This window comes from Salmonella sp. A7 (assembly GCF_020181675.1).
Lineage (GTDB): Bacteria > Pseudomonadota > Gammaproteobacteria > Enterobacterales > Enterobacteriaceae > Salmonella > Salmonella enterica.
In genome coordinates this window covers 2,577,779-2,633,264 of the sequence record NZ_CP084001.1, presented here as the reverse complement: position 1 = coordinate 2,633,264, position 55,486 = coordinate 2,577,779, and the positions used below count along the sequence as shown (strand labels likewise).

Genomic DNA, 55,486 nt, shown 5'->3' with positions numbered 1-55,486 from the left:
AATATCAAGCTGCACTACGTCTTTTTCTGTTTCCAGTTTTTCAATAAGTTTGGCGATGATATCCTTATTTGAGACATGCTGCTGCGATTGCAATAGTTCGTAAGTAATTTCCTGAATAGCTCGCTGTTCACATAACATATGTGCAGAAAAAGGATTGCCAGTACTATTTTGTTCGTTGACTAGTGTAATGGTAGTCATATTTCACCATATTCGATGTAAATTGAAGCCGATCTCCCTGAGCGTGGGAGAGAAATTAGTGACCTATTAAAGTTAGACCTATATCATAAAACTGTAATAAAAAAACATAAAAACGTGACGCGCATCACATTTGTGTGATTTGTTGTATATTTTATACACTTTAAATGAAGGTGAAGATTCCGCAGAATCAACGGCCTGTTCTTTTTATCACTCCAGTTTAAACGAATAAGCATTAATACCCATTTGTAATAATTACTTAATGTTATCTTAATAAAGGTAAATTACTGTCAGGCCTCCGTAAAAGGAGGTTGATTAATGATTCGTCATATCGCCATTTTTCTTTGTTCTTTATTGATGTGCAGCACCACTTTTGCCGATTCGGTAACGTCGGTATCGCTTGGCGCACTCTTAACCGCGCTCAATGAACGCATGTTATTAATGAAAGATGTGGCTGCTTATAAAATGAAGCACCATCTGCCGATAGAGGATTTCACGCGTGAACAAAATGTTTTTGCCGAGGCTGAAGAAGAAGCGAAAAATAACGGTCTGGACCCGCATTCGATAACCCCTTTTATTCGTTCGCTAATGGATGCCAGTAAAGCGATACAGTACCGCTATTTAGCGCAGTGGCGAACCGGCCCAGAACCCTCCTTTCCTATACAAACCTTGTCGGTCACCCGGCAACGTATTCGACAACTTGATAATCAAATGTTGATCATTATCAGCCAGCGCCTGATGGTCGGCGCTTTCAGCCATGAGGATATGGTGTGGCTGAGAACGCACTTTAATGCGCCGAATCTGAATGAGAGCGATATCAGTGATGTGTTGGCATCTCTGTCTTTGGTGCGACGCGCGCGTTAATTCCCCATGAGGAAACGTGGGCCAATACCTGGTGATTGCCTGCGGGGGGCGCGATACAAGAACGTTTTTGGGTGATGTGGATATAAGCGTGGCGGAATAGCGGCTGGAGGGACGTGGTTTCGCTTCCCATCTTCCGGTGCATTCGTTAGCATACTGTTTCGCAGCTAAGCGTAAATGTTTTCAGGAAGAGGTTAATGTGTTCGCGGAGTATGGTGTTCTGAATTATTGGACGTACCTGGTTGGGGCGATTTTTATCGTTCTGGTACCGGGGCCGAATACGCTTTTTGTGCTTAAAAACAGCGTGGGACGCGGGGTTAAAGGAGGATATCTTGCCGCATGCGGCGTGTTTATCGGCGATGCGATATTAATGTTTCTGGCGTATGCGGGCGTGGCGACGCTGATCAAAACAACGCCGGTTCTGTTTAACATTGTTCGCTATCTCGGCGCGTTTTATCTGCTCTACCTTGGCGCAAAAATCCTTTACGCCACGCTGACCTCAAAGGGGGGGGCGGCGACGGAAACGGTAGTTCCTTTTGGCGCTATTTTTAAGCGTGCTTTAATTCTTAGCCTGACTAATCCTAAAGCCATACTTTTTTATGTTTCCTTTTTTGTGCAATTTATTGACGTTACTGCGCCGCATACTGGGGTGTCATTTTTTATTTTGGCGACCACCCTTGAAATCGTCAGTTTTTGCTATCTGAGCTTTTTAATTCTTTCTGGCGCTTTTGTAACCCACTATATTGGTACCAAAAAGAAACTGGCAAAAGTGGGCAATTCTTTGATTGGCCTTCTTTTCGTCGGATTTGCCGCCCGGCTGGCAACGCTCCAGTCTTAACCCCCTGGACCCGTCGACAACGGCGGGTCATTGCTCTCCTTTCGGTTTTATTGCGTGGAAAACAGCAAAATAGTAACCAATAAATGGTATTTAAAATGCTGTTTTTGGAGCGTAACCTTTTTACGACAGCGATGAGATTATCGCTGAGTAACCTGCGGGAAGAGGGAAGCAAATGCGGCAAATTCCACAAAATCATATCCATACACGTTCCACGCCATTCTGGAACAAAGAGACGGCGCCTGCCGGAATTTTCGAACGCCACCTTGATAAGGGAACGCGACCCGGCGTTTATCCTCGCCTCTCGGTGATGCAGGGGGCGGTCAAATATCTCGGATACGCTGATGAACATTGCTCTGAGCCGGAAGAAATCATGGTGATCAATGCCGGCGAGTTTGGCGTGTTTCCTCCGGAAAAGTGGCACAATATTGAGGTCATGACGGATGATACCTATTTTAACATCGACTTTTTTGTCGCGCCGGAAGTACTGATGGAAGGGGCGACCTCACGAAAAGTCATTCATGCCGGGAGAGAATAATAATGGGAAAAGCTACTTATACCGTCACGGTCACGAATAATAGCAACGGCGTCTCTGTGGACTATGAAACGGAAGCACCGATGACGTTGCTGGTACCTGAAGTTGCAGCAGAAGTTGTGAAGGATTTGGTCAATACCGTGCGTTCCTACGATACCGAAAACGAACACGACGTTTGCGGTTGGTAAAGATGCTGTAGTATCTATTTGATATAAAATGATTTTTTAAATGAGAGGCCGCATCGCGCGTCGCCAGCGTGATGCGGTTTTTGCGTATTGAAAAGCGCTGTTTATTTACATCAGACATGGGTTGAAAAGAAACATTAAGAAAACATTAAGAATAGCGCATTGTTTGCTAATGAGAGCGTATTCATAAAACTTATGATTGGGTATTAAAAACCAGAAGAGTCTTATGATCATGAAACTCGATACCCGATTAACTTCGTCAGCACTTACTCTTGCGCTTGCCGCTGTGGTCATCCCGTTTACGGCGGACTGGCAATTGCCTTTGCTTAACGGCGTGGTGGTCCGATGGATTGAAAACGGACAAGCGTTATGGTTACTGTTTGGGGCGCTATTTACCGCCTGGTATATACGGCCATTTTCCCGTCCCGAAGGGGCAAAGCAGTTTTGGCTATGGGCTGTTGTCTGGTGGCTGGTACTGCTGGGTAGAAGCACCAGTTGGGGGCGTGACTATTTCCCTGACGAGCCGCGTATATTGTTCAGAATGATTTCAGTGCTATTAATTGCTGCGTTAGTCTTGCCAGTCCTGTTTTCTGCCGGGCTACGTAAGGAGATTGTTCGTCGTCTGCGGGACGTTTCTCTGCCATTGTGGCTGTTTGCCGTGACGGCATGTTCATATCTGATTTCCGACACTGTCGAGCATCATCGGTGGTTGTCGCCGATATTCCTGCATAACGCGCGTTACACAGATTTGATTGAAGAGCTTTATGAAGTGCCATTTATGATCGGTTTGTTTATGGTGACCATGGGGTTTATGCAGCAGGACAAGCAAGATGAATGTACGGCGCTGGAGATGACCCCGTATCACGCAAAATAGCGCGGCTGAAAAAGACCATGAATTCGACATGGGATAGATAGCGGTTAGCAAAAAAAGCCCGCACTCGGTGAGGCGGGCAAATAATACTGGAAGCAATGTGAGCAATGTCGTACCGAACAGGTGGGTTATAAACTCAACTACTCGGTGTTGATAAAGATAATCGTTATCATTAATGGTTGCAACCCTGATATTTATGCGCTTTTATCCACGACGCTAAAAGGTGATGGATATCACAAACTTCACTTTCCTGACGATGTGCTATTCTTTTTAACGGCAAATAAACCGCTAACGTTAAGACATAAGTGAGGAAAAAATGGGCATTCTTTCATGGATTATTTTTGGACTTATTGCGGGTATTTTGGCTAAGTGGATCATGCCAGGTAAAGATGGCGGCGGATTCTTTATGACGATCATTCTGGGGATCGTTGGTGCGGTAGTCGGAGGATGGATCAGTACGTTCTTTGGCTTTGGCAAAGTGGATGGTTTCAACTTCGGCAGCTTTGCAGTCGCGGTGATCGGCGCGATTGTCGTGCTGTTAATCTACAGAAAAATCAAAAGCTAAACGCAGAACTTTCAGAGATAATAAAGGCTACGACAGGTAGCCTTTATTATTCAAAATGAATTTACCACCAGCCCAGTTCGGTACCCGCCGCCGCAATTAGCGCGATGCCCATCAACACCATCGTTGTTTTCCTCATGGTTATGCTCCCGGCGCGGCGTAACCGCCAATAAAAAACCATGCCAAAAATAATATTGCCGTAATGAAAATGACGACAGGGAAGAGGATACCCACTCTCATGCTATTACCTTCACTGTTCAGGGGGCGCCAGAATAGCAGGGTTTTCTCAGCGACAAAAGGTCGGTTACTTTGTGACAGGGCGTGGCTATTACTGACTTAATCCGGGATAAACACCCGCTAAAGCGCTGACAGAAAGTATGGAAATAGCGTACCCGCCAGGTTATCCTGGACAAAATATCGCTTTAAGGAGTCGTTATGAAATTTACGTGGATTGCGTTGCCTGGCGTATTGCTGCTGAGCGCTTGTTCATCGTCGCAACCCAACGCCCCCAGGCCGCCGCGCATTGGGATGCCTAATCCGGCAGCCGTCTACTGTGAGCAACAAGGCGGTACGCTGATGCCGGTGCAGACCCCACAAGGCGTGCGTTCCGATTGCAAATTGCCCAATGGCGAAATCATTGATGAGTGGACATTATGGCGCAGAGAGCACCCTGATACGAAAAAGTGACAACCTGCGGTCCGACGGGATATGATTAAGAACAATCTGATAATGAGTTTCATGCGGCGCAAGAAAATATGTTTCAGTTAAAGCCGGGCGCGTTGGCAATAGTTATTGGTGCTAAAACACCCGCCGGACGGCGGAATATTGGTAAGTCGGTTGAGCTATTTTGCCTGTGCCAACCCGGGGATGAATTCATTAACCCGGTAAATGGACACGTCACCTTACTGCCGAAAGAAGCGCCTCGGGCGCTGTGGCTGGTCACGGGCGACGTAGCCTCCGCCGATGGTCAGCACGGTTTTGCCTGGGTGCGGGCAGAACATTTGATGCCGTTGTCCCCGGACAGACAACCAGGCCAGGCGGCGGCACGACAATCACAGCTCTCGTAGCCACTCAGCCAGCACAATGGCATGGTTCTGGCGAGTATCTTTAGCGGCGTATAGCAACGTTAGCGGCTGGTGTCGGGCAATATCCGCCAGACGTTTGCCTTCTTGATGCTGTTGCGCAAGTTCTGCCCGGTATTGCTGCGCGAAGTGGTTAAAATCAATCAGTTCGCTATGAAAGGCTTTGCGCAATTCGGTGGAGGGCGTAATGGCCTTATTCCATTCATCATAGACCAGCGCCGATTTTTTAATGCCTCGCGGCCATAGCCTGTCAACCAATACCCGATAACCATCGTCTTTTTCCGCCGGGAAATAGACGCGCTTACACTGGATTCGCATTTTTCCCTCCTGTGATGGTGTCGCTTACGGTACTTTTGTCGGATAGCGGTAATGATTTTAATGGATCAGGCCTGATAAACGAAGCGCCATCAGGCATTCAGAAGTGGGTATCAAGTTTATTTATGACGCTATCTCTCGATCGCGTCCGGCGTAGAGGCCAAAAATCGCCATGATGATAGCCAGAACCGTCACGCCTGATAGCGGCAGATACCAGCTACCGCTGGCATCATGAAGTTTTCCCATGACGGGGGGCCCACATGCCGCCAGTAAATACCCGACCGACTGCGCCATGCCGGAAAGCGCCGCCGCCTGATGCGCCGAACTGGCGCGCAGGCCGATAAACGTCAGGCCGAGTATCATCGTCGCGCCTGAACCGAAGCCGAACAGTAGCGTCCAGATGACAGCCTGGCCCGGCACAAACCAAAGCCCCGCCGCGCCCACTGCGCACAATAGTGAGACCAGCGCGGCAATCCAGCGTTGATCGTTAAAGCGATGCAAAATAAGCGGAATAGCTAACCCAGGCGCCGCGGTCGCCAGTTGCAGCAGGCCATGTAGCGATCCTGCCTGTGCTTCGCTGTAACCGTGGCTGATGAGTATTGTTGGTAACCAGCCGATAATCACATAATAAATCAGTGAGTTAAGCCCAAGAAACAACGTAACTTGCCAGGCTAAAGGCGAACGCCAGATACCGCGTTCATGTAATGCCCGGGAGCTACTCAGGTTAGCTGAGCGGGTAGTGCGCCACTGCGGCAACCAGATAAGAAACGCCAACAGCGGAAACAGCATTAGCATTAACAGCGCGCCGCGCCAGCCAAAACCGTGCAACGCCAGCGGAACCACCAGCGCGGACCCCAACGCGGCGGCGGCGCCCATCGTCAATGAATACGCGCCCGTCAGCCTGGCGACATGTTGTGAAAAATCGCGCTTAATCAATCCTGGTAGCAGCACATTACCCAGCGCTATCCCGCACCCAATAATGGCAGTTCCGGCAAACAACAATGCAGCGGAGGGCAGGGAGCGGAGGGCAATACCCGCGCAAATCAGCAGCATTGCGGCAAACAGACTGCGTTCCATCCCAAACCGGCGGGCAATACCGGCCGCCAGTGGCGAAACCAGTGCAAACGCCAGAAGCGGCAAGGTTGTTAGCAGGCCCGTCTGGGCGGTGGAAAGACCGTAATCCGAACGGATTGTCTCCAGCAACGGCGCAGCGCCGGTAAATGTTACACGTAGCGTAGTGGCTATCATCAAAATACCGGCAATCAGTAAAGCGCCCTGTTTGCCGCGTGGTGAAAGGGCTGTCGTCATCGTTTTCTCATCTTGTCAGGCGAGGCGATACCTTAACAGTTTTTACTGTTTGGATGAATCAAGCTAAAATGACAATTTATCGCTAAAATCGGACAATATAATGATTGGCCTGAGACTGGACGGTTACGATCCCGACCTTCACCACGATGCCGCTGTGGCCTTTTGTATTCGCGCCAGGGATGATGAACTGTTTAGCCCTCGCCATCAGCATCGCAAGGGACAGTTGATTCTTGCTCTGCACGGCGCGATCACCTGTGAGGTGGAAAATGCGATGTGGATGGTTCCGCCCCAGTATGCCGTCTGGCTCCCCGGCTCGCTGCCGCACAGTAATCATGTGACCGCAGGGGCGGAGCTGTGCTTTTTATTTATTGAACCTGCGGCGGTTGTCATGCCGGAGCGTTGCTGCACGCTGAAAATTTCGCCGTTATGCCGGGAGTTGATTTTGTCGCTGGCGCGCAGAACCGATCCCGAAAGAGCGCAAATGCCAACGCAGCGCCTTATTCAGGTGTTGTTTGATGAACTGCCGCAGCAGCCGCAGGAACAATTGCAATTACCGGTATCGGGGCATCCGAAAATCCGCCAAATGGTTGAGACAATGGCGCAGGAGCCCGCGCGATGGAATACGTTAGGGCAGTGGGCCAGCGTATTCGCGATGAGCGAGCGTAACCTTGCCCGGCTGGTCGTCAAAGAGACGGGACTAAGCTTTCGTCGCTGGCGTCATCAGTTGCAATTAATCTTGGCGCTACAAGCGCTAATCGCGGGACGTAATGTACAGCAGACGGCGCAAATGCTGGGTTATGATTCCACCACGGCATTCATTACCATGTTTAAAAAAGGCCTGGGGCAGACCCCAGGCCAGTATCTGACGGGCGAGTTACTGCTTCCCCACAATTAAAGAGACCAGCCCCGCCGCAATCAGTGGGCCGACCGGCACGCCGCGAAACAGCGCGACGCCAAGTACCGTACCGACCAGCAGCCCGGCGACGAGCTGCGGTTGGTTTCCCATCAGCGTAATGCCGCGACCGCCCAGCCAGGAGACGAAAACGCCGACGGCAATCGCGACCAGCGATTTCCAGTTCACAAAAGAGTGGATCAATGTGGAGGGCGGTAGGGTTCCGCTGGCGATGGGGGCCATCACGCCGATGGTCAGAATGATAATCCCGACGGTGAGTCCCTGTTTTTCAATCCAGGGAAAAAAGGTATTCAACGGGGTTACGCGGACAATAATCAGCACCAGAATTGAGACGGCGACAGTGGTGTTGTGGCTGATAAATCCCAGAGCTGCCAGTCCGAGCAGGATCAGCAGAGTGACATCAAACATTATGGTTTCCTTGCCAAAAAGTAAGCCTGACTACTTTACGCCCAAACGGCAAAGCGCACAGGCCTTTTTAACGATTGATGCGAATTTCAGGCAACTGCCTGAAAGACAATCTCTACGTGAAAAACGGCGTTGTCATTAAATTGCCATCAACGCCGCGTATTGCTAACAGGTGAACCGTCATTGTTGTCTTCCTGAGGATACAATTATGTACGATCCACCGTTTCTTGAAGCGCTGATGATTACGGCGTCGTTTTTCGCCATTTTTATCATTATCGTTGTGTCTGTATTGCTCCTTGAAGGGGAAGGGGACTAAGCCGTTGGCGATGACTGAAAGCGGCGGAAGACTGCCAGTTCTGGTCGGGCGATGCGCAGATAGTCCTGTGTATTCATAATGACTGATTTTTCCAGCAGGCCGGCATTAAAGGCAATTTCATCGAAACGCTCAAACAGGAGCGGATCGGCGACCAGTTTCAGATTGGGGTGAAAACTGAAAGGCGGGATCGCGCCAAAAACGCAGCCGGTCAGCATATCGACTTCCGCCGGGCTGGCAAGGGAAGCGCGTAAGCCGCCCAGATGTGAAGCAAGCTGAGAGAGGTCGGCTTGCTGATCGGCCGCCAGAATAGCAAGAACGTGCTGGTTGACGCCGTTGCCTTTGACTTTACAGACCAGCGCTTTTGCGCCCTGGCCCAGCGCAGTACCGCGTATTTCAGATACCGCTTCGCATTTTCCTACCGCCTCATGGCTCACCACACGATAGCGCGCGTTCTCCTGGGTTAATAAAGCCACTAAACGTTGGTGTGTAGCGACACCCTTCGCGACTTCAGTCATTTCGGCCATTTCTCACTCCTGGTGCAATATGAACATTTACTGCGAAGCACTATGATGAACGATGTTGTTTTTGTTGTTTGTTCAGATAGAGCTGCGCATCGGAAGCCTGGTAGGCATCATTAATCGTATCATTGGGCTGCATATTATAAATCCCGGCAGAAAAATGGACTGTCTTATCCGGTGCGATAATTTGCAGGTTACGAATAATACGCTCCGGCAGATGGATAGCCAAATCCGCCGCGTAATCAACAAGAATAATACAGAACTCATCGCCGCCGAGGCGAATGGCGTAATCGCTTTTACGAATCGATGTTTTAATCGCTTTCGCCAACAGGGTAATAATTCGGTCGCCTTCCTGGTGCCCCTGGGTATCGTTGATCAGTTTTAACCTATCGCAATCAATAGCGACAAATGTCACTGGCGTCCCGGTATTGACCAGGCGTTGCAGTCGCTGTTCCAGCACCGGTGTTAATATTTTACGGTTGTAAAGCCCGGTCATGGCATCGCTAATATTTTCGCGTGTGACGTTGCGATAAAGCCGAAAGTGCATCCGTACCATATTAAGCAGGAGCGCCGTTGCCAGTAAGTAAAAGGCCAGCGCTTTCCAGGACGAGACAAGGAAATAGGTTAAATCAAGGGACAACGAAACGCGCAGCCCACCAGGGATATCATGGCTATAATTCACATATTGAAACAGATTATTTTTGCTTTGATTAATAATAATTTCTTTTCCGGAGTCCATATCCTTTAGTGTTACGTTAAGATAACGCCAAACCAGCGGACGGTCCTGGGTATAAAAAATATTTTTTAAATTATCCTGGTTAACATCCACCATCACGATACCTTTTAACGCTCCCGCCAGATAGACTGGCGTTAAAAAGCTCATGACGTTTTCCTGGGTAATATCATCCATGTAAATACTTGAAATAACCGTACGGCCGGTAAAAAGTTTATCTATATCTTTTCTGTTAATACCCATTGTGCCTTTTTGTAAAAAAGTCCAACGATGCATGGCGAAGCGCCGTGAGTTGATTAAATCATAGAAATAGACATAATGTTTATTTAAATCAACGTAATAACGGAATTTAAGCTCCAGTGTGCCCAGTCCGTGACTGTGGTCGTCCTGCGAACGGTTGATGCTTACCGCCTGATCAAACGCAGGCAGTAAAAGGGCGTCATCAAGATTATCGGTACACTGTGTAGCGGCGGTTTGCAGGGTACCATGTAGCGCCGGATAATTATGCCGGGTCAGGTTGACGCCGTGCGTACCGTTAATAGCCTCAAAGGCGTCGCAAAACGCGCGGCGTTTTTCTGCGGTGACGGGGTCTCCCGGCGCTTCAAAAGTTCGCATCAAATGTGCGGCGATGCTCTGATTCTGGTACTTATCATACAAAAACGACGAATCGGCTCTCTCCATGATATAACGCATATAGGCATTCATTGCCCTGTCGCTGGCAATAAGTTCGTAAATCAGGAAGGACGATGTCAAAACGATGACGCTTGCCGAGATAAAGTGCCTGAGCGCTTTATGATGCAAATTCATGATGAACTACAGCCCTGAAAGTCGGATGCGTTAGTTTACCATAGCGATGAGAATTCCTCTAATAGACTGTTTAAAAATAAAACGTGTTGATGTTATGGAATAAAAATCATTCTCGATTTAATAAATTCAATAATATATGGTGTTGATATTTTCAGTCGTGACTATTGTCGCAAAAAGTAAATTGTTAATTAACGGCATCGATTTAACACTAACGAAAATAAAATGGCCTTTATTATTACGTGAAAGGAGTGTGACGTGGTAAGGATAATAATGTACTTCCGTTCGGAGGCACTATGAAACGATTTAAAGAAATAGCAGCAATTTTTCTTTTTGCATTGCTGGCTGCGGGGTTCACGTCGTCTGCTATGGCAGCGTCGGGTAGTGATAGCCCGTGGGATTTTGATTTTTCGGGTCCATGGCTTTTTTGTAAGCTGCAACAACCTGATTCTCTGCAATTACCGCCACCTTTTGGTGAGTATTGCTGGCATTAATAAATCCATAGTATTTCAGTGATAAGTCGGCGCATGTAAGGTTAATCCAGTCAGGAGATATACAGGTTTACGGCTATTGTAGTGGTAGTATGTATAATTGCCTTGTTAGTGATAAATCAGCCCGTGACGCATTACGGGCTGATTTAGGGTTATGCACTTTGATGGGCGCTCTGTTTCTGAAACAATTCGCGGAATACCGGATAAATATCCTCCTGATCGCGAATATGCTGCATGGCGAAGTTATCGAACGTCGCCTGCAGATGTTCATACTCGCGCCATAAGGTCTGGTGGGCGCGGCGGGTAATCTCGATATAGCTGTAATAGCGCACTACCGGCAGCAGCTTTTTCGCCAGAATCTCATGACACAGCGGTGAATCGTCGGCCCAGTTATCACCGTCTGACGCTTGCGCCGCATAGATGTTCCACTGACCGGGGTCGTAGCGCTCTTTAACTACTTCGTCCATGAGTTTAAGCGCGCTGGAGACAATCGTCCCGCCGGTCTCTTGCGAATAAAAGAACTCATGTTCGTCCACTTCCTTCGCCTGGGTATGGTGGCGGATATAAACCACTTCGACGTTCTTGTACGTTCGGCTCAAAAACAGATAGAGCAGAATGTAAAAACGCTTGGCCATATCTTTGGTTGCCTGGTCCATCGAACCCGAGACGTCCATCAGACAGAACATCACCGCCTGGCTGGAGGGCTCAGGCCGTTTTTCATAATTTTTATAGCGTAAATCAAAGGTGTCGATAAACGGCACCCGCTCGATTTTAGCCCGTAGTTCGGCAATCTCCCGACGTAACCGCTCCTCTTCAAGCAGTTGCGCTGGTTCGCTATGGCTGATGGTCTCCAGTTCCGTTTCCAGCGCGTGCAGTTCGCGGCGTTTTCCTGCCGTCATTGCTGTACGGCGCGCCAGAGAGTTTTGTAGCGAACGTACCACGCTGATATTGGCCGGTACGCCGTTTGAGGTGAAACCGGCGCGGTGAGTTTTATACTCGTTAAGCTGGCGATGCTGGTTTTTTTTCAGATTAGGCAGCGCTAAATCTTCAAAGAGCAGATCCAGATACTCATCTTTTGAAATCTGAAAAACAAACTCATCCTGGCCTTCGCCGTCCTGGCTGGCCTGACCTTGACCGCTGCCGGAACCGCCGCCGCCACCGCCTTGCGGACGCTCAATGCGATCATTCTGGATAAAGTGATCGTTACCCGGATGGACGCGATGGCGCAGACCGCCGCGCCCCTGATGAAACATCGGTTCGCTAATATCATCGGTTGGAATAGAGACGGACTCTCCGCTGTCGACATCGGTCACAGAGCGTTTATTAATCGCTTCGGAAATTGACTGCTTAATTTGTGCTTTATAACGGCGCAAAAAGCGCTGGCGATTCACCGTGCTTTTATTTTTGCCGTTAAGACGTCGGTCTATGAACCAGGTCATATGCCCCCCGTACTGCCAACTGAGCGCCTGTTCTGTCAGTGCCGGATAGCGCTAACGCTTAGCCAGTCTACAGAACATTACTTTGTAGGCCCGGTAAGCGCAAGCGCCACCGGGCATTAACATCACGACGATTTACGCACGCGCAGGTACCACTCGCACAACAAACGAACCTGCTTACGGGTATACCCTTTCTCCATCATCCGATCGACAAAGTCGTCATGCTTTTTCTGCTCGTCAGTCGACGTTTTGGCGTTAAAAGAAATGACCGGCAACAGCTCTTCAGTATTAGAGAACATTTTTTTCTCAATCACCGTGCGCAGCTTCTCGTAACTGGTCCAGTTTGGATTACGGCCGCTATTGTTGGCTCTGGCGCGCAGGACAAAGTTTACTATCTCATTACGGAAATCTTTCGGGTTACTGATACCCGCTGGTTTTTCAATTTTTTCCAGTTCGGCGTTCAGCGACTCGCGATCGAACAGTTGACCGGTATCCGGGTCGCGATACTCCTGATCCTGAATCCAGAAATCCGCATAAGTCACGTAACGATCAAAAATGTTCTGCCCGTACTCAGAGTAAGATTCGAGATAGGCCGTCTGGATCTCCTTGCCGATAAATTCGGCGTATTTCGGGATCAGATAGCCTTTCAGGAACTCCAGATAACGTTCAGCCTGCTCCTGCGGGAACTGCTCACGCTCGATTTGTTGTTCCAGAACGTAGAACAGATGTACCGGGTTTGCCGCCACTTCCGCATGGTCGAAGTTGAATACGCGGGAGAGGATCTTAAAGGCGAATCGGGTGGAGAGACCGTTCATCCCTTCGTCCACGCCCGCATAGTCGCGATACTCCTGGTACGATTTGGCTTTGGGGTCGGTATCTTTCAGGCTTTCACCGTCATAAACGCGCATTTTCGAGTAAATACTGGAATTTTCCGGCTCTTTCAGGCGAGAAAGAATTGAGAAACGCGAAAGCGTTTCCAACGTGCCCGGCGCGCAGGGCGCATGAGCCAGCTCGCTATGATTAAGTAGTTTCTCGTAGATTTTGATCTCTTCGGAGATTCGCAGGCAATAAGGCACCTTCACAATATAGACACGGTCGAGGAACGCTTCGTTATTTTTATTGTTACGGAAAGTCACCCATTCAGATTCGTTTGAGTGGGCAAGTATGATGCCATTAAAGGGCAGGGCGGAAATACCTTCCGTACCATTGTAGTTACCTTCCTGAGTTGCGGTCAGCAAGGGGTGCAGCACCTTAATAGGCGCTTTAAACATCTCGACGAACTCCATGATCCCCTGGTTAGCGCGGCACAGCGCGCCAGAGTAACCATACGCATCCGGATCGTTCTGGGCGTGGTGTTCGAGTTTACGAATATCCACCTTGCCGACCAGCGCCGAAATATCCTGGTTGTTTTCATCGCCGGGTTCCGTTTTGGCGATGGCAATCTGCTCCAGAATGGAGGGCCAGACTTTCACCACGTGGAATTTAGTAATATCGCCGCCAAACTCATGCAGGCGTTTGGCCGCCCACGGGGACATAATCGTACCGAGATAGCGGCGCGGAATACCGTACTCTTTTTCCAGAATCTGCGCATCTTCCTGCGGATTAAACAGGCATAACGGATGATCGTTGACCGGGCTACGCTCGCCGTTGGCGCTTAAAACATAAATTGGCACGCGCTGCATTAGCGATTTCAGCCGTTCAGCGAGCGATGATTTGCCACCCCCCACAGGTCCCAGCAAATAGAGAATTTGCTTCTTCTCTTCCAGCCCTTGCGCCGCATGTTTCAGATAAGAGACAATCTGTTCAATCGCGTCTTCCATGCCGTAAAACTCTTCAAACGCAGGATAGCGAGCAATAACCCGGTTGGAGAAGAGTCGGGAAAGTCGGGGTTCCTGGGCAGTGTCGACCATATTAGGCTCGCCGATAGCCATTAATAGCCGCTCTGCCGCGTTGGCATAAGCACTGCGATCTTGCCGACAAATGGTAAGAAAATCCTGCAGTGTGAACTCTTCGTCCTTGGCAGCTTCGTAACGCTGGCGATAGTGATCGAATATATTCATGATATGCCATCCTTTCGTTTTTTCGCACATGTTAAGAGCCGTTCATATGAATAGTAGAGGCTCCCGGAAGAGGTAGACTGAACGCCGTCTCTGCTAAGGAAAAAAAAAGCAACTCTCATGCCATTTTATTGGCCAGAAGATCAACGTGTCCGGTGATACACCTTCTTAACATTAAGCGTAGATGGCATTTGCAAAACTTGCCTGTACGCGTCAGTGGATTTCGATGACATATCAATAACTCATCAGGTAGAAAAGGCTGGTGGATATCAGAAAAAGCGTTCCCGGTCACATAACGATCATCAGCCGATCATCTGAAAATAATCGGTGGTGGTGATATTAAACGGTTACATTGTGTAAAATAGTTGGGCTTACAGGTATTGGCGGTTACACTTTTGCCGCAGAACATTTGAATAAGGAATTATGGATTGTGACCAAACTTAAACTTCTGGCTCTTGGCGTGTTTATTGCAACATCCGCCAGCGTCGCGCACGCTGAAAGCAACCTGACGTTGGGCGCAGGCGTTGGTGTGGTTGAACACCCTTATAAAGATTACGATAGCGATGTTTATCCGATACCGGTCATCGCTTATGAAAGCGAAAACTTCTGGTTCCGTGGTCTGGGCGGCGGCTACTACTTGTGGAATGACAATGCCGATAAGTTGTCAATCATGGCATACTGGTCCCCGATGTACTTCAAACCGGGCGACAGCGATGACCATCAGTTGCGTCGTCTGGACAGGCGTAAAAGTACTATGATGGCGGGCGTTTCTTACGCGCATCACACCCAGTATGGATTCCTGCGTACCTCACTGGCAGGGGATACGTTGGATAACAGTAACGGTATTGTCTGGGATCTGGCCTGGCTTTATCGGTATACCAATGGCGGGCTGACCTTAACGCCAGGTATCGGGGTTGAATGGAATAGCGAGAACCAGAACGATTACTATTACGGCGTATCACGTAAAGAATCTTCGCGTAGCGGCCTGCGCGGCTATAACCCGAACGATAGCTGGAACCCGTATCTTGAACTGAGCGCTAACTATAATTTCGCCGGTAACTGGAGCGTATATGGTACTGCGCGCTACACCCGTCTGTCGGATGAAATTACCGATAGCCCGATGGTGGATAAATCCTGGACCGGTATCCTTTCTACTGGCGTGACCTATAGATTCTGATTGATTGAATTTGCCAGAAAAACCATGACAAAGCCTGCGTTATGCAGGCTTTGTGCTGTCTGAAACGCGAACATGGCGGCTTGCATAAATGCGCTGTTGACCGGGTATGGCGCAGCCTTATGTGATTTATACTTTGTTACATCAATTTAAAAAACTAGCCTTTTATATGAAAAATCCAGGTGATTACAACTGCGCTAACAATTAGCGTAATAATTGTTGCAATGCTGGCTGATATCGCCCTGTCACGTCCCGCTTATGCTATACCCATTCTTCACAGCGAGTAAGACGAATGAGCATAGTATTCAATACCGTAGCCAAGCCCAGCGGCAGTCTGTGTAACTTATCGTGCAAGTACTGTTTCTATCTTGATAAACCCCGGGGCCAGCGCGTCATGTCTGACGATGTGCTGGAGACGTATATCCGCCGGGTAATTGATGATACGCCATCCTCAGAGGTCTCGTTTTGTTGGCAGGGGGGAGAGCCGACGCTATGCGGTCTTTCTTTTTACCAAAAAGTGGTGCGCTTGCAGCAACGCTATGCCAACGGCAAAACTATTTACAACAGTCTGCAAACCAATGGCGTATTAATCAATGAAGAGTGGGCGGCTTTCTTTGCGCAGCACCAGTTCCTGATTGGTATATCGATTGATGGGCCGCAAGTCGTTCATGATAATTACCGGAAAACGCCGTCAGGGCGGGCGTCTTTTTCCCGTGTCGTTAATGCTATCCGCCTTCTGCAGGCAAATGATGTTGAGTTCAACACGCTCACTGTCGTGAATGATGTGTCATGCCGTCATGGCAACGCTATTTATCATTTTTTGACGCAGGAACTGGAAAGTAAACACCTGCAATTTATTCCCATTGTTGAGCCGCTCGCGCAAAAAACGCAGCGTTCTTTGACGTTATCTGACAATGAGGATTCGCCTTCGCTGATGCCCTTTTCCGTTACGCCTGAAGGGTGGGGCGCCTTTATGTGCGATGTTTTTGATCAATGGATACGTCACGATGTCGGACGCATATTCGTACAGCTTTTTGACAACTTACTTGGCGTCTGGATGGGGGAGCCCGCCACGCTTTGTACGATGCAGTCGACCTGCGGGCAAAGTTTGCTGGTGGAGCAGAATGGCGACGTGTTTAGCTGCGACCATTTTGTTTTTCCCGCCTATAAACTGGGCAATCTGCAGCAACACTCTTTAGAAGAAATGGCGGCTTCTCCTTTTCAGCAGCAGTTTGGCGCGGCTAAAGCAAACCTTTCTTCACGCTGCCAGAACTGTACGTGGCGCTTTGCCTGTCACGGCGGTTGTCCGAAACATCGAATTTGCATGGACGGCGGCGAACGGCAAAATTATCTCTGTAAAGGATATCTGGAGTTCTTTCAACATGTGACGCCCTATATGAATGTGATGCGTCAATTATTACTGAATCAGCGACCCGCCGCGCATATTACTCGCATCGTCGACATGATTGCGGATGACGTTCGTCAGTGACAAGAAAATCGCCCCCTTGCGCGGTATGATGCCGGACATTACCGTAGGGTCTAAGAGTCCTGTATTGTTTTACCGTCGAGTGACATTGAAAAGGAAATGAAATCAGTGAAAAACGTAACGTTTTGCGGGCAGGTGACGCTTCCTGCCATCGGACAGGGAACATGGTATATGGGCGAGCGCGCGGATCAACGTCAGCGCGAGGTTTCGGCGTTGCGCGCGGGGCTGGATTTGGGGTTACGCCTTATTGATACAGCGGAAATGTATGCCGACGGCGGGGCGGAAAAGGTCGTGGGCGAGGCGTTAGCAGGGCGACGCGATGAGGCATTTCTGGTGTCAAAAGTGTACCCGTGGAACGCTGGCGGCCAGAAGATAGTTGCCGCCTGTGAAGAAAGCCTGCGTCGTCTGAAAACAGATTATCTCGATCTCTATCTATTGCACTGGGCCGGAAGCTTTTCATTCGAAGAGACCGTTGAAGGTATGGAGCGGCTAATCGCGCAGGGGAAAATTCGCCGTTGGGGAGTCTCTAATCTTGATTATGACGATATGCAGGCGCTGTGGCGCATCCCCGGGGGACAGCAATGCGCGACAAATCAGGTGCTCTATCATCTGGCGTCACGCGGTATTGAGTATGATTTATTGCCGTGGTGTCAACAACAGCGAATGCCAGTGATGGCCTATAGCCCGCTGGCGCAGGCTGGCCGGTTACGTAGCGGTTTACTGAATCATCCGGTGGTGAATGAAATTGCGCAAGCGCATAACGCTACGGCGGCGCAAATCTTACTGACGTGGGTGATTGCGCATCCGGGCGTGATGGCGATCCCGAAAGCCGGAAGTACAGAACACGTGAAGCAAAATGCGGCGGCGCTTGAGATCGCCTTGTCAGCAAACGAACTTGCCTTACTGGACAACGCCTGGCCTGCGCCAAAAGGGAAAACCGCGTTGGATATGGTGTGACGCCGGATAAAATGTGTAAGCGCCGCCATCCGGCAGGTCATGCCTGATGGCGGCTGACGCCTTCCAGAGCCTATAGCAACGCCGTTATCCATTCACTTTTAGCGTTTTGCGACGCAGATAGTCTGCGCCAGACGAGAGGGTTTTTCTTCTGTGGCTTGTTGCGGCGCAGTAGCATAAGCCGTTTCAACGCAGACAAACGTTTTATAGCCGTCATCCGGCATGTCGCCCATGCTGACGGACAACGCCGGGCCAGGGTTCCAGCCTACGACGTTAAGATGATGGTGGTGGACCACATCAATCGTGCGGTTTAATGTCGCATCGTGGATCACGCTACATGCTTCAGGATTGAGGTAAACGCGATCAGTACGGTCCGGAAAGGTTTGTATACCGTCGACCAGGACATCTTCTTTAGCGTCGTTAACTTTATCAATAAACCGATCGCCGAGTCCGCTGACCTTAACGTTGGCGATGTCGCCAACGTTAAAATAGCTGTGGAGCGCGGATGTGGTTGCAAACTCGCCATGCGCTTCCAGTTCAATTTCACAGGTTTTGCCCACTTTAAAACGTGCCAGCAGCGTGAAATCGTGCGGCCAGTATTTCCGGGTGGCCTCACTGCTTTGCAGCTCAAATGTCAGCATTACGCCATTATCATCTTCATTATGCGCTTTTAGCGCCCACGGTAGATTACGCGCAAAGCCGTGTGACGGCAGACCCTGTTGAGCCGCAGGTCCAAACCAGGGCCAGCAGATCGGTACGCCGCCGCGTAGCGCCACGCCGGTTTTGAAAGGCGTATTATTACTGAGCCACAATACCTCTTCCTCGCCAATGGGTTTCCAGGAGAGAAGGTGCGCGCCCTGTAATGCAAAAGAGGCTTTAACCTGCGGATGGTCAACGACGATCAGATCCAGGTCATCAAGCTGACGACGGGAAAGGACAGGGGTAAGCTGTTCGATAACCGGGAGGGCAAAAATTTTATTAATCATTACGCAATCCTCTTAACCCTAAATAATTCGAGTTGCATGACAAGGCGCTTGTGCCTTGACCAGTGCTTGCGCTGGCCCGTAGAGGCGAGGCCGCAGGCCGAGTAACGCGGCAAGTGAACGACAAATTCATCGGGAACGAATTTGAACAACCGTAGGTAACCTTCGGTCAGGGGCATCCCTGATTCATCCCGATAAGTTCGACTTCCGTCAGTGATTCGGGTGAGAAAGCATAGCCAACACACCTGCAACTTGAAGTATGACGGGTATATCTTTAAGCAAAAAAAAGAGCGACCTGAGTCGCTCTTACCAATGACTGTGTCATCTCAACTTATTTGGAGATGTGAGCAATCAGGTCCAGTACTTTGTTGGAGTAACCGGTTTCGTTATCGTACCAGGAGACCAGTTTCACGAAGTTGTCGTTCAGCGCGATGCCTGCTTTAGCATCGAACACGGAAGTGCATACTTCGCCGTTGAAATCGGTAGATACAACGTCGTCTTCGGTGTAACCCAGCACGCCTTTCATTTCGCCTTCGGCAGCAGCTTTAACAGCAGCTTTGATCTGCTCGTAGGTAGCCGCTTTTTCCAGACGAACGGTCAGGTCAACAACGGATACGTTCGGAGTAGGAACGCGGAACGCCATACCAGTCAGTTTGCCATTCAGTTCCGGCAGTACTTTACCTACCGCTTTAGCAGCGCCAGTAGAGGACGGGATGATGTTCTGAGATGCGCCGCGGCCGCCGCGCCAGTCTTTGTGAGACGGGCCGTCAACGGTTTTCTGGGTTGCGGTAGTCGCGTGAACAGTAGTCATCAGACCTTCGATGATGCCGAAGTTGTCGTTGATAACTTTAGCCAGCGGCGCCAGGCAGTTGGTGGTGCAGGAAGCGTTGGAAACGATGTCCTGGCCTTCGTATTTGTCAAAGTTAGCGCCTTTAACAAACATTGGGGTGTTGTCTTTAGACGGACCAGTCAGAACCACTTTTTTCGCGCCAGCGGTGATGTGTTTACGCGCGGTTTCGTCAGTCAGGAAGATACCGGTAGCTTCAGCCACTACGTCAACACCAACTTCGTCCCATTTCAGGTTAGCCGGATCGCGTTCAGCGGTAACACGGATTTTTTTACCGTTAACGATCAGATGACCGTCTTTCACTTCAACAGTACCGTCGAAACGGCCGTGAGTGGAGTCATATTTCAGCATGTATGCCATGTACTCTGCGTCTAACAGGTCGTTGATTGCAACGATCTCGATGTCAGAACGTTTCTGAGCAGCACGGAAAACAATGCGACCGATACGGCCAAAACCGTTGATACCTACTTTGATAGTCATATATTCCACCAGCTATTTGTTAGTGAATAAAAGGTTGCCTGTAAAATTACAAAAACCTTACGCAGCGTCAAGCGGAATCGTGTCAATCATTGCGACAAATCAATCCTCTGCACAACCTTTGCGCGGCTGATTCGCCTCACTCTTCCTTTCGGCTTGAAACCACATGGGGGCGCCGCCCCGAATTTTAAAGGGCAACCGAGATAATAATGTGACATCAGTCACGATTCGTGAGCCGCCATTTCGCAATGATCAAGTTTAGAACAAAAGTTGGTACTGAGGTGTTAATGTTTTGTTAGAATCGGTCGGGCAATGTGAGAACGTTTAAAGTGAGATGTGAGCAAATGGCTAACCAACCTTCAGCAGAAGAACTCAAGAAAAAATTGTCCGAAATGCAATTCTATGTGACGCAGGATCGTGGCACAGAACCGCCATTTACCGGACGCCTGCTACATAATAAACGCGATGGGGTTTATCACTGCCTGGTCTGTGATACGCCGCTTTTTCACTCCCACACCAAATACGATTCAGGCTGCGGCTGGCCTAGCTTTTACCAGCCTGTCAGCGAAGAGGCGATTCGTTACATAGACGATTTTTCTCATGGCATGCAGCGTGTCGAAATTCGTTGCGGTAACTGCGATGCGCATCTCGGACACGTTTTCCCGGATGGTCCGCAGCCAACCGGTGAGCGCTATTGCGTTAATTCGGCCTCGCTAGCCTTTTCTGACGAGAAAAACGGCGATCAACTGAAAGGCTGAAAAAACGATTCAGCAAATTATTCCACAGGAGCGGACACATCATGAATCTTGATGAGATCATTAACAGCATGACGCCGGAAGTGTATCAACGTTTATCCACCGCCGTTGAGCTGGGTAAATGGCCGGATGGCGTGGCGTTGACGCCGGAACAGAAAGAAAACAGCCTGCAACTGGTGATGCTATGGCAGGCGCGGCACAATACCGAAGCGCAACATATGACGATCGATACTCACGGCCAGATGGTGATGAAAAGCAAGCAGCAGCTCAAAGCGGATTTCGGTATTACGTCAAAGCCGATTGCGACATTGAAAATGCAGTAACGACAGCCGGATAAGAGGTAGTCGCCATCCGGTGGTTTCATTGCCAATGCGTTGTGCTTACCGGGCCTGCTCATTGCTGCCAGACACAGGCCCGCCATATTTTTACGAATAACGCTTAATGTCCAGCGAGTCCGCCAGCTGTGTCGCTAACTGATTATTGTCATCGGTGGCCTATTCCCGGAACATTGCGCCGGCCAGCCCGCGCTTTTTAATCTGTTTCGTTAGAAGCGCTCTCCAGCCTGCGTTGAGCTTTGCTTGGTAGCGACGCTGACGTGATGTATCCGGCCCACAGATCTATGCAATGGTCTCACCGTTGCGTGATGTATTGACCGGATACGATACCTGCTCCGCTACCTGGCGACAGCCTGGCCCTGCGTCTCTTCCCAGTCTGCCAGCGTATACAGCGTCGCGCCTGCCGCCGCCATCTCCATAAACGCGTGTGCGCTATCCTGCGGGTGAATATTCACGCCGCGACAGCCATCGGTGATAACGTTAACGGCATAGCCCAACTCTAGCGCATCCAGCACCGTAAATTTTACGCAGTAATCGGTCGCCAACCCCATCACGATAAGCTCGGTAACGTCATGCTCGCAAAGCCAGGTATCAAGGGTAGTTTTCTGCCGATGTTCGTTGTCAAAAAACGCGCTGTAGCTATCAATCAGCGGGTTTTCACCCTTATAGATGCAGGCGTCAATCGCATGTTGGTTAAGCAGGGGATGTAACGCCGCGCCGTCGGTATGTTGAACGCAGTGATCCGGCCAGAGCGTTTGCGGCAGCCCGTCCAGCTTTCCCTGACTATAGGGTTCCGCCTGATGCTGGCTGGCGAAGCTGCCATGCTGCGCGGGATGCCAGTCCTGGCTGGCCAGCACCGGAATCTGCCGGGGCTGGCACCAGTCAATAAGAGCGTTGGCGATGTCGATGGTGCTGTCGCCTTCCGCTACAGCCAGCGCGCCGCCGGCGCAAAAGTCATTTTGCAAGTCGACCAGTAATAAGGCCCGGTTTGTCATTATCTTCTCCTTGTCGTCGGGATTTTTTAATCATCCGGCGTCAATTCACCACGCAAGTTTTGCGCCATCGCGCTACGAATCGCCTGAGTGTCCAGACCCTGGCTTAACAAATAATGCAGTTTGGTTAAGGTAGCTTCGACAGTCATATCGGCACCGCCAATCACGCCAGCGTGCGCCAGCGCATTACCGGTAGCGTACCCGCCCATATTGACTCGCCCTGACATGCATTGCGTCAGGTTAACCACCACGATGCCGCGCGAACTGGCCTCTTTCAGCTCCTGTAAAAACGCTTTATTTTGCGGCGCGTTGCCTACGCCATAAGAGCGCAGAATCAGCGCTTTTACCGGCTGACGCAGAAAGTTACGTACTACCTCGGCGGAAATCCCCGGATAAATCGTCACTACGCCTATCGGTTGCGGCGTAATAGGGTGTACGATTAATTCACCAGAACCGTAGGGCGCGGGAGGCGTATTTAAACGGCGAATGTGAATTCCTGCTTCCAGCAAGGGCGGCAGATTAGGAGAGGCAAAAGCGTCAAAACCATCCGCATGGGCTTTGGTCGTGCGATTGCCGCGGAACAGACGATTATTAAAAAACAGCGTTACTTCATTAACAGGATAGTTGGCGGCGACATAAAGCGCATTCAGCAAATTAATTTGCCCGTCGGAGCGCAGCTCAGCCAGCGGAATTTGTGACCCTGTCACAATAACTGGTTTACCCAGATTTTCCAGCATGAAAGAGAGCGCCGATGCGGTAAACGCCATCGTGTCGGTGCCGTGCAGAATAACAAAACCGTCATACTCATCGTAGTGCGCTTTGATATCTGCAGCGATATGCTGCCAGTCTTCCGGCGTCATATCTGATGAATCCATCAGCGGGGCATATTCATGGATGGTAAAATCCGGCATCTCCGGGCGGTGGAATTCCGGCATCAGCGCCAGCTGACGCTGAAGATGCCCGGACACCGGGATATACCCTTTATCTGAGCGCTGCATACCGATAGTACCGCCGGTATAGGCAACGTAAATTGATTTCTTTTGCATGATAATGTTCAGTCGTGTCGCGAAGGACGTATTAATGATTATCGGATGGCGGCTATGAGCAGACGCCGCCATCCGGTATGGCTATTGATGAAGCATTAGCGAACGTTCGCGCAAGTCAAACAGAACGCATAACGGTTTTGCGGATCGTTAAATGCCGCCAGTTTATCCCCCTCGGCCTTCAGCGTGTTGGCGGCGGAAACGAGCGGCGCCGGGAGCATCGCCTGAATGGCCTCCGGCAGCATGGCGCGTACTGATCCGGTCATACTGTCCATGACCATATCAAGGACCGTCGGTTCGTCCTGATAGTAATCAAGATGCCACTGTTTCAGTTTCGCCAGCTCCGCCGCTTTGGTGACGGCGTCGTCAAAGTCGCCGAGACTGTCCACCAGACCATTGGCTTTCGCGTCTTCTCCGGTCCAGACATGGCCTTGTGCAATTTTATCAATCTGCTCCGGCGTACGCTTACGCGCGTCTGCTACCAGCGTGATAAAGCGTTTGTAGCCGTACTCAATACTGAGTTGCATCATCTGCTGCACTTCCGGTGACAGCGCTTTGGTCATCGAAATATCCGCCAGCGGCGAGGTGGAAACGCCGTCGCTGTGTACGCCAATCGACGACAGGCTGTTTTCTACCGTATTGATGACGCCGAAGATGCCAATTGAACCCGTCAGCGTGCTGGGGCTGGCCACGATATAGTTTGCTGGCGTAGAGATCCAGTAACCGCCGGAGGCCGCCATACCGCCCATTGAGACCACCACCGGTTTGCCGGCCGCTCTTGCCGCCGCCAGTTCGGCGCGGATAACTTCGGAGGCGTTGACGCTCCCGCCTGGGCTATTGACGCGCAGCACAATCGCTTTCACTTTAGGATCAAGGCGTGCGTCGCGGATCTGCGATGCCGTAGTGTCGCCGCCGACATTCCCTGGCGTTTCTTCGCCATCCATAATCGCGCCATTGGCGAAAATAACCGCAATAGTACCGCCGGTATCCGCAGGCGTTTTCAGCGAATAATCGTAATAACTGATCGCGCGATAGTTATTTTCGGTTTTACTCCAGCCAAACTGCTTCGTCAGCGCTTTTTCAACATCTGCGCTGGAGGCGAGGGCGTCCACCAGTTTATGGTCGAGCGCATATTTGGCGGTGTCACCGCCCACGCTGGTTAACCCGTCGATAATAGCCTGGGCGCCGGGGAAGAGTTGTTGCGGCGAAATCTGGCGATTGGCGGAAACGGTATGCAGGTAGTTCTGCCACAGTTCGCCTATCCAGCGGCTGTCGGCCTCGCGGGCGGCGGGCGACATATCGTCGCGGATAAACGGCTCAACGGCGGATTTATAGGTGCCGACCCGGAAAACGTGGGTAGAGACTTTCAGCTTATCCAGCAGCGTTTTGTAGTACAGGCCATTCGTAGCGAAGCCGTGAAGATCTACCTGACCCTGTGGGGAAAGCCAAATTTTATTGGCGAAACTGGCGAGGTAATACTGACCCTGGCTGTAGTTTTCACCCACGGCAAAAATCGGTTTGCCGCTGTCGCGGAATTCGCGCAGCGCTTTACCGATATAGCGCATTGACGGCTGATCGGCGCCGGTGAAGTTTTTCAGATCCAGAACGATACCAGTGATGTTACGGTCATCTTTCGCCTGACGAATAGCGTTGACGATGTCAAACAGGGAGTTTTCCTGCAGACGGTCGGAGCTGGCGCCAAATAACTGGCGACCCAGCGCGCCCAGACGGTGATTGGTGGACGGTTTATCCACAATGACGCCGGAAATATCCAGCAGCAGAGCGCCGCGCGCGGTTTGCTCACTGTTGCTGCCGTTACCGATCTGCATCCAGATCCCAACGCCCACCAGGACCAGAAAAATAAAGAACAGGTTGAGTACCATTTCACGGACGAAGTTCAACACTCGCCACGTCCATTTAAAAAATCCGGCAATAAATCGCCACAGGGTTCGCATGTATTCTCCCTATCTGAGTAACAACGCTTATACCTTGGTGAGGATAAAGCATTAAGATGTGGCTATCGTAATGACCCATCAGGCAGTTGTCAGCAGGAATCACTGCCTGCGCTGTAACAAAATCCGCTCCCGTGTTAATTTTGTGAATAAATATCATTGCTGGAGTTAATCAAATGGATGCACTAGAACTGCTGATCAACCGTCGTAGCGCCTCTCGTCTCGCAGAACCGGCGCCTGTCGGAGAGCAATTACAGAACATTCTGCGGGCGGGAATGCGTGTTCCCGATCATAAATCTCTACAGCCGTGGCGTTTTTTTGTGATTGAAGGAGAGGGGCGCGACCGCTTCAGCGCCGTGCTTGAACAAGGCGCTGTCGCTGCTGGGGGCGATGAGAAAGCGAACGAAAAAGCGCGTAACGCGCCGTTTCGTGCGCCGCTGATCATTACCGTGGTGGCGAAATGCGAAGAAAACCATAAGGTTCCGGTGTGGGAACAGGAGATGTCTGCCGGATGTGCGGTAATGGCGATGCAAATGGCGGCGATTGCGCAAGGGTTTAATGGTATCTGGCGTAGCGGTGCATTAACGGAGAGCGCTATCGTGCGGGAAGCCTTTGAGTGCCGCCCTCAGGATAAAATTGTTGGTTTTCTCTATCTCGGCACGCCGCAGCTCAAAGCGTCAACGACGATCAGTACCCCCGACCCCACGCCGTTTGTGCGTTATTTCTGACGCTGAGGGATAAAACTGTCTGGATTCTGAGCAAAGGCGCGGTAATTCAGACAGTGATACTTACCACATCAGGGAATGAGCGCTACCATAGCGCGAATGCAATGACAGGAGATGTCCATGAGCGAGCAAGCCATTCGTTTAACGCAATACAGCCACGGCGCTGGTTGCGGTTGTAAAATTTCCCCTAAAGTGCTGGAGACTATCCTGCATAGCGAGCAGGCGAAGTTCGTCGACCCGAACCTGCTGGTGGGTAATGAAACCCGCGATGATGCGGCGGTTTACGATCTGGGTAATGGCACCAGTATTATCAGCACCACCGACTTCTTTATGCCGATAGTCGACAACCCGTTCGATTTTGGCCGCATTGCGGCAACAAACGCCATCAGCGATATTTTTGCGATGGGCGGCAAACCGATTATGGCGATCGCGATCCTTGGCTGGCCGATTAATACCCTGTCGCCCGATATTGCGCGTGAAGTGACCGAGGGGGGGCGCTTTGCCTGCCGTCAGGCCGGTATCGCGCTGGCGGGCGGACACTCTATTGACGCCCCGGAGCCGATCTTTGGTCTCGCGGTCACAGGCGTAGTGCCGACCGAACGGGTGAAGAAAAACAGTACCGCGCAGGCGGGATGCAAGCTCTTTCTGACCAAACCGTTGGGGATTGGCGTGTTGACCACCGCCGAGAAAAAATCGCTGCTTAAGCCTGAACATCAGGGGCTGGCGACGGAAGTCATGTGTCGGATGAACATTGCTGGCGCGGCGTTTGCCAATATCGACGGCGTAAAAGCTATGACTGACGTTACCGGTTTTGGCCTGCTGGGGCACCTGAGCGAGATGTGCCAGGGCGCAGGTGTGCAGGCGCTGCTTTGCTATCAGGACATCCCTAAACTGCCGGGCGTGGAAGAGTATATTGCTCTGGGCGCCGTACCGGGCGGCACAGAGCGCAACTTCGCCAGCTATGGTCATCTGATGGGCGACATGTCGCGTGAAGTTCGTAGCCTGCTGTGCGATCCGCAAACGTCAGGCGGTCTGTTGTTGGCGGTAACGCCGGACGCCGAAGACGATGTTAAAGCCACCGCGGCGGAATTTGGTATCGATCTGACCGCGATTGGCGAACTGGTCGAGGCCCGTGGCGGTCGCGCTATGGTTGAGATTCGTTAACCTGATGCGGTTGTTTATTGCCGAAAAACCGAGTCTGGGGCGCGCCATTGCGGATGTGCTGCCAAAACCGCACCGTAAAGGCGATGGTTTTATTGAGTGCGGAAACGGGCAGGTCGTCACCTGGTGTATTGGTCATTTGCTGGAACAGGCGCAGCCGGATGCGTATGACAGCCGTTATGCGCGCTGGAATCTGGCTGACCTGCCTATCGTGCCGGAAAAATGGCAGCTTCAGCCTCGTCCTTCCGTCACCAAACAGCTCAATGTGATTAAGCGCTTTTTGTATCAAGCCGGTGAAATTATTCACGCCGGCGACCCGGATCGCGAAGGACAGCTTCTGGTTGATGAAGTGCTGGATTATCTCCAGCTTCCTGCCGAAAAGCGCCAGCAGGTACGGCGTTGTCTGATAAACGACCTTAACCCGCAGGCGGTCGAGCGTGCTATTGACAGGCTGCGGGCGAACAGCGACTTCGTGCCGCTGTGCGTCTCCGCGCTGGCGCGAGCGCGAGCGGACTGGCTGTATGGCATTAATATGACCCGCGCTTACACGATCCTGGGCCGTAATGCCGGCTATCAGGGTGTGTTATCCGTGGGACGCGTACAGACGCCGGTACTGGGGCTGGTGGTGCGGCGAGACGAAGAGATTGAGAACTTCGTCGCCAAAGACTTCTTTGAAGTGAAGGCGCACATCGTTACGCCTGCCGACGAGCGTTTTACCGCTATCTGGCAGCCGAGCGAGGCGTGCGAACCTTATCAGGATGAAGAGGGGCGCTTGCTTCATCGTCCGCTGGCGGAGCATGTGGTGAACCGAATCAACGGTCAGCCCGCGCTGGTAACCAGTTATAATGATAAACGGGAATCAGAATCCGCGCCGCTGCCGTTTTCGCTCTCGACGCTACAGATTGAAGCCGCCAAACGCTTTGGCCTGAGCGCGCAAAACGTGCTTGATATTTGTCAGAAGCTCTATGAAACCCACAAACTGATTACCTATCCGCGTTCCGACTGCCGTTATCTGCCGGAAGAACACTTTGCCGGACGGCAGGCGGTCATGAACGCGATTAGCGTCCACGCCCCGGATTTACTGCCGCAGCCTGTGGTTAATCCTGATACGCGCAATCGCTGCTGGGATGACAAAAAAGTGGATGCGCACCACGCGATTATCCCGACGGCGCGCAGTTCTTCTGTCCATCTGACGGAAAACGAAGCGAAAGTGTACACCCTGATTGCGCGTCAGTATCTGATGCAGTTCTGCCCGGACGCGGTGTTTCGTAAATGCGTTATTGAACTGGAAATCGCCAAAGGAAAATTTGTCGCCAAAGCGCGTTTTCTGGCGGAGGCCGGTTGGCGGACGTTACTGGGCAGTAAAGAGCGCGACGAGGAAAACGACGGTACGCCGCTGCCGGTTGTCGCCAAAGGTGATGAGTTGCTGTGTGAAAAGGGGGAAGTGGTCGAGCGCCAAACCCAGCCGCCGCGTCATTTCACCGATGCGACATTGCTTTCCGCGATGACCGGAATTGCCCGCTTCGTGCAGGATAAAGATCTGAAAAAGATCCTGCGCGCGACCGATGGGCTGGGGACGGAAGCCACGCGCGCCGGGATTATTGAGCTGCTGTTCAAACGTAGCTTTCTGACCAAAAAAGGGCGCTACATTCATTCTACCGATGCTGGCAAAGCGTTAATACATTCGCTGCCGGAAATGGCGGCCCGTCCAGATATGACCGCGCACTGGGAATCTGTTTTGACGCAAATCAGCGAAAAGCAGTGCCGTTACCAGGATTTTATGCAACCGCTGGTCGGCACGTTATATCAGCTGATCGATCAGGCTAAGCGCACGCCGGTGAAGCGCTTCAGAGGGATAGTCGCGCCAGGCGGTGGAGACAAGAAAAAGAGCGCGCCGCGTAAGCGAGCGGGCAAAAAAAGCCCGCCTGCTGAGGAGACAGGCCGTCAGACCGAATAAGCGTAAAGCCATCTGGCCTGACGACGGGATTAAATGACGCCCTGCGCCAGCATGGCGTCGGCGACTTTCACGAAACCGGCGATGTTGGCGCCCTGAACGTAGTTGGTATGCTTATTATCGCCGCCGTACTCGACACAGGCGTGGTGGATATCCAGCATAATGTGATGCAGACGGGCATCCACTTTCTCGGCTTTCCAGCTCAACCGCGCGGCGTTCTGCGCCATTTCCAGCCCTGATGTCGCCACGCCGCCCGCGTTGGCGGCTTTACCCGGCGCAAACAGTACGCCCGCTTCAAGGAAGAGATCGGTCGCTTCAATCGTGGTTGGCATATTTGCCCCTTCCGCCACGGCTTTTACGCCATTGGCAATCAGTACGCGCGCGGCGTCAACGTCCAGTTCGTTCTGCGTCGCGCATGGCAGGGCGATATCCACCGGTACGCTCCAGGGCTGCTGGCCTTCCAGATAGGTTAAGCCAAACTCACGGGCGTAGTCAGCGACGCGACCGTCACGGCTGGCTTTAATTTCACACAGACGCGCCAGCTTCTCTGGCGTGAAGCCACTTTCATCGACCACTGTCCCGCTCGAATCCGACGCGGTAACCACGCGCGCGCCAAAGGCCATCGCTTTCTCAATGGCGTATTGCGCTACGTTGCCGGAGCCGGACACGGCGACGCGCATCCCTTCGAAACCGAGACCATGACGTTTAAGCATCGCTTCGGTGAAGTAGACCAGGCCATAACCCGTCGCCTCCGGGCGAATCAGACTGCCGCCGAAGGAAAGCCCTTTGCCGGTGAAGACGCAGGCGCTGTTATTGGAAAGCTTGCGCATCATTCCCGCCATAAAGCCCACTTCGCGCCCGCCCACGCCGATATCCCCGGCAGGCACGTCGGTATCCGGCCCTAAATGGCGATACAGTTCAGTCATTAGCGCCTGGCAGAAACGCATCACTTCGCCTTCGCTTTTCCCTTTCGGATCGAAATCGCTGCCGCCTTTACCGCCGCCCATCGGCAACGTGGTGAGGGCATTTTTAAAGGTTTGCTCAAAGCCGAGGAACTTAAGGATGGAAAGGTTTACCGAAGGATGGAAGCGCATACCGCCTTTATAGGGGCCGATAGCAGAGTTGAACTGCACGCGCCAGGCGCGATTTACCTGCACCTGGTTTTTGTCGTCCAGCCACACTACGCGAAACTGAATTACGCGCTCTGGTTCAACCAAACGTTCCAGTAAAGACATGTGGCGGTAACGGGGGTTTTGTTCAAGAAACGGCCACAGGGTGGTCATGACTTCACGGACGGCTTGCGCGAACTCGGTTTGATGCGGGTCGCGCTTTTGTACATGGTTGAGGAACGATTCCAGAGAACATGTCTGATCCATAGATATAAAAACCTCTTATATATTAATGTGGTTGTATTTGCGTTTTATCAGAATATGTATTTGCAGTTTTCGACTATACCATCAGCAATGTGACGGTAAGCAAGAAAAAAATGACGCTGCTAAGTAAATTCATAACGGGGCGAGGGTCATAACTAAAAGCGATGACAAAAGAGGATTAAAGTTTTCACGGCGGCTTACCGTTATACTGAGAATATATTTAGAAAAATAAGGAACTCCTATGTGCCGAAGCCTCGTGGTCGCCGTGATGGCTATAATGCCAATGGTCGGGCTGGCAAACCAGAACAGTCGTCCTGATATTCAGGTGAATGTCCCGCCGGAAGTTTTCAGCACGCGCGGTCAGTCATCCCAGCCCTGCATTCAGTGCTGCGTTTACCAGGATCAGAATTACTCCGAAGGCGCGGTAATCAAAGTGGAAGGCGTCTTGCTCCAGTGCCAGCGTGACGAAAAAACCATCAGCACGAATCCGTTAGTCTGGCGTCGCGTAAAGCCATAAACGCCTGCAATAGCGGAATATCCGCCGGGGCGAGGGGGTACTCCAGCGCCTCTTCCGGCGTACACCAGGCTAATGCCTGATGTTCCAGCGCACGTATCAGACCGTTAAACGCAGGCACATGCCAGGCGTGCAAATGAATCCGTCGGCCAGACACGTCGCGTTGATGGCTGGCGATATAGATGCCGGGCGTGGCGTCAATCCCTAACTCTTCGCGTAGCTCGCGGATAAGCGCCTGCGGCTGGGTTTCGCCGGGCTCGACTTTACCGCCGGCAAACTCCCATAAACCGGCTTGATCCGCATGATCTGGGCGCTGGGCCAGCAGAATTTTGCCGTCGCGTTCAATGATGGCGGCAACAACATCGAGTTTTTTTATCATTGTCGTTAAGGTCGTTATTCCTGCCGGGAAGCGTCGCGCTATCCCGGCCTTACGGTTAATCAGAAAGCGAAATCAAACACGAAACGTCGCCCAGACCGGCGCATGGTCGGAGGGTTTTTCCATACTGCGAATGTCGTAGTCAATACCGGTTTCTGCGCAACGTTCCGCCAGCGGAGCGCTTGCCAGCAAGAGGTCGATGCGCAGCCCGCGATTATCCACGAAACCTTTTGAGCGGTAATCAAACCACGAAAATTTATCCATTGTTTGCGGATTCGCCTGACGGAACGTGTCCACTAATCCCCACTTCAGTAACCGCGACATCCATTCACGCTCCTCCGGCAGGAAGGAGCATTTACCGGTACGCAGCCAGCGTTTGCGGTTCTCTTCGCCGATGCCAATATCCAGATCGGTCGGGCTGATATTCATGTCGCCCATAATTAATACCGGATTATCACACTTGAGTTCCGTTTCAAGATAGTTTTGCAAGTTCTGATAAAACTGCGCTTTCGCGGGGAACTTCAACGGATGATCCCGGCTTTCCCCCTGCGGGAAATAGCCGTTAATGACGGTGATATTACCCAGCGGCGAGGGGATTTCCGCCATGATAATGCGGCGTTGCGCCTCTTCGCCATCATCCGGGAAACCGCGTCTGACGGAAATGGGCGTGGCTTTTGTTAGCAGCGCGACGCCGTAATGGCCTTTTTGTCCATGATAGAAAACGTTATAGCCCAGCTTCGCGACCTCTTCGAGCGGGAACATTTCGTCGTGGACTTTTGTCTCCTGTAGACCGATCACATCGGGCTGGTGTTTTTCGACAATCGCTTCAAGCTGATGGGGACGGGCGCGCAGGCCGTTGATATTAAAAGAGACAAATTTCATAGTCACTGCCACTTTGCAAGGTGAATCGTGTTGGGATGGTAGCAGAAATTTTACCGGGTGACTGCCACTCATCGTCAGATTCAGCCAATGGAAGCGTATGGTGTTTTCTATAGCGCGAAAATGGCACGGTTTGCGTGCAGATGCGCCAGAACGGGGCGGTAATTTCCAGTAAATTTCGTATAAGATCACAATTCCAGAATTATATTTGGCAACTGAATAATATTTCGCTTTTTCCTCTTTTAGCCACCGATTATGCGGAAATATTCACTTTTCATGCAGTAAAAGTGAATATCGCTACGCTGTAACCCATTGATTTACCGTCTATCACTTCTGTTTATGCAATTTTAACGCTGGCTGGCACGAATGCTGCAATCTACATTTACAGCGCAAACACTCATATTAATTAACATATATATAACTTTATTTTTACCAAAAGAGGTCGCTATGTCTCTGTCAGTTACGCGCGAAAACTTTGATGAATGGATGGTGCCGGTATATGTTCCCGCGCCTTTTATTCCTGTACGCGGAGAAGGCTCACGCCTGTGGGATCAGCAGGGGAAAGAGTACATTGATTTTGCTGGCGGGATCGCGGTCAACGCATTGGGACATGCGCATCCGGCGTTGCGCGAGGCGTTAAATGAACAGGCGAATCGCTTCTGGCATACCGGGAACGGTTACACCAATGAGCCGGCGCTGCGACTGGCGAAAAAACTGATCGACGCGACCTTCGCCGAACGCGTTTTCTTTTGTAATTCAGGCGCTGAAGCAAATGAAGCAGCATTAAAACTGGCGCGCAAATATGCCCACGATCGTGTCGGCAATCATAAAAGCGGCATTGTGGCCTTTAAAAACGCGTTCCATGGTCGCACGCTCTTTACCGTCAGCGCTGGCGGTCAACCCTCCTATTCACAGGACTTTGCGCCGCTGCCGCCGGATATTCGTCATGCAGCCTATAACGATCTGAACTCCGCCAGCGCGCTAATTGATGACAATACCTGCGCCGTGATCGTAGAGCCTGTGCAGGGCGAGGGCGGCGTGATCCCCGCCACGAAAGCTTTTTTGCAGGGGCTGCGTGAATTGTGCGACCGGCATCAGGCGTTACTGATTTTTGATGAGGTGCAGACGGGCGTCGGACGTACCGGCGAACTGTATGCATATATGCATTATGGCGTTACGCCCGATATCCTGACGACCGCTAAAGCGTTGGGTGGCGGCTTCCCGATCGGCGCGATGCTGACCACGCAAGACTATGCCAGCGTTATGACGCCAGGCACGCATGGCACCACCTACGGCGGTAATCCGCTGGCGACGGCAGTTGCCGGAAAAGTACTGGATATCATCAATACGCCGGAGATGCAAAACGGCGTCAGACAGCGCCACGATGCGTTTATTGAACGTCTAAATACCCTTAATGTACGTTTTGGCATGTTCAGTGAAATTCGCGGGCTGGGGCTACTGCTTGGCTGTGTGCTACAGACGGAGTTTGCCGGAAAAGCCAAACTCATCGCTCAGGAAGCGGCAAAAGCAGGCGTGATGGTGCTCATCGCCGGCGGCGACGTGGTGCGTTTTGCGCCAGCGTTAAATGTGAGCGACGAGGAGATAGCCACCGGGCTTGATCGTTTTGCCCTGGCGTGCGAACGCCTTCAGACGGGAGGCGCATCATGCGGGTGATTCGTCCTGTCGAACATGCGGATATCGCCGCGCTGATGCAGCTTGCAGGCAAAACGGGCGGCGGCTTAACCTCGCTACCGGCAAATGAAGCGACGCTGGCGGCCCGCATTGAACGCGCGCTAAAAACCTGGTCCGACGAGCTGCCAAAAGGCGAACAAGGGTATGTATTCGTTCTCGAGGACAGTGAAACGGGTGAGGTCGGCGGGATCTGCGCCATTGAGGTCGCGGTCGGTCTTAACGACCCCTGGTATAACTATCGTGTCGGTACGCTGGTTCATGCCTCCAAAGAGCTGAATGTATATAACGCGTTGCCAACATTATTCCTGAGTAATGATCATACCGGCAGCAGTGAGCTTTGCACGCTGTTTCTCGATCCCGAATGGCGTAAAGAGGGTAACGGCTACCTGTTGTCAAAATCGCGCTTTATGTTTATGGCCGCGTTTCGCGATAAATTCAATGAGAAAGTGGTGGCGGAAATGCGCGGCGTCATTGACGAGCACGGTTATTCTCCCTTCTGGCAAAGTCTCGGCAAACGCTTTTTTTCTATGGATTTCAGCCGGGCGGATTTTTTATGCGGTACCGGGCAAAAAGCGTTTATCGCCGAGCTGATGCCCAAACATCCTATTTATACCCACTTCTTATCTGAAGAGGCACAGGCCGTAATTGGCGAAGTCCACCCGCAAACGGCGCCAGCCCGCGCGGTGCTGGAAAAGGAAGGCTTTCGCTATCGCCACTATATCGACATCTTCGACGGCGGGCCGACGCTGGAGTGTGATATTGATCGCGTGCGGGCTATTCGTAAAAGCCGACTGGTGGAAGTCGCGGAAGGGCAACCCGCGCCTGGCGACTATCCGGCATGTCTGGTCGCCAATGAAAACTATCACCACTTTCGGGCCGCGCTGGTGCGCGCCGATCCGCAGACTTCACGACTTGTACTTACCGCCGCGCAGTTGGATGCGCTGAAATGTCGCGCGGGCGACCACGTTCGGCTGGTACGCCTTTGCGCTGAGGAGAAAACCGTATGACGCTATGGATAAACGGCGACTGGATAACCGGTCAGGGCGAACGCCGCCGCAAAACGAATCCGGTGAGCGCGGAGATACTTTGGCAGGGGAATGACGCTAATGCGGCACAGGTCGCCGAGGCCTGTCAGGCGGCGCGCGCGGCGTTTCCTCGTTGGGCCAGAGAGCCTTTTGCCGCACGACAGGCTATCGTAGAGAAATTTGCCGCCCTGCTGGAGGCGCATAAAGCCGAGCTCACGGAGGTCATCGCACGTGAAACCGGTAAACCGCGCTGGGAGGCGGCGACGGAAGTGACGGCGATGATCAATAAGATTGCCATCTCGATTAAGGCTTACCACGCCAGAACCGGCGAACAAAAAAGCGAACTTGTCGATGGCGCCGCGACGTTGCGCCATCGCCCTCACGGTGTGCTGGCGGTATTCGGCCCTTATAACTTTCCCGGCCATTTACCGAATGGCCATATTGTGCCCGCGTTGCTGGCAGGCAATACGCTGATCTTCAAACCTAGCGAGCTAACGCCATGGACCGGGGAAACGGTAATAAAACTCTGGGAACGGGCGGGGCTACCGGCAGGCGTTCTTAATCTGGTGCAGGGCGGTCGGGAGACCGGACAAGCGCTAAGTTCGCTCGACGATCTCGACGGGCTGCTGTTTACCGGCAGCGCCAGTACCGGATATCAGCTTCATCGCCAGCTATCCGGCCAGCCGGAAAAAATCCTGGCCCTTGAAATGGGCGGAAACAACCCGCTCATTATTGAGGATGCGGCAAATATAGATGCGGCGGTACATCTGACGCTGCAATCGGCGTTTATTACCGCCGGACAGCGCTGTACCTGCGCGCGACGCCTTCTGGTAAAACAGGGTGCGCAGGGAGATGCATTTCTGACGCGGCTGGTTGACGTCGCCGGACGTCTGCAGCCCGGCAGATGGGACGACGATCCGCAGCCGTTTATCGGCGGACTGATTTCAGCGCAGGCGGCACAGCATGTGATGGAGGCCTGGCGTCAACGAGAGGCATTAGGCGGTCGCACGCTACTGGCGCCGCGGAAGGTCAAAGAGGGGACCTCTCTGCTGACGCCTGGCATCATTGAGCTGACGGGCGTCGCGGATGTGCCGGATGAAGAGGTGTTTGGTCCGCTGCTGAACGTCTGGCGTTATGCGCATTTCGATGAGGCGATTCGTCTGGCGAATAATACCCGTTTTGGTCTGTCGTGTGGGCTGGTGTCGACGGATCGCGCGCAGTTCGAACAGCTCTTGCTGGAGGCACGGGCAGGGATCGTTAACTGGAATAAACCGCTCACCGGGGCAGCGAGTACTGCGCCGTTTGGTGGTGTCGGCGCGTCTGGCAACCATCGGCCCAGCGCCTGGTATGCCGCCGATTATTGCGCTTGGCCGATGGCCAGTCTGGAATCTCCCGAACTGACGTTGCCTGCGACATTAAGCCCCGGCCTCGACTTTTCTCGCAGGGAGGCGGTATGACGGCGCATGAAGTTAATTTTGACGGGCTGGTGGGGCTTACGCACCATTATGCCGGGCTATCCTTCGGCAATGAGGCATCGACCCGCCACCGTTTTCAGGTGTCGAATCCTCGTCTGGCGGTAAAGCAGGGGCTGCTAAAGATGAAGGCTTTGGCGGATGCCGGCTTTCCCCAGGCGGTGATCCCGCCGCATGAGCGGCCTTTTATTCCGGCGTTGCGTCAGCTCGGCTTCACGGGTAGCGATGAGCAGATTCTGGATAAGGTTGCGCGTCAGGCGCCACGCTGGCTTTCCAGCGTGAGTTCCGCGTCGCCAATGTGGGTTGCGAATGCGGCGACGGTTTGCCCATCGGCAGACGCGCTGGATGGGAAAGTTCACCTGACGGTGGCGAATTTAAACAATAAATTTCATCGCGCTCTTGAGGCGCCTGTTACCGAAGCGCTGCTACGCGCCATATTTCGCGATGAAAACCAGTTTTCAGTGCATAGCGCGTTACCGCAGGTCGCATTATTGGGAGATGAAGGCGCGGCGAATCATAACCGTCTGGGCGGCGAGTATGGTTCGGCAGGCGTGCAGCTTTTTGTCTATGGGCGCGAAGAGGAGAATGAAATACGACCCGCTCGTTATCCGGCGCGCCAGAGCCGCGAAGCCAGCGAGGCCGTGGCGCGTCTTAACCAGGTGAATCCGCAACAGGTTATCTTCGCTCAGCAAAACCCGGAGGTCATCGATCAAGGCGTATTCCATAATGATGTCATCGCCGTTTCGAATCGACAGGTATTGTTTTGTCACGAAGCGGCGTTTGCCCGGCAGAAAGTGCTCATTAATCAGTTGCGTACGCGCGTTGACGGTTTTATGGCGATAGAGGTGCCCGCCGGAGAGGTTTCTGTATCAGATGCTGTGGCGACCTACCTGTTTAATAGTCAGTTGTTAAGCCGTGACGACGGCTCAATGCTGTTAGTGTTGCCGCGGGAATGTCAGGACCATGTCGGCGTCTGGCGCTATCTGAATAAGCTGGTGGCGGAGGATAACCCCATCAGCGCGATGCAGGTGTTTGATTTGCGAGAAAGTATGGCCAACGGCGGCGGCCCGGCCTGTCTGCGATTACGCGTGGTGTTAACAAAAGAAGAACGACGGGCGGTGAATCCAGCGGTAATGATGAATGACGCTCTGTTTACGGCCCTTAACGCGTGGGCGGATCGTTATTATCGCGATCGCCTGACCGCCGCCGATCTGGCCGATCCGTTATTATTGCGAGAAGGCCGGGAGGCGCTGGATGTGTTAACGCATCTGCTGGATTTGGGGTCGGTTTATCCTTTCCAGCAAACGGGGGCGGCTGATGGATAACTTTCTGGCGTTGACGCTAAGCGGCACGACACCACGGGTGACGCAGGGGAAGGGCGCGGGTTTTCGCTGGCGCTGGTTAGGCCATGGTCTGCTTGAATTCACGCCCGATGCGCCGGTCGACCGCGCGTTAATTCTTTCTGCGGGGATACACGGCAATGAAACCGCGCCGGTAGAGATGCTGGATAAGCTGCTGTCGGCGCTGTTCTCAGGCAGCTTGATGTTAACGTGGCGAGTGCTGGTGATGCTCGGCAATCCGCAGGCGCTGGCGGCGGGAATACGCTATTGTCACAGCGATATGAACCGTATGTTTGGCGGGCGTTGGCAGTCCTTTGCCGAAAGCGATGAAGCGCGGCGGGCGCGTGAGCTGGAGCTAAGTCTGGAGACCTTCTTTTCATCTGGCCAGGCGCGGGTACGCTGGCATCTGGATCTGCATACCGCCATTCGTGGCTCGCATCATTTGCGTTTTGGCGTATTGCCGCAGCGCGACCGCCCGTGGGAGGCGGATTTTCTGGCGTGGCTGGGCGCGGCAGGACTGGAGGCGTTGGTATTTCATCAGGCGCCCGGCGGTACGTTTACGCACTTTAGCTCTGAACATTTCGGCGCGCTTTCCTGTACGCTGGAGTTGGGAAAGGCGTTGCCGTTTGGGCAAAACGATCTGACGCAGTTCAATGTAACCTCGCAGGCGTTGTCGGCGCTGCTGAGCGGTGTCGAAACGTCAAGCTCATCTTCGCCGCCGCTACGCTATCGGGTGGTGTCGCAAATCACGCGTCACAGCGACAAGTTCACGCTTTATATGGATGCGCAAACGCTGAATTTTACTGCCTTTGCGAAGGGAACGTTGCTGGCCGAGGAGGGGGATAAGCGCGTAACGGTGACGCATGACGTTGAATATGTTCTCTTTCCTAATCCCTCTGTCGCCTGCGGATTGCGGGCTGGATTAATGCTGGAAAGACTGCCCTGATAAATGTCCCTGTAAGCTCACGTTAGGATTACAGGGATGATTTGGGATACAGTTTCATGCTATTACGGATTATTCCTGGAGAATTGCTTTATTAATAAGCGTTGCTGCGTTATAGTTCTGCATAATTTCTGCTATATCATGCTGCTGTATATTTATCTTTCAACTCTGCGCAATTTATTCTTTTTTTCTTCACAATTGGCGAAAAAGTGTTTTTTATACTTTCATTGTTTTACCGTTGTTATGACTAATTGACGCTAAGACGGTTAAAGTTAATCACGACAACACGGCGCTGTTTTAAATATGCCGTAAAAATAACTGAAAGGAAGGATGGAAATATGCGTAAACTGACTGCTCTATTTGTTGCCTCTACCCTGGCGATGGGTGCTGCGAATCTGGCTCATGCCGCTGAGACTACCACCGCCGCGCCAGCGGATGCGAAGCCAATGATGCAGCATAAAGGTAAATTTGGCCCACATCACGATATGATGTTTAAAAACCTGAACCTGACGGACGCACAGAAGCAACAAATTCGCGACATTATGAAAGCGCAGCGCGAGCAAATGAAACGTCCGCTGCTGGAAGAGCGTCGCGCCATGCATGATATTATTGCCAGCGATACCTTCGATAAAGCCAAAGCCGAAGCGCAAATTACGAAAATGGAAGCGCAGCGCAAGGCCAATATGCTGGCGCATATGGAAACCCAGAATAAAATTTATAACGTTCTGACGCCGGAGCAGAAAAAGCAATATAACGCTAATTTTGAGAAGCGTCTGACAGAACGCCCGGCGCAAGAAGGTAAAATGCCTGCTGCGGCAGAATAACTTTCCGCATAATTTAAGACCGCCGGTCTTGTCGACAACACAATCGTTGAGGTGGACAGGATCGGCGGTTTTCTTTATGACTGGCGACAGTCGGTGTGCAGTTCAATGATCTCATATTGACCTGACATTAGTGGTTTACAGAGAATTTTATAGCCATCCTGATCAAAGCCCGCAGGGGTGCGCACCAGGGTGGCGGCCTCATCCAGCGAGGGGACCGCCCCCAGCCATAACCAGTTGTTGATAATATGGAACTGGGTCATTTGCGGGCGGCTCTCTTTTAACGCGATAGCGCCTTTCCAGGGCCAGCAAACCACACGTAACCGTTCCAGCGAGGCCTGCAGACGAAGAAAATGCGCCTGCGGGGTTTCTTGCCCACAGCACGCGCCAGCGCAGCGCTTCAGAGCGAAACGAAAACAGGCGCGCCCACGGCTTACCGGTTCAAGCCCCAGCAGGCCATAACACAATTTTTGTTCATCGGCGAGGTTCTGTAAGCTTTGCAGCGCCGCCCGACGGTTGGCGAAGAGCCCAAACAGGTTCGGCTCATGGGAAAAATCGACGCTGCGGGCGGAAACGACCTCAATCTTTTGTTCGCTCAACTGTAGAGAGCAAAGCTGGCGATTACGCCGTAACCGCTTGTTAAACAGCGGCTGTTGTTCTTTGATCAGCCGTGCCTCCAGCAGCAACGCGCCCATTTCCCCAGCGGTGCAGATCCAGCTTATCCGCCGCGCCTGTCGCAGCATAGCGGCCTCGTCAGGCGTTCGCAGATGTGAGAGCACCCGGCTGCGAATATTTACGCTTTTACCGATATAAAGCGGCAGCGTATCGCTTTCGCTATGAAATATATAGACGCCCGGTAAGGCTGGCGCTTCGCTGAGGAAAGGACGTAAATGTTCTGGATATTCGTAAATGGCCGCCGCTTCAAACTCAAGGCGGGGGGCTGATTGACGCCGTACCACAGTGATCTCCGTTAACTGGTTATTCATCCAGTATAACAGCGGATGGGTGATTAAAAAAGAGGCTGGGAAGAGAGGAGGCCGGATAGACGAGCGATATCCGGCGCAACAGTAGAAGTACGCTTACTTTTTCCAAAAGTCGTCGAATACCGTAATCGGTAAACGGCGCTTATGTTCAGTTTTTACATACCAGCCTTCGATAGTTTTAGCGATGGCGGGGTCCAGCGTTTTGCCTTCCAGGTAATCGTCAATATTGTCATACGTTACGCCCAGCGCGGCTTCATCAGGCAGTGAAGGGCGGTCGTCTTCCAAATCGGCGGTGGGGACTTTTTTATACAGATGCTCAGGACAGCCCAGCGCTGCGAGAAGCTGTTTGCCCTGGCGTTTGTTAAGGCGATGAAGTGGGTTAATATCGGTACCGCCATCGCCATATTTGGTGAAGAACCCGGTTATCGCTTCCGCCGCATGGTCGGTGCCCACCACGACGCCGTGAGTCATACCGGCGATGCTATATTGCGCTTTCATTCGCTCACGCGCTTTTTCATTGCCGCGAACAAAATCGCTCAGCTCAATTCCCGCTTCGCGCAGCGCCTGCTCGCTGGCGAGGACGGCGCCTTTAATATTGACGGTGAGTACTCTGTCCGGCTGAATAAAAGCAATGGCGTCCTGGCAATCCTGTTCATCGGCCTGTACGCCATAAGGCAGACGAACGGCGATAAACTGCAGCGCATTATCACCGGTCTCTTCCCGCAATTCGGCGATAGCCATCTGGCTGAGTTTCCCGGCCAGCGTCGAATCCTGCCCGCCGCTGATGCCTAACACCAGTGATTTCAAAAAGGGATAGGTTTTCAGGTACGCTTTAAGAAAATCCACGCTGCGGCGAATTTCTTCTTCAGGGTTGATATGCGGTTTCGCGCCAAGCGCCTGGATTATCTCTTGCTGCAGAGTCATTTAACCCCCTTCGAAATTAAAAAAATGAATCTTTACCCTGTTAAAGCTAACCCTTCGCCGCTGAAACGACAAGGTTTGGCGGGCTAAGCGGTGTTTAAAACAACATATCGTTGCGTTAGAGAATTTTCCGAAAGGCTTTTTGTGGCGGGTCGCGGCTTGAAAAATATTCTGATGTATTCCAGGCTTACATAACACGCTGATAAACAAGAGGACGGAAAATGAACAAGAACGTAGCAGGAATTTTAAGCGCAGCGGCGGTAATGACTATGCTGGCAGGCTGTACGGCGTATGATCGTACAAAAGACCAATTTGTTGAGCCTGTCGTTAAAGATGTTAAAAAAGGAATGAGCAGGGCACAGGTTGCGCAGATTGCGGGCAAACCGTCATCTGAAGTGAGCATGATTCATGCGCGCGGTACCTGTCAGACCTACATCCTGGGTCAACGTGATGGTAAAGCGGAAACCTACTTTGTTGCGCTGGATGATACTGGGCACGTGATTAACTCCGGCTACCAGACCTGTGCGGAGTACGACACTGACCCACAGGCGCCGAAGCAGTAACAACTGTACATTGCCTGAACATTCAAGGAAACCGGCCTGCGAGCCGGTTTTTTTGTGCCTGCAATAACCTTATTTATTATCGCGAATTATTTACCCGAAATGTGAGGGGGGTCATAACGCCAGGTCAATGAGAGACAATTTAGTGGGTCAAGGAAATACCATCCGGCGGTCCGATCCCGTATACTCATTTCAGCCACCTAAAAAAGTAAATCCGGTTACGCAAGTCGCCCAGAGTATGGATGCAGGTTGAGGCTTGCGGCGTATCTGGTTGACAGATAATCGCACATGAGGAAGGTTTTTATGGAAAAGAAACACATTTATCTGTTTTGTTCTGCGGGCATGTCAACATCGTTACTGGTATCAAAAATGCGCGCTCAGGCTGAAAAATATGAAGTGCCGGTGATTATTGAAGCATTCCCTGAAACCCTGGCCGGTGAAAAAGGCCCGGCAGCGGACGTCGTGTTATTAGGCCCGCAAATTGCTTATATGCTCCCCGAAATTCAGCGTTTATTACCCGGTAAACCAGTAGAAGTCATTGATTCAATGTTGTACGGCAAGGTAGATGGTTTAGGCGTGCTTAAAGCTGCGGTAGCGGCAATTAAAAAAGCCGCCGCGAATTAATTATTTTTTAATTTTTCCCGTCAAAGAGTTATTTCATACACTAACCGCAATATTTTATTGCGGTATTTAAGGGTATTTTTCTATGAGTAACGTCATTGCTTCACTTGAAAAGGTACTCCTTCCTTTTGCTGTAAAAATAGGAAAGCAGCCACACGTTAATGCAATCAAGAACGGCTTTATTCGTTTAATGCCATTAACCCTTGCGGGGGCGATGTTTGTATTAATTAATAACGTTTTCCTGAGCTTTGGGGAGGGGTCGTTTTTTTATTCCATGGGCATTCGGCTTGATGCCTCAACCATTGAAACACTTAATGGATTGAAAGGCATCGGCGGGAACGTCTATAACGGCACATTGGGCATTATGTCGCTCATGGCGCCATTTTTTATCGGTATGGCGCTGGCGGAAGAGCGCAAGGTTGATGCGCTGGCCGCCGGACTGCTCTCCGTGGCGGCATTTATGACCGTAACGCCGTATAGTGTCGGCGAGGCCTATGCCGTAGGCGCTAACTGGCTGGGCGGCGCGAATATTATCTCCGGTATTATTATTGGCCTGGTGGTCGCGGAGATGTTTACATTTATTGTCCGGCGCAACTGGGTGATTAAACTACCGGACAGCGTACCGGCTTCGGTGTCTCGTTCATTCTCAGCATTAATTCCCGGCTTTATTATTCTCTCTATTATGGGGATTATTGCCTGGGCGCTGTCTAATTACGGTTCTAACTTCCATCAGATTATTATGGACACTATCTCTACGCCGCTGGCATCGCTGGGTAGCGTGGTAGGGTGGGCATATGTCATTTTTGTACCGCTGCTGTGGTTCTTTGGTATTCATGGTTCGCTGGCGCTGACCGCGCTGGACAGCGGCATCATGACGCCCTGGGCGCTGGAAAACATCTCTATTTACCAGCAGTATGGCTCCGTCGATGCGGCACTGGAAGCCGGTAAAACGTTCCATATCTGGGCGAAACCGATGCTGGATTCTTATATCTTCCTCGGTGGTAGCGGCGCAACGCTGGGTCTGATCATCGCTATCTTCCTGGCATCCCGTCGCGCGGACTATCGCCAGGTGGCAAAACTGGCGCTGCCGTCAGGTATCTTCCAGATTAACGAACCCATCCTGTTTGGCCTGCCGATTATTATGAACCCGGTGATGTTTATCCCCTTTATTCTGGTACAGCCGATTCTGGCGGCGATTACGCTGGTGGCTTACTATTTGGGTATTATTCCGCCGATTACCAATATTGCGCCGTGGACCATGCCAACCGGGCTGGGGGCGTTCTTTAACACCAACGGCAGCGTCGCCGCATTACTGGTTGCGCTATTTAACCTGGCGGTCGCTACCCTGATTTATCTCCCCTTCGTGGTGGTGGCTAACAAAGCGCAGAACGCCATTGAGCAGGAAGAAAGCGAAGAAGATATCGCTAACGCACTGAAATTCTAAACTCCGCGTCGGCATGGGATGCCATGCCGGGCTGAATCAGAGGAAAGACTATGTTTGATCTTGAAAATGTTGTAGATAACCAGACAGCGGCTGAGGAACTCGAAGAAGTCGTTATGGGGCTTATCATCAATTCTGGTCAGGCGCGCAGCCTGGCATATGGCGCGCTCAGAAAAGCGAAAGAAGGCGATTTTGAGGCGGCGAAAGCGATGATGGACCAGTCGCGCATAGCGCTCAATGAAGCGCATCTTGTGCAGACAAAACTCATCGAAGGCGATCAGGGCGAAGGCAAAATGAAAGTCAGTCTGGTCCTGGTTCACGCTCAGGATCATTTGATGACATCAATGCTGGCTCGTGAACTGATCGCTGAGTTGATTGAGCTCCATGAGAAACTGAAATAACAGGGGGCGGATGATGCAGCTACAGGTTAACGCAACGGAAATCAAAACGGTTTATGAGCAGCAGCTCTTCAATGGCAAAAATTTCCATGTGTTTATCTATAACAAGACGGAAAGCGTCACCGGGCTGCATCAGCACGACTACTATGAATTTACCCTGGTATTAACCGGACGTTATTACCAGGAGATCAACGGGAAGCGTGTGCTGCTGGAACGTGGAGATTTTGTTTTTATCCCGGTGGGGTCGAATCACCAAAGTTTCTATGAGTTTGGCGCAACGCGTATTCTGAACGTAGGAATTAGTAAACGTTTTTTTGAACAGCATTATCTTCCGTTACTGCCGTTTTGTTTTGTGGCATCGCAGGTATACAGGGCGAATAGCACCTTCCTTACCTATATTGAAACGGTGATTGCGTCGTTGAATTTTCGCGGCAATGGGCTCGACGAATTTATCGAAGTGGTGACATTTTATATTATAAACCGCTTACGTCATTACCGCGAAGAGCAGGTTTATGATGATATTCCACAATGGCTGAAAGCAACCGTGGAGATAATGCATGATAAAACGCAGTTTGGCGAACATGCGCTGGAAAATATGGTGCGCCTGTCGGCAAAATCCCAGGAGTATCTGACGCGCGCCACCCGACGTTATTACAGCAAAACGCCGATGCAAATCATTAATGAGATTCGCATTAATTTTGCCAAGAAACAGTTGGAAATGACCAACTATTCGGTTACGGATATTGCTTATGAAGCCGGGTATAGCAGTCCAAGTCTGTTTATTAAAACGTTTAAGAAGATGACCTCATTCACACCGAATAGTTATCGGAAGCGATTGACGGAAATTAATGAGTAACGGTTTACATTGCTCGATTAGTTACATTTCACGCTTGCCCCAATAGCGCGGGGAACGTCACGCTATTTCTTACGAGCGGGCATAGCGTAATACATATCAGTGTCATACACTGAAGGGAGATATTATGAGCCAGAAATTAAAAGTCGTCACTATTGGTGGCGGGAGCAGCTACACCCCTGAATTACTTGAAGGCTTTATTAAGCGCTACCATGAATTACCTGTCACCGAATTATGGCTGGTTGATGTTGAAGACGGGAAAGAGAAGCTGGACATTATTTATGATCTCTGCCAGCGAATGATTGATAAAGCAGGCGTTCCGCTAAAATTGTATAAAACGCTGGATCGTCGGGAAGCGCTGAAAGACGCTAATTTTGTTACTACCCAGCTGCGCGTTGGTCAACTCAAAGCCCGTGAACTGGACGAGCGTATCCCGCTTAGCCACGGCTATCTGGGGCAAGAAACCAACGGCGCTGGCGGTTTATTTAAAGGGTTGCGCACCATTCCGGTTATTTTTGACATCATTAAGGATGTTGAGGAATTATGTCCGAATGCGTGGGTCATTAACTTTACTAATCCGGCGGGGATGGTGACGGAAGCGGTTTATCGCCATACCAACTTTAAAAAATTCATCGGCGTATGTAATATTCCTGTCGGCATGAAAATGTTTATTCATGACGTGCTGGCGCTGAATGAGAATGACGATCTTTCCATTGACCTGTTTGGTCTAAACCATATGGTCTTTATTAAAGATGTGCTGGTGAATGGCACCTCACGGTTCGCAGAATTACTGGATGGCGTGGCGTCCGGTCAGTTGAAAGCGTCAACCGTAAAAAATATCTTTGATCTGCCGTTTAGTGAAGGATTGATTCGCTCGCTGAACATGCTGCCGTGCTCTTATTTGTTGTATTACTTCAAGCAAAAAGAGATGCTGGCGATTGAAATGGGCGAATATTACAAAGGCGGCGCGCGCGCTCAGGTCGTACAAAAAGTGGAGAAACAACTCTTCGACTTGTACAAAAATCCTGAGCTAAACGTGAAGCCGAAAGAGCTTGAACAACGCGGCGGCGCTTATTATTCCGATGCCGCTTGTGAAGTCATTAACGCTATTTATAATGACAAGCAGACTGAGCATTACGTTAATATTCCACATCATGGGCATGTCGAGAATATCCCGGCGGACTGGGCGGTGGAAATGACCTGCATTCTGGGACGCAATGGCGCGACGCCGCACCCGCGTATCACCCGTTTTGACGAAAAAGTGCTGGGGCTTATCCACACTATTAAAGGATTTGAGGTCGCGGCCAGCAATGCGGCGCTGAGCGGAAACTTTAATGATGTGCTGCTGGCGCTTAACCTGAGTCCGCTGGTGCATTCCGACCGCGACGCAGAAGTCCTGGCGCGTGAGCTCATCCTGGCGCATGAAAAATGGCTGCCTAATTTTGCCGCTTGCATCGAAGCGCTTAAAGGTAAGCACCACTGACAGAGGTAGGCTATGGAACGCGTGTTGATTGTGAATGCCGATGATTTTGGCCTGAGTAAAGGGCAAAATTACGGCATTGTTGAAGCATATCGCAACGGCGTTGTGACCTCCACGACGGCGCTGGTCAATGGCGAGGCTATTGACCATGCGGCGCAGCTTAGCCGCGAGCTGCCTGCGCTTGGGGTGGGAATGCATTTTGTTTTGACGTTAGGCAAACCGGTGTCAGAGGTGCCGGGCCTGACGCGAGACGGCCTGTTGGGGAAATGGATCTGGCAAATGGCGGAGGAGGATACGCTTCCGCTGGATGAAATTGCGCATGAACTGGCGTGTCAGTATCAGCGTTTCATCGACGTATTTGGCCGCGAGCCAACGCATCTCGACAGCCACCATCATGTGCATATGTTCCCGCAAATTTTCCCCATCGTCGCCCGCTTTGCGGCGCAGCGCGGGATTGCGTTACGTATTGACCGCCAGACGGTGTTGAACGCCGACGATCTGCCGTCGGATTTGCGCAGCACTCAAGGATTTAGTAGTGAATTTTACGGCGAGGAGATCACCGAAGCGTGCTTTTTACGCATTCTGGATGCCTCGGCGCATCGAGGAGAAGCCTCTCTGGAGGTGATGTGTCATCCGGCGTTTGTGGACAACATTATTCGCCAGAGCGCCTATTGTTACCCCCGCTTAACTGAACTGGAGGTGTTGACGTCTGTGTCACTCAAGGCAGCGATTGCAGAACGTGGATATCGTCCTGGCAGTTTTCTTGATATTTAGCTCCTGAGTTTGCGGCGCAAGAATGCGCCGCATTTTTTGCCGTTTATGCAGGAATCGCGTTAATTTTCCCCGCACGCGACCAGACACGGTGTGCCGCCATCAACGTCAATAGAGTGTCCATAAAGTGGTGGTCAACGTTATCTGCCTCAACAAGTCCTTCTTCCCCCTGGTTATCAATGTTTAAAAGCGCCTTAAACCGTCGGGCGTCGCCTGCCAGTGCGATGGGCTTCAGATGTTTGTAGGCTTCCAGAAGGTAGTAACGGGCATCGCCGCAACTCTCGATATCGGCAATATTGCCGCACGGTACTATTACCGCATCGACCGTTAGCGACGGCGCGCCGGCAAAGGTTGCCGCAATCGTTAATGTTGAACCGTCATCAGCCGTTACTTCACCCATCCGTGAGTAGAGCAGTTTTGCGTGGACGCCTTTGGCTTTTAAAGCCTGCAAAATGGTCAGCAGATCGGCGGCGTTAACCTTGTCGTTCAGCAGAATAGCGACCACGCGACCTTTAACATCGCCGTCTGGCACCGCATACAGGCTGAGCGCCGGATCTTTTTTCAGACCGTTGACATCAGGAGGCGGGGCAATTTGCGTTTGCTCATGGGTGAGTGCAAAACCGAGATTATGCGCGACGCCCTGAGCCAGCGTGACATCAATATGCGCTAACTGATCGACCACCCGCTCCCGAATATACGCGCGGGCGACTTTACCCAGTTCAAAGCTGAACGCGTCAATAATATGCTGCTGTTCTATCGGCGTCTGACTGAGCCAGAACAGGCGAGGATGCGCGTAATATTCACCGAAAGAGGGGCTGCGTTCGCGGATTTTATTGCCATCCACGCGTTCCTGGTATGATTCGAAGCCGCCGCGTTTTGGCGCTGGCGGCGTTTCGCGCGGCCAGTTGTCATTAATGGAGTTCGGTTCATAGTTCGCCGGATTGGTGTCGATATCCATCCGGTGCATACCGTCACGCTGGAAGTTATGGTAGGGGCAGGTAGGGCGGTTAATCGGAATTTCGTGGAAGTTTGGCCCGCCCAGGCGGCTGATTTGCGTGTCGGTATAAGAGAACAGACGCCCCTGTAACAGCGGATCGTTGGTAAAATCAATGCCGGGAACAATATGTCCTGGATGAAATGCCGCCTGTTCGTTTTCAGCGAAAAAGTTATCCGGATTACGGTTTAACACCATTTTGCCGACGCGTTGTACTGGCACCAACTCTTCCGGAATCAGTTTGGTCGGATCGAGCAGATCAAAATCGAATTTAAATTCATCCTCTTCGGCAATGAGTTGTAGGCCCAGCTCGTATTCCGGGAAATCGCCCGCTTCGATGGCCTCCCACAGATCCCGGCGGTGAAAATCCGGATCGCGACCGGTCAGTTTTTGTGACTCATCCCACACCAGCGAGGCTTTACCTGCCAACGGTTTCCAGTGGAAACGGACAAAGGTCGCTTTCCCTTGTGCATTGATCAGACGGAAGGTGTGAATGCCGAACCCTTCCATCGTCCGATAACTCCGTGGAATACCGCGATCCGACATTGCCCACATGACGTTGTGCAGCGTCTCAGGCTGTAAGGAAACATAGTCCCAGAAGGTGTCGTGCGCGCTCTGTCCTTGCGGAATAGCCCAATGAGGTTCGGGCTTAACGGCGTGCACAAAATCCGGAAACTTATGCGCATCCTGGATAAAAAAGATCGGCGTGTTATTACCGACGAGATCGAAAATTCCCTCTTCGGTATAAAATTTGGTCGCAAAACCGCGGATATCACGTACGGTATCAGCAGACCCCGCGCCGCCCTGTACTGTCGAAAAGCGAACAAAGACCGGGGTAATTTTCTGTGGATCGCACAGAAACGCGGCTTTCGTGATGTCGCTCAGATCCTTATATGGCTGAAAATAGCCGTGCGCTGCAGATCCGCGGGCGTGAACGATCCTCTCCGGGATACGCTCATGGTCAAAGTGGGTAATTTTCTCGCGCAGGATAAAATCTTCCAACAGCGTAGGGCCGCGGCTGCCGGCGCGAAGAGAATTTTGATCGTCGGCGATGCGCACGCCCTGATTGGTGGTCAGCGCATGATTTTCGCTGCCTTTACGAAAGGTGTCGAGGGCGGTGAGCTTATCATTCGCGGTCTCGGGCGCTTTTAAGCTGCCGGGGGCCGTCGGTTGCGCGCCCGGCGGCGTCGGTTCTGGCGTGGGGCGATGTGAACCGTCTGACGGCGCCAGGGAGTCCAGGCCGGGCTGTGATTCACGGGTATCATGCACGGGGGACTGATGGGGGGATTTCTCATTATGCGACATTGAACTCGTCTCCTGCTTTCATCACTGAAATGGGCGTGGTAGTAGTCAAAATCACTCTAACTATAGAACATTTCAGCAATTATGCCGGGGGAGAGCGGAACGGAAGACAGGGTATAACGGGGAAATCGCACGCGCGGAACAGGACGTCGGGGGCGAAGATCGGCTAAAATAGTGTTTTTCTGATTTTTAGCCTTAGAGCCTATCCCAGTAGGCGTTATTGGCGCAGCCAGTTTGGACACGGACAGCGCGCAAAAACCGGAGCGTACACGTAGTACGTGAGGATTTTGAGCACTGCCCAGGACCAAAATGGCAAGTAAAATAGCCCTAATGGGATAGGCTCTTAGCCTCTTTTAGTGAAGCATTAATGATGAAACCTCTTCGCCAGCAAAATCGCCAGATTATTAGCTATATTCCGCGTGTTGAACCAGCGCCGCCGGAACATGCGATAAAAATGGATACGTTTCGCGACGTCTGGATACTGCGCGGTAAATATGTTGCCTTTGTTCTGACGGGGGAGTCATTTCAACGGTCGCCTGCCTTTAGCGTGCCAGAATCGGCGCAGCGTTGGGCGAATCAGGTTCGCCAGGAGAACGAAATCGCTGACTAAGTAAAAAACAAAACGCCGGTACTGGAGACCGGCGTTTTTAGTGACAGACATTTTGAGTTGCTGATCGTCGTGTCTCAGACGATATGAACTCCCGATAATGTATTATCGATGCGCCAGTTCGGCGTCTTCTTCGCTATCGAGAATGGTTTTATCGGTCTGCTTCAGCCACTGGCTGGTCAGCGTACCCGCGGTCATTGAGCCACTCACGTTCAGTGCGGTACGGCCCATATCAATCAACGGTTCGACGGAGATTAACAGCGCGACCAGCGTGACCGGTAAGCCCATGGCAGGCAGCACAATCAGCGCGGCGAAGGTCGCGCCGCCGCCAACGCCGGCAACACCCGCCGAACTTACGGTAACGATACCCACCAGCGTGGCTATCCATACGGGGTCTAAGGGGGTGATGCCGACCGTCGGCGCAACCATTACCGCCAACATCGCAGGATAAAGACCGGCACAACCGTTTTGGCCGATGGTCGCGCCAAAAGAGGCAGCAAAGCTGGCGATGGACTCCGGCACGCCCAGGCGGCGGGTTTGCGCTTCGACATTAAGTGGAATGGAGGCGGCGCTGGAGCGGCTGGTAAAGGCAAATGTCAGCACCGGCCACACCTTGCGGAAATATTTCAGCGGGCTAATCCCGTTCACGCCCAATAGTATGCCGTGAACCACAAACATTATCGCCAGACCAAGATATGACGCTACCACGAAGCTTCCAAGCTTAATGATGTCCTGCAGATTAGAGCCGGCAACCACTTTCGTCATCAGCGCCAGTACGCCGTAAGGCGTAAGTTGCATCACCAGACGCACCAGCTTCATTACCCAGCTTTGCAGGGTATCGATAGCAACAAGCACACGCTCGCCTTTTGGCGCATCATCTTTCAGCAGTTTAAGCGCGGCCACGCCCAGGAAGGCGGCGAAAATCACCACGCTGATAATAGACGTAGGATTTGCGCCAGTCAGATCCGCAAACGGATTTTTCGGTACAAAAGACAGCACCAGTTGCGGCACGCTGAGATCGGCCACTTTGCCGACATAGCTCGTCTCAATGGCATTCAGACGCGCGGTTTCCGCGCCGCCCTGAACCAGACCTTCCGCCGTCAGTCCGAACAGATTGGTGACCAGCACGCCCACCAGCGCTGCGATAAGGGTAGTAAATAACAGTGTGCCGATAGTCAGAAAACTGATTTTCCCCAATTGAGAGGCGTTATGCAGTCGTGCCACGGCGCTTAAAATAGAGGCGAATACCAGCGGCATCACAATCATTTGTAGTAATTGCACATAACCGTTGCCGACAATATTGAACCACTGAATGGAGTCTTTTAACACCTGACTGTCAGCGCCATAAATGGTGTGCAGGGCCAGACCAAAGACCACGCCCATCACAAGGCCGACAAGCACTTTTTTAGCCAGACTCCACTGTTTATGACGGGCCTGCGCCAGTACAAACAGCAGAATGACGAACACCGCAATGTTCGCAATTAATGGAAAATTCATCCCCGTTCTCCTGATTTTTTTATTATGAAGCGCTGTGTTTTAGCGATTCTGTTCGCGCAAGATTAGCAGAACTGTGAGCTGGCTCTTATATTCAAATGGAATGGTTTATACCAAAAATGACTTTGGCGTTGGTTTACTAATCAATCTGGTGATTTATAAAACGATTGAACTGCATTTGCAGGATAGTGATCATCTGCGAAGACCAGCGTATGACGTTGTTTTCCGGCATGGATTGCGGCATCCACACCGCCCAGGCAAACAACGCCATACATAAAAATCGCTCCAGTTGATTGCCCTTGCGCGGCGCCAGAATAGGCAGGCGGAAACGCCAGCGACACGGCCACAGTAAGGGAACGCCTGCGGGGGTGAGCATATCCGCGACGATATGGCTTAAATAGCCGAGTACCATGCCTTGCAGCGCATCCGCCGGGATAATCCACGTATCCGGAACCTTGAGATAAAAGGTCGCCAGTAGGGCAAAGACCGCCAGCAGACTATGGGTAAACCCCCGGTGACCGAACGCGCGGGCGATCGGTTTCGATACCCATTTCAGGCGCTGACCAAGAAAAGATTTGGGGTGGTCGATATCCGGCAGCAGACAGGTCAAAATAGCCGAAGGAATAATATGCCACCAGTCGCCGTGCGCAAGGACGGGCGTTAACTCGGCATTCTTGGCGAAAACCGCGCTGGCTATAGAAAAAAGAAGATGTCCTTCCGCCGTCATGATAAAACCCATTAAACTGTCAATTCATACAGTATAGGGTTTTTATACAGTAGGCGGAAGTGGTGACGTTGTAACTCTTTGTCTCTGTCAAAGCCGCTTGCCGTCTGGCTCAGCGGCTAATTGCCCGTTGACTTTGTTTCGGAAACATCTTAACCGAGTAGATGCGCCGCCGTCAGCTCTGTCAGTGAGTTAAGTTTGACATTCGCCAGCGCAAAGCGCGGATCATGCTGGTTTTCTTCTGCTGGCACCACAATGGCGCGCATTCGCGCCGCCTTTGCCGCGATTAGACCATTCACCGAATCCTCCAGCGCCACGCAGGTTAATGGACCAACGCCTAATTTGGCCGCACAATCCAGATAGACCTGCGGATGCGGTTTGCTGTAGGGCAATTTTTCCGCAGAGGCCAGCGCGTCAAAACTGTCGCGCAGCTCAAACATGGTGAGCACTTTTTCCAGCATATGCAGCGGCGATGCCGAGGCAAGCCCCACTAATAGCCCCTGCGCTTTACACAGCGCCACGGCCTCGCGCACACCCGGTAAAAGAGGGCGCGTCTCTTCGATAAGCGTAATCGCGCGGGCAATGACACGGTTTGTCACTTCCTGGCGATCGGGGCCGCTCCACGGTTGCTGCGCAAACCAGAGATCGACAACCATATCAATGCGTAGCCCAAGCGTGTCTGGTAACTCATGGCGCCGAGTAATATCTACGCCTAAACTTGCCATCACGTCCAGTTCAGCGCGATCCCAGAGCGGTTCGGAATCGATCAGTAGTCCATCCATATCGAAAATTGCAGCAAGAATTTGACGTGGGGTTGACATCACAACCTCTCCTGTTGAGATTAAAAAATAACGAATTAAGCGTTCATTATGACCATGTTCTTAGTATATCGCCCTTAAAGATCAGGCGAAAACGGGAATCAACAGGTAGACTTAGGCCAAAACGACGCGTCTTTATCAAGGGGAACTCATGACGTATCAACAAGCTGGACGCATTGCAATCCTAAAAAGAGTTGTTGGGTGGGTTATTTTTATTCCGGCACTGCTTTCCACGCTCATCTCAGTCCTTAAATTTATGTATGCGCACAGTGAAAAGCAGGAGGGGATAAATGCGGTAATGCTGGATTTTACCCACGTAATGATAGACATGATGCGCGTGAATACGCCGTTTCTGAATGTTTTTTGGTACAACTCGCCGACGCCGAATTTTCAGGGAAGCCTGAATATCGGTTTCTGGCTCATTTTTATTCTGATTTTTGTCGGGCTGGCGATGCAGGATTCCGGCGCCAGAATGAGCCGCCAGTCACGTTTTTTGCGTGAAGGCGTGGAAGATCAGTTGATTCTGGAAAAAGCAAAAGGCGCGGAAGGGCTAACGCGTGAGCAGATAGAGTCACGTATCGTGGTGCCGCACCATACCATCTTTTTACAGTTTTTCCCGCTCTATATTTTGCCGGTCATTATTATCGTGCTCGGTTACTTTTTCTTTTCCTTGTTAGGCTTCATGTAAACTGAAAAATGCCGGATAGCCCGTATCCGGCATGGGCTGTACCTATACCGCAAGCAGCCGATCCATCGCTTTTTGCGCAGTAGCCAGGTGCTGACCGCCAAACAGCCTTGCCCGATTAAGCAGGGTGTAGAGCTGGTAAATCGGCTGCCTGTCGAGAAAATCCAGCGGTAGCGGCGAAACGGACTGATAGCCATCATAAATCTGCGGTGGCTGATCGGTATGCAGCGGTAGCATCGCCAGATCGCATTCTCTGTCGCCCCAATAGCAGGCTGGATCGAAGATATAGGGGCCGTCAGGGCCAAGCGCGCAGTTCGCCGACCATAGATCGCCATGCAAAAGAGAAGGCTGCGGTTGATGCGACGCCAGACGTTGCTGAACATGTTCAACAATGGCGTCAATATTACCAAAGGTAATGCCTTTTTCCGCGGCGAGTTCAAGTTGCCAGCCAATGCGCTGTTCGGCGAAAAAAGTCGACCAACGGCGTTGCCAGGTATTCGGCTGCGGCGTGGTAGAGAGCGCGTTGTCAAAATCGAGGCCGAATTGAGGTTGGTCGCTCCATTGGTGCAGGCGCGCCAGCTGTTGCCCAAGAATAAACGCATTATGGGCATCCAGCGGGCGGGGCGAGAGGTAGTCCATGACTAAAAAGCTGTAATCCCGATCCGAACCTACCGCCCATACCTTAGGCACAACAACGGTTTTACTGCGGGAGAGCAGCTCCAGCTGATCGGCTTCAGCGGTAAAACCGCGAAGCATTTCTCGTTCATCGCACTTCACGAAAAAATCATGGCCTGCATAACGTAAATGCCATGCGGCATGAACTTCTCCGCCTGGCAGTTCATTACGCAGTTCGATTTCGCCTTCACCGACTTGCTCGCTTAAAAGACGACTGATAGCTTGCCACATAATGTCTCTCCCCACGTTGTCTGCCAGATCATAAGGTTAGCGCAAAAATGCGGTTAAAAAATACGAACTAACGCACATCACGGACGCGCCGCGGCGGGAATGGCACTTATTGTGCGTTTTTACTCCACGCCTCCCAGGTCGCCACGGTAATGTCGACATCCTTATCTAACGCGCTTTTCGCAAGTCCGGCGACAAGCGCTTTGATTTCATCAGCGCTCTGAGCGCTAACAAAG

60 protein-coding genes and 1 pseudogene (2 of these 61 cut by a window edge) are annotated in these 55,486 nt (G+C 51.7%); 35 read left to right on the top strand and 26 right to left on the bottom strand.

Annotated elements, in window-relative coordinates; genetic code table 11:
* Positions 1-198, bottom strand: the 5' portion of a protein-coding gene (locus tag LCS67_RS12955) for a biofilm/acid-resistance regulator YmgB/AriR (protein ID WP_000208086.1). Its footprint begins 51 nt before the window's first position; only the first 198 of its 249 coding nucleotides appear in the window; the start codon lies at positions 196-198; its stop codon lies off the left edge, out of view.
* A 78-nt stretch (positions 199-276) separates the two neighbouring features.
* A pseudogene (locus tag LCS67_RS12950) lies at positions 277-431 on the bottom strand (hypothetical protein).
* 82 nt (positions 432-513) lie between these two features.
* On the opposite strand from LCS67_RS12950, the gene LCS67_RS12945 reads away from it, so the two are divergent.
* From LCS67_RS12945 to LCS67_RS12920, 6 genes are all read left to right on the top strand, one after another.
* Positions 514-1,059 carry a chorismate mutase gene (locus tag LCS67_RS12945; RefSeq protein WP_000617984.1) on the top strand — a complete coding sequence of 182 codons (546 nt, stop codon included), beginning with the start codon at positions 514-516 and terminating at the stop codon, positions 1,057-1,059.
* Positions 1,060-1,255: 196 nt separating this feature from the next.
* Complete coding sequence (gene leuE / locus LCS67_RS12940) at positions 1,256-1,894, top strand: leucine efflux protein LeuE (RefSeq protein WP_000457186.1); 639 nt, start codon at positions 1,256-1,258, stop codon at positions 1,892-1,894.
* Positions 1,895-2,066: 172 nt separating this feature from the next.
* The gene (yeaR, locus tag LCS67_RS12935; RefSeq protein ID WP_001248993.1) at positions 2,067-2,429 is read left to right on the top strand and encodes a DUF1971 domain-containing protein YeaR; all 363 of its coding nucleotides are present in this window, start codon (positions 2,067-2,069) and stop codon (positions 2,427-2,429) included.
* A gap of 2 nt (positions 2,430-2,431) precedes the next feature.
* Entirely contained in the window at positions 2,432-2,614 is a 183-nt protein-coding gene (locus LCS67_RS12930) for a DUF1869 domain-containing protein (RefSeq protein WP_000513733.1), read from the top strand.
* A 229-nt stretch (positions 2,615-2,843) separates the two neighbouring features.
* Positions 2,844-3,485, top strand: coding sequence for a hypothetical protein (locus tag LCS67_RS12925; protein ID WP_000762774.1), 642 nt, complete (start codon positions 2,844-2,846; stop codon positions 3,483-3,485).
* Positions 3,486-3,798: 313 nt separating this feature from the next.
* Positions 3,799-4,047, top strand: coding sequence for a GlsB/YeaQ/YmgE family stress response membrane protein (locus tag LCS67_RS12920; RefSeq protein WP_000512149.1), 249 nt, complete (start codon positions 3,799-3,801; stop codon positions 4,045-4,047).
* 138 nt (positions 4,048-4,185) lie between these two features.
* Here LCS67_RS12920 and LCS67_RS12915 read toward each other — a convergent pair whose 3' ends face one another.
* On the bottom strand, positions 4,186-4,284 hold the full coding sequence (locus LCS67_RS12915) for a YoaK family small membrane protein (RefSeq protein WP_001589065.1): 99 nt from the start codon (positions 4,282-4,284) through the stop codon (positions 4,186-4,188).
* A 195-nt stretch (positions 4,285-4,479) separates the two neighbouring features.
* Here LCS67_RS12915 and LCS67_RS12910 point away from each other — a divergent pair, with 195 nt between their 5' ends.
* Both LCS67_RS12910 and LCS67_RS12905 read left to right on the top strand, forming a co-directional pair.
* Positions 4,480-4,731, top strand: a complete 252-nt coding sequence (locus LCS67_RS12910) for a DUF333 domain-containing protein (protein WP_000673492.1) — start codon at positions 4,480-4,482, stop codon at positions 4,729-4,731.
* Positions 4,732-4,799: 68 nt separating this feature from the next.
* On the top strand, positions 4,800-5,111 hold the full coding sequence (locus tag LCS67_RS12905) for a hypothetical protein (RefSeq protein WP_000487129.1): 312 nt from the start codon (positions 4,800-4,802) through the stop codon (positions 5,109-5,111).
* Here the strand turns inward: LCS67_RS12905 and LCS67_RS12900 are convergent.
* Both LCS67_RS12900 and LCS67_RS12895 read right to left on the bottom strand, forming a co-directional pair.
* Positions 5,097-5,444 carry a DUF488 domain-containing protein gene (locus tag LCS67_RS12900; protein WP_001222532.1) on the bottom strand — a complete coding sequence of 116 codons (348 nt, stop codon included), beginning with the start codon at positions 5,442-5,444 and terminating at the stop codon, positions 5,097-5,099. The genes LCS67_RS12905 and LCS67_RS12900 overlap by 15 nt on opposite strands.
* Before the next feature lie 120 nt (positions 5,445-5,564).
* Positions 5,565-6,749 carry a CynX/NimT family MFS transporter gene (locus LCS67_RS12895; protein WP_000205342.1) on the bottom strand — a complete coding sequence of 395 codons (1,185 nt, stop codon included), beginning with the start codon at positions 6,747-6,749 and terminating at the stop codon, positions 5,565-5,567.
* Positions 6,750-6,849: 100 nt separating this feature from the next.
* Between LCS67_RS12895 and LCS67_RS12890 the strand changes: the two genes are divergently transcribed.
* Positions 6,850-7,644 carry an AraC family transcriptional regulator gene (locus tag LCS67_RS12890; RefSeq protein WP_000579793.1) on the top strand — a complete coding sequence of 265 codons (795 nt, stop codon included), beginning with the start codon at positions 6,850-6,852 and terminating at the stop codon, positions 7,642-7,644.
* Here the strand turns inward: LCS67_RS12890 and LCS67_RS12885 are convergent.
* Entirely contained in the window at positions 7,624-8,070 is a 447-nt protein-coding gene (locus LCS67_RS12885; protein ID WP_000460698.1) for a DUF441 domain-containing protein, read from the bottom strand. The two genes, LCS67_RS12890 and LCS67_RS12885, sit on opposite strands and share 21 nt — an antisense overlap.
* 205 nt (positions 8,071-8,275) lie before the next feature.
* Here LCS67_RS12885 and yoaI point away from each other — a divergent pair, with 205 nt between their 5' ends.
* Entirely contained in the window at positions 8,276-8,383 is a 108-nt protein-coding gene (gene yoaI / locus LCS67_RS12880; RefSeq protein ID WP_000272239.1) for a small membrane protein YoaI, read from the top strand.
* On the opposite strand, the gene LCS67_RS12875 is transcribed toward yoaI, so the two are convergent.
* Complete coding sequence (locus LCS67_RS12875; protein ID WP_023893413.1) at positions 8,380-8,898, bottom strand: YbaK/prolyl-tRNA synthetase associated domain-containing protein; 519 nt, start codon at positions 8,896-8,898, stop codon at positions 8,380-8,382. The genes yoaI and LCS67_RS12875 overlap by 4 nt on opposite strands.
* A gap of 49 nt (positions 8,899-8,947) precedes the next feature.
* The gene (dgcJ, locus tag LCS67_RS12870) at positions 8,948-10,441 is read right to left on the bottom strand and encodes a diguanylate cyclase DgcJ (protein WP_023193575.1); all 1,494 of its coding nucleotides are present in this window, start codon (positions 10,439-10,441) and stop codon (positions 8,948-8,950) included.
* A gap of 293 nt (positions 10,442-10,734) precedes the next feature.
* Here dgcJ and LCS67_RS12865 point away from each other — a divergent pair, with 293 nt between their 5' ends.
* Positions 10,735-10,932 carry a hypothetical protein gene (locus LCS67_RS12865; protein ID WP_024146682.1) on the top strand — a complete coding sequence of 66 codons (198 nt, stop codon included), beginning with the start codon at positions 10,735-10,737 and terminating at the stop codon, positions 10,930-10,932.
* 149 nt (positions 10,933-11,081) lie between these two features.
* Here the strand turns inward: LCS67_RS12865 and LCS67_RS12860 are convergent, their stop codons facing one another.
* Together LCS67_RS12860 and yeaG are read right to left on the bottom strand one after the other, a co-directional pair.
* A complete protein-coding gene (locus LCS67_RS12860; protein WP_023208120.1) occupies positions 11,082-12,368 on the bottom strand; it encodes a YeaH/YhbH family protein in 1,287 nt (428 codons plus the stop codon).
* Positions 12,369-12,490: 122 nt separating this feature from the next.
* Positions 12,491-14,425: a protein kinase YeaG gene (gene yeaG / locus LCS67_RS12855; RefSeq protein ID WP_031565722.1), complete on the bottom strand. Its 1,935-nt coding sequence runs from the start codon at positions 14,423-14,425 to the stop codon at positions 12,491-12,493.
* A 427-nt stretch (positions 14,426-14,852) separates the two neighbouring features.
* On the opposite strand from yeaG, the gene LCS67_RS12850 reads away from it, so the two are divergent.
* The 3 genes from LCS67_RS12850 to LCS67_RS12840 all read left to right on the top strand — a co-directional run bounded on the left by LCS67_RS12850 (position 14,853) and on the right by LCS67_RS12840 (position 18,039).
* Positions 14,853-15,599 (top strand): MipA/OmpV family protein, encoded by a 747-nt coding sequence (locus tag LCS67_RS12850; protein ID WP_000163762.1) that lies wholly within the window; start codon positions 14,853-14,855, stop codon positions 15,597-15,599.
* Positions 15,600-15,888: 289 nt separating this feature from the next.
* Positions 15,889-17,085 (top strand): anaerobic sulfatase maturase, encoded by a 1,197-nt coding sequence (locus tag LCS67_RS12845; RefSeq protein WP_000029249.1) that lies wholly within the window; start codon positions 15,889-15,891, stop codon positions 17,083-17,085.
* 96 nt (positions 17,086-17,181) lie between these two features.
* Positions 17,182-18,039, top strand: a complete 858-nt coding sequence (locus tag LCS67_RS12840; protein WP_000843751.1) for an aldo/keto reductase — start codon at positions 17,182-17,184, stop codon at positions 18,037-18,039.
* Positions 18,040-18,137: 98 nt separating this feature from the next.
* On the opposite strand, the gene LCS67_RS12835 is transcribed toward LCS67_RS12840, so the two are convergent.
* Complete coding sequence (locus tag LCS67_RS12835; protein ID WP_031565737.1) at positions 18,138-19,022, bottom strand: D-hexose-6-phosphate mutarotase; 885 nt, start codon at positions 19,020-19,022, stop codon at positions 18,138-18,140.
* Between the two features lie 328 nt (positions 19,023-19,350).
* Positions 19,351-20,346, bottom strand: a complete 996-nt coding sequence (gapA, locus tag LCS67_RS12830; protein WP_000153505.1) for a glyceraldehyde-3-phosphate dehydrogenase — start codon at positions 20,344-20,346, stop codon at positions 19,351-19,353.
* A 341-nt stretch (positions 20,347-20,687) separates the two neighbouring features.
* On the opposite strand from gapA, the gene msrB reads away from it, so the two are divergent.
* Together msrB and LCS67_RS12820 are read left to right on the top strand one after the other, a co-directional pair.
* Complete coding sequence (msrB, locus tag LCS67_RS12825; RefSeq protein WP_001519539.1) at positions 20,688-21,101, top strand: peptide-methionine (R)-S-oxide reductase MsrB; 414 nt, start codon at positions 20,688-20,690, stop codon at positions 21,099-21,101.
* Positions 21,102-21,142: 41 nt separating this feature from the next.
* A complete protein-coding gene (locus LCS67_RS12820; RefSeq protein ID WP_001046864.1) occupies positions 21,143-21,421 on the top strand; it encodes a YeaC family protein in 279 nt (92 codons plus the stop codon).
* 350 nt (positions 21,422-21,771) lie between these two features.
* Here the strand turns inward: LCS67_RS12820 and pncA are convergent, their stop codons facing one another.
* The 3 genes from pncA to sppA all read right to left on the bottom strand — a co-directional run bounded on the left by pncA (position 21,772) and on the right by sppA (position 25,423).
* Entirely contained in the window at positions 21,772-22,428 is a 657-nt protein-coding gene (pncA, locus tag LCS67_RS12815; RefSeq protein ID WP_000184706.1) for a bifunctional nicotinamidase/pyrazinamidase, read from the bottom strand.
* A 26-nt stretch (positions 22,429-22,454) separates the two neighbouring features.
* Positions 22,455-23,471 (bottom strand): asparaginase, encoded by a 1,017-nt coding sequence (ansA, locus tag LCS67_RS12810; RefSeq protein WP_001170136.1) that lies wholly within the window; start codon positions 23,469-23,471, stop codon positions 22,455-22,457.
* A 95-nt stretch (positions 23,472-23,566) separates the two neighbouring features.
* On the bottom strand, positions 23,567-25,423 hold the full coding sequence (gene sppA, locus LCS67_RS12805) for a signal peptide peptidase SppA (RefSeq protein ID WP_031565766.1): 1,857 nt from the start codon (positions 25,421-25,423) through the stop codon (positions 23,567-23,569).
* A 173-nt stretch (positions 25,424-25,596) separates the two neighbouring features.
* On the opposite strand from sppA, the gene LCS67_RS12800 reads away from it, so the two are divergent.
* From LCS67_RS12800 to topB, 3 genes are all read left to right on the top strand, one after another.
* Positions 25,597-26,148, top strand: coding sequence for an NAD(P)H nitroreductase (locus LCS67_RS12800; RefSeq protein ID WP_000339305.1), 552 nt, complete (start codon positions 25,597-25,599; stop codon positions 26,146-26,148).
* Between the two features lie 117 nt (positions 26,149-26,265).
* Positions 26,266-27,309, top strand: a complete 1,044-nt coding sequence (selD, locus tag LCS67_RS12795) for a selenide, water dikinase SelD (RefSeq protein ID WP_001294888.1) — start codon at positions 26,266-26,268, stop codon at positions 27,307-27,309.
* Between the two features lie 4 nt (positions 27,310-27,313).
* Positions 27,314-29,263 (top strand): DNA topoisomerase III, encoded by a 1,950-nt coding sequence (gene topB / locus LCS67_RS12790; RefSeq protein ID WP_031565776.1) that lies wholly within the window; start codon positions 27,314-27,316, stop codon positions 29,261-29,263.
* Between the two features lie 29 nt (positions 29,264-29,292).
* Here topB and gdhA read toward each other — a convergent pair whose 3' ends face one another.
* The gene (gene gdhA, locus LCS67_RS12785; RefSeq protein ID WP_000372865.1) at positions 29,293-30,636 is read right to left on the bottom strand and encodes an NADP-specific glutamate dehydrogenase; all 1,344 of its coding nucleotides are present in this window, start codon (positions 30,634-30,636) and stop codon (positions 29,293-29,295) included.
* A 238-nt stretch (positions 30,637-30,874) separates the two neighbouring features.
* Here gdhA and LCS67_RS12780 point away from each other — a divergent pair, with 238 nt between their 5' ends.
* On the top strand, positions 30,875-31,150 hold the full coding sequence (locus LCS67_RS12780; RefSeq protein ID WP_000336847.1) for a YnjH family protein: 276 nt from the start codon (positions 30,875-30,877) through the stop codon (positions 31,148-31,150).
* On the opposite strand, the gene LCS67_RS12775 is transcribed toward LCS67_RS12780, so the two are convergent.
* Together LCS67_RS12775 and xthA are read right to left on the bottom strand one after the other, a co-directional pair.
* Positions 31,110-31,526, bottom strand: coding sequence for a pyrimidine (deoxy)nucleoside triphosphate diphosphatase (locus LCS67_RS12775; RefSeq protein ID WP_000592140.1), 417 nt, complete (start codon positions 31,524-31,526; stop codon positions 31,110-31,112). The two genes, LCS67_RS12780 and LCS67_RS12775, sit on opposite strands and share 41 nt — an antisense overlap.
* Before the next feature lie 72 nt (positions 31,527-31,598).
* A complete protein-coding gene (xthA, locus tag LCS67_RS12770) occupies positions 31,599-32,405 on the bottom strand; it encodes an exodeoxyribonuclease III (RefSeq protein WP_000673954.1) in 807 nt (268 codons plus the stop codon).
* Positions 32,406-32,849: 444 nt separating this feature from the next.
* Between xthA and LCS67_RS12765 the strand changes: the two genes are divergently transcribed.
* From LCS67_RS12765 to spy, 6 genes are all read left to right on the top strand, one after another.
* Positions 32,850-34,076, top strand: coding sequence for an aspartate aminotransferase family protein (locus LCS67_RS12765; protein WP_031565788.1), 1,227 nt, complete (start codon positions 32,850-32,852; stop codon positions 34,074-34,076).
* On the top strand, positions 34,067-35,101 hold the full coding sequence (astA, locus tag LCS67_RS12760) for an arginine N-succinyltransferase (RefSeq protein ID WP_001263885.1): 1,035 nt from the start codon (positions 34,067-34,069) through the stop codon (positions 35,099-35,101). The genes LCS67_RS12765 and astA overlap by 10 nt, the downstream gene beginning before the upstream one ends.
* Positions 35,098-36,576, top strand: coding sequence for a succinylglutamate-semialdehyde dehydrogenase (gene astD, locus LCS67_RS12755; protein WP_000177263.1), 1,479 nt, complete (start codon positions 35,098-35,100; stop codon positions 36,574-36,576). Before astA ends, astD begins: the two co-directional genes overlap by 4 nt.
* Positions 36,573-37,916, top strand: coding sequence for an N-succinylarginine dihydrolase (gene astB, locus LCS67_RS12750; RefSeq protein WP_000123941.1), 1,344 nt, complete (start codon positions 36,573-36,575; stop codon positions 37,914-37,916). The genes astD and astB overlap by 4 nt, the downstream gene beginning before the upstream one ends.
* On the top strand, positions 37,909-38,877 hold the full coding sequence (gene astE / locus LCS67_RS12745) for a succinylglutamate desuccinylase (protein WP_000368445.1): 969 nt from the start codon (positions 37,909-37,911) through the stop codon (positions 38,875-38,877). The genes astB and astE overlap by 8 nt, the downstream gene beginning before the upstream one ends.
* 335 nt (positions 38,878-39,212) lie before the next feature.
* Positions 39,213-39,698: an ATP-independent periplasmic protein-refolding chaperone Spy gene (gene spy, locus LCS67_RS12740; protein WP_001228998.1), complete on the top strand. Its 486-nt coding sequence runs from the start codon at positions 39,213-39,215 to the stop codon at positions 39,696-39,698.
* A gap of 74 nt (positions 39,699-39,772) precedes the next feature.
* On the opposite strand, the gene cho is transcribed toward spy, so the two are convergent.
* Both cho and nadE read right to left on the bottom strand, forming a co-directional pair.
* On the bottom strand, positions 39,773-40,654 hold the full coding sequence (cho, locus tag LCS67_RS12735) for an excinuclease Cho (RefSeq protein WP_001518228.1): 882 nt from the start codon (positions 40,652-40,654) through the stop codon (positions 39,773-39,775).
* Between the two features lie 120 nt (positions 40,655-40,774).
* Positions 40,775-41,602 carry an ammonia-dependent NAD(+) synthetase gene (gene nadE, locus LCS67_RS12730; RefSeq protein WP_000174980.1) on the bottom strand — a complete coding sequence of 276 codons (828 nt, stop codon included), beginning with the start codon at positions 41,600-41,602 and terminating at the stop codon, positions 40,775-40,777.
* A 218-nt stretch (positions 41,603-41,820) separates the two neighbouring features.
* Between nadE and osmE the strand changes: the two genes are divergently transcribed.
* From osmE to chbG, 7 genes are all read left to right on the top strand, one after another.
* Positions 41,821-42,162, top strand: coding sequence for an osmotically-inducible lipoprotein OsmE (gene osmE, locus LCS67_RS12725; RefSeq protein WP_001039301.1), 342 nt, complete (start codon positions 41,821-41,823; stop codon positions 42,160-42,162).
* A 300-nt stretch (positions 42,163-42,462) separates the two neighbouring features.
* Positions 42,463-42,783 (top strand): PTS N,N'-diacetylchitobiose transporter subunit IIB, encoded by a 321-nt coding sequence (gene chbB / locus LCS67_RS12720; protein ID WP_000412161.1) that lies wholly within the window; start codon positions 42,463-42,465, stop codon positions 42,781-42,783.
* An 82-nt stretch (positions 42,784-42,865) separates the two neighbouring features.
* Positions 42,866-44,224: a PTS N,N'-diacetylchitobiose transporter subunit IIC gene (chbC, locus tag LCS67_RS12715; RefSeq protein ID WP_000073063.1), complete on the top strand. Its 1,359-nt coding sequence runs from the start codon at positions 42,866-42,868 to the stop codon at positions 44,222-44,224.
* Positions 44,225-44,274: 50 nt separating this feature from the next.
* The gene (chbA, locus tag LCS67_RS12710; protein WP_000459883.1) at positions 44,275-44,622 is read left to right on the top strand and encodes a PTS N,N'-diacetylchitobiose transporter subunit IIA; all 348 of its coding nucleotides are present in this window, start codon (positions 44,275-44,277) and stop codon (positions 44,620-44,622) included.
* Between the two features lie 10 nt (positions 44,623-44,632).
* Positions 44,633-45,475 carry a transcriptional regulator ChbR gene (gene chbR / locus LCS67_RS12705; protein ID WP_000983393.1) on the top strand — a complete coding sequence of 281 codons (843 nt, stop codon included), beginning with the start codon at positions 44,633-44,635 and terminating at the stop codon, positions 45,473-45,475.
* 124 nt (positions 45,476-45,599) lie between these two features.
* The gene (locus LCS67_RS12700) at positions 45,600-46,955 is read left to right on the top strand and encodes a 6-phospho-beta-glucosidase (protein ID WP_000078772.1); all 1,356 of its coding nucleotides are present in this window, start codon (positions 45,600-45,602) and stop codon (positions 46,953-46,955) included.
* Between the two features lie 12 nt (positions 46,956-46,967).
* Positions 46,968-47,726: a chitin disaccharide deacetylase gene (chbG, locus tag LCS67_RS12695; protein WP_000442741.1), complete on the top strand. Its 759-nt coding sequence runs from the start codon at positions 46,968-46,970 to the stop codon at positions 47,724-47,726.
* Positions 47,727-47,769: 43 nt separating this feature from the next.
* Here the strand turns inward: chbG and katE are convergent, their stop codons facing one another.
* Positions 47,770-50,022 carry a catalase HPII gene (katE, locus tag LCS67_RS12690; protein WP_023262562.1) on the bottom strand — a complete coding sequence of 751 codons (2,253 nt, stop codon included), beginning with the start codon at positions 50,020-50,022 and terminating at the stop codon, positions 47,770-47,772.
* Positions 50,023-50,386: 364 nt separating this feature from the next.
* Between katE and cedA the strand changes: the two genes are divergently transcribed.
* Positions 50,387-50,629: a cell division activator CedA gene (cedA, locus tag LCS67_RS12685; RefSeq protein ID WP_000977510.1), complete on the top strand. Its 243-nt coding sequence runs from the start codon at positions 50,387-50,389 to the stop codon at positions 50,627-50,629.
* A gap of 102 nt (positions 50,630-50,731) precedes the next feature.
* On the opposite strand, the gene tcyP is transcribed toward cedA, so the two are convergent.
* From tcyP to hxpB, 3 genes are all read right to left on the bottom strand, one after another.
* Positions 50,732-52,123, bottom strand: coding sequence for a cystine/sulfocysteine:cation symporter (gene tcyP / locus LCS67_RS12680; protein ID WP_001010666.1), 1,392 nt, complete (start codon positions 52,121-52,123; stop codon positions 50,732-50,734).
* Positions 52,124-52,259: 136 nt separating this feature from the next.
* Positions 52,260-52,859 (bottom strand): metal-dependent hydrolase, encoded by a 600-nt coding sequence (locus LCS67_RS12675; protein ID WP_000505804.1) that lies wholly within the window; start codon positions 52,857-52,859, stop codon positions 52,260-52,262.
* Between the two features lie 137 nt (positions 52,860-52,996).
* Positions 52,997-53,665, bottom strand: coding sequence for a hexitol phosphatase HxpB (gene hxpB / locus LCS67_RS12670; RefSeq protein ID WP_000106857.1), 669 nt, complete (start codon positions 53,663-53,665; stop codon positions 52,997-52,999).
* A 148-nt stretch (positions 53,666-53,813) separates the two neighbouring features.
* On the opposite strand from hxpB, the gene LCS67_RS12665 reads away from it, so the two are divergent.
* Complete coding sequence (locus LCS67_RS12665; RefSeq protein WP_000222158.1) at positions 53,814-54,350, top strand: YniB family protein; 537 nt, start codon at positions 53,814-53,816, stop codon at positions 54,348-54,350.
* A 42-nt stretch (positions 54,351-54,392) separates the two neighbouring features.
* Here LCS67_RS12665 and LCS67_RS12660 read toward each other — a convergent pair whose 3' ends face one another.
* On the bottom strand, positions 54,393-55,253 hold the full coding sequence (locus tag LCS67_RS12660; protein WP_000267686.1) for a fructosamine kinase family protein: 861 nt from the start codon (positions 55,251-55,253) through the stop codon (positions 54,393-54,395).
* A gap of 106 nt (positions 55,254-55,359) precedes the next feature.
* Positions 55,360-55,486, bottom strand: partial view of a type V toxin-antitoxin system endoribonuclease antitoxin GhoS gene (gene ghoS, locus LCS67_RS12655; RefSeq protein ID WP_000146133.1) — the 3' end only. Its footprint extends 164 nt past the window's final position; the window shows 127 of its 291 coding nt (coding positions 165-291); its start codon lies beyond the right edge, outside the window; its stop codon occupies positions 55,360-55,362.

Coding starts and splice junctions, on each gene's coding strand:
- LCS67_RS12800 (WP_000339305.1), top strand. CDS start 25,597: ATGGATGCACTAGAACTGCTGATCAACCGTCGTAGCGCCTCTCGTCTC.
- LCS67_RS12875 (WP_023893413.1), bottom strand. CDS start 8,898: ATGACTGAAGTCGCGAAGGGTGTCGCTACACACCAACGTTTAGTGGCT.
- LCS67_RS12700 (WP_000078772.1), top strand. CDS start 45,600: ATGAGCCAGAAATTAAAAGTCGTCACTATTGGTGGCGGGAGCAGCTAC.
- LCS67_RS12900 (WP_001222532.1), bottom strand. CDS start 5,444: ATGCGAATCCAGTGTAAGCGCGTCTATTTCCCGGCGGAAAAAGACGAT.
- gapA (WP_000153505.1), bottom strand. CDS start 20,346: ATGACTATCAAAGTAGGTATCAACGGTTTTGGCCGTATCGGTCGCATT.
- LCS67_RS12890 (WP_000579793.1), top strand. CDS start 6,850: ATGATTGGCCTGAGACTGGACGGTTACGATCCCGACCTTCACCACGAT.
- sppA (WP_031565766.1), bottom strand. CDS start 25,423: ATGCGAACCCTGTGGCGATTTATTGCCGGATTTTTTAAATGGACGTGG.
- LCS67_RS12945 (WP_000617984.1), top strand. CDS start 514: ATGATTCGTCATATCGCCATTTTTCTTTGTTCTTTATTGATGTGCAGC.
- LCS67_RS12920 (WP_000512149.1), top strand. CDS start 3,799: ATGGGCATTCTTTCATGGATTATTTTTGGACTTATTGCGGGTATTTTG.
- msrB (WP_001519539.1), top strand. CDS start 20,688: ATGGCTAACCAACCTTCAGCAGAAGAACTCAAGAAAAAATTGTCCGAA.
- astA (WP_001263885.1), top strand. CDS start 34,067: ATGCGGGTGATTCGTCCTGTCGAACATGCGGATATCGCCGCGCTGATG.
- chbR (WP_000983393.1), top strand. CDS start 44,633: ATGATGCAGCTACAGGTTAACGCAACGGAAATCAAAACGGTTTATGAG.
- spy (WP_001228998.1), top strand. CDS start 39,213: ATGCGTAAACTGACTGCTCTATTTGTTGCCTCTACCCTGGCGATGGGT.
- chbG (WP_000442741.1), top strand. CDS start 46,968: ATGGAACGCGTGTTGATTGTGAATGCCGATGATTTTGGCCTGAGTAAA.
- yoaI (WP_000272239.1), top strand. CDS start 8,276: ATGTACGATCCACCGTTTCTTGAAGCGCTGATGATTACGGCGTCGTTT.
- gdhA (WP_000372865.1), bottom strand. CDS start 30,636: ATGGATCAGACATGTTCTCTGGAATCGTTCCTCAACCATGTACAAAAG.
- LCS67_RS12665 (WP_000222158.1), top strand. CDS start 53,814: ATGACGTATCAACAAGCTGGACGCATTGCAATCCTAAAAAGAGTTGTT.
- LCS67_RS12905 (WP_000487129.1), top strand. CDS start 4,800: ATGTTTCAGTTAAAGCCGGGCGCGTTGGCAATAGTTATTGGTGCTAAA.
- LCS67_RS12675 (WP_000505804.1), bottom strand. CDS start 52,859: ATGGGTTTTATCATGACGGCGGAAGGACATCTTCTTTTTTCTATAGCC.
- yeaG (WP_031565722.1), bottom strand. CDS start 14,425: ATGAATATATTCGATCACTATCGCCAGCGTTACGAAGCTGCCAAGGAC.
- LCS67_RS12865 (WP_024146682.1), top strand. CDS start 10,735: ATGAAACGATTTAAAGAAATAGCAGCAATTTTTCTTTTTGCATTGCTG.
- LCS67_RS12835 (WP_031565737.1), bottom strand. CDS start 19,022: ATGATTAATAAAATTTTTGCCCTCCCGGTTATCGAACAGCTTACCCCT.
- astB (WP_000123941.1), top strand. CDS start 36,573: ATGACGGCGCATGAAGTTAATTTTGACGGGCTGGTGGGGCTTACGCAC.
- selD (WP_001294888.1), top strand. CDS start 26,266: ATGAGCGAGCAAGCCATTCGTTTAACGCAATACAGCCACGGCGCTGGT.
- nadE (WP_000174980.1), bottom strand. CDS start 41,602: ATGACTCTGCAGCAAGAGATAATCCAGGCGCTTGGCGCGAAACCGCAT.
- LCS67_RS12910 (WP_000673492.1), top strand. CDS start 4,480: ATGAAATTTACGTGGATTGCGTTGCCTGGCGTATTGCTGCTGAGCGCT.
- dgcJ (WP_023193575.1), bottom strand. CDS start 10,441: ATGAATTTGCATCATAAAGCGCTCAGGCACTTTATCTCGGCAAGCGTC.
- LCS67_RS12775 (WP_000592140.1), bottom strand. CDS start 31,526: ATGATAAAAAAACTCGATGTTGTTGCCGCCATCATTGAACGCGACGGC.
- xthA (WP_000673954.1), bottom strand. CDS start 32,405: ATGAAATTTGTCTCTTTTAATATCAACGGCCTGCGCGCCCGTCCCCAT.
- LCS67_RS12860 (WP_023208120.1), bottom strand. CDS start 12,368: ATGACCTGGTTCATAGACCGACGTCTTAACGGCAAAAATAAAAGCACG.
- LCS67_RS12660 (WP_000267686.1), bottom strand. CDS start 55,253: ATGTGGCAAGCTATCAGTCGTCTTTTAAGCGAGCAAGTCGGTGAAGGC.
- yeaR (WP_001248993.1), top strand. CDS start 2,067: ATGCGGCAAATTCCACAAAATCATATCCATACACGTTCCACGCCATTC.
- pncA (WP_000184706.1), bottom strand. CDS start 22,428: ATGACAAACCGGGCCTTATTACTGGTCGACTTGCAAAATGACTTTTGC.
- chbA (WP_000459883.1), top strand. CDS start 44,275: ATGTTTGATCTTGAAAATGTTGTAGATAACCAGACAGCGGCTGAGGAA.
- LCS67_RS12840 (WP_000843751.1), top strand. CDS start 17,182: ATGAAATCAGTGAAAAACGTAACGTTTTGCGGGCAGGTGACGCTTCCT.
- cedA (WP_000977510.1), top strand. CDS start 50,387: ATGATGAAACCTCTTCGCCAGCAAAATCGCCAGATTATTAGCTATATT.
- LCS67_RS12885 (WP_000460698.1), bottom strand. CDS start 8,070: ATGTTTGATGTCACTCTGCTGATCCTGCTCGGACTGGCAGCTCTGGGA.
- LCS67_RS12915 (WP_001589065.1), bottom strand. CDS start 4,284: ATGAGAGTGGGTATCCTCTTCCCTGTCGTCATTTTCATTACGGCAATA.
- LCS67_RS12845 (WP_000029249.1), top strand. CDS start 15,889: ATGAGCATAGTATTCAATACCGTAGCCAAGCCCAGCGGCAGTCTGTGT.
- chbC (WP_000073063.1), top strand. CDS start 42,866: ATGAGTAACGTCATTGCTTCACTTGAAAAGGTACTCCTTCCTTTTGCT.
- tcyP (WP_001010666.1), bottom strand. CDS start 52,123: ATGAATTTTCCATTAATTGCGAACATTGCGGTGTTCGTCATTCTGCTG.
- LCS67_RS12765 (WP_031565788.1), top strand. CDS start 32,850: ATGTCTCTGTCAGTTACGCGCGAAAACTTTGATGAATGGATGGTGCCG.
- chbB (WP_000412161.1), top strand. CDS start 42,463: ATGGAAAAGAAACACATTTATCTGTTTTGTTCTGCGGGCATGTCAACA.
- osmE (WP_001039301.1), top strand. CDS start 41,821: ATGAACAAGAACGTAGCAGGAATTTTAAGCGCAGCGGCGGTAATGACT.
- LCS67_RS12780 (WP_000336847.1), top strand. CDS start 30,875: ATGTGCCGAAGCCTCGTGGTCGCCGTGATGGCTATAATGCCAATGGTC.
- LCS67_RS12925 (WP_000762774.1), top strand. CDS start 2,844: ATGAAACTCGATACCCGATTAACTTCGTCAGCACTTACTCTTGCGCTT.
- LCS67_RS12895 (WP_000205342.1), bottom strand. CDS start 6,749: ATGACGACAGCCCTTTCACCACGCGGCAAACAGGGCGCTTTACTGATT.
- ansA (WP_001170136.1), bottom strand. CDS start 23,471: ATGCAAAAGAAATCAATTTACGTTGCCTATACCGGCGGTACTATCGGT.
- topB (WP_031565776.1), top strand. CDS start 27,314: ATGCGGTTGTTTATTGCCGAAAAACCGAGTCTGGGGCGCGCCATTGCG.
- katE (WP_023262562.1), bottom strand. CDS start 50,022: ATGTCGCATAATGAGAAATCCCCCCATCAGTCCCCCGTGCATGATACC.
- astD (WP_000177263.1), top strand. CDS start 35,098: ATGACGCTATGGATAAACGGCGACTGGATAACCGGTCAGGGCGAACGC.
- LCS67_RS12820 (WP_001046864.1), top strand. CDS start 21,143: ATGAATCTTGATGAGATCATTAACAGCATGACGCCGGAAGTGTATCAA.
- astE (WP_000368445.1), top strand. CDS start 37,909: ATGGATAACTTTCTGGCGTTGACGCTAAGCGGCACGACACCACGGGTG.
- LCS67_RS12930 (WP_000513733.1), top strand. CDS start 2,432: ATGGGAAAAGCTACTTATACCGTCACGGTCACGAATAATAGCAACGGC.
- hxpB (WP_000106857.1), bottom strand. CDS start 53,665: ATGTCAACCCCACGTCAAATTCTTGCTGCAATTTTCGATATGGATGGA.